51 protein-coding genes and 1 other annotated feature (1 of these 52 only partly in view) are annotated in these 57,671 nt (G+C 55.2%); of the genes, 46 read left to right on the forward strand and 5 right to left on the reverse strand.

Annotated elements, in window-relative coordinates:
- The first annotated feature begins 47 nt into the window (after positions 1-47).
- Together VN24_RS19450 and thiI are read left to right on the forward strand one after the other, a co-directional pair.
- Positions 48-1,208, forward strand: coding sequence for a cysteine desulfurase family protein (locus VN24_RS19450; RefSeq protein WP_045671770.1), 1,161 nt, complete (start codon positions 48-50; stop codon positions 1,206-1,208).
- Complete coding sequence (gene thiI / locus VN24_RS19455; protein ID WP_045671771.1) at positions 1,205-2,440, forward strand: tRNA uracil 4-sulfurtransferase ThiI; 1,236 nt, start codon at positions 1,205-1,207, stop codon at positions 2,438-2,440. Before VN24_RS19450 ends, thiI begins: the two co-directional genes overlap by 4 nt.
- Before the next feature lie 205 nt (positions 2,441-2,645).
- Here thiI and VN24_RS19460 read toward each other — a convergent pair whose 3' ends face one another.
- Positions 2,646-3,347 (reverse strand): TerC family protein, encoded by a 702-nt coding sequence (locus tag VN24_RS19460; RefSeq protein ID WP_045671772.1) that lies wholly within the window; start codon positions 3,345-3,347, stop codon positions 2,646-2,648.
- 180 nt (positions 3,348-3,527) lie between these two features.
- On the opposite strand from VN24_RS19460, the gene VN24_RS19465 reads away from it, so the two are divergent.
- The 5 genes from VN24_RS19465 (at position 3,528) to VN24_RS19485 (ending at position 8,669) form a co-directional block, all read left to right on the forward strand.
- Positions 3,528-4,190, forward strand: a complete 663-nt coding sequence (locus VN24_RS19465; RefSeq protein WP_045671773.1) for a TerC family protein — start codon at positions 3,528-3,530, stop codon at positions 4,188-4,190.
- Between the two features lie 190 nt (positions 4,191-4,380).
- The gene (locus VN24_RS19470; protein WP_045671774.1) at positions 4,381-4,863 is read left to right on the forward strand and encodes a hypothetical protein; all 483 of its coding nucleotides are present in this window, start codon (positions 4,381-4,383) and stop codon (positions 4,861-4,863) included.
- Positions 4,864-4,906: 43 nt separating this feature from the next.
- On the forward strand, positions 4,907-6,748 hold the full coding sequence (typA, locus tag VN24_RS19475; protein ID WP_045671775.1) for a translational GTPase TypA: 1,842 nt from the start codon (positions 4,907-4,909) through the stop codon (positions 6,746-6,748).
- Between the two features lie 480 nt (positions 6,749-7,228).
- A complete protein-coding gene (locus VN24_RS19480) occupies positions 7,229-7,525 on the forward strand; it encodes a YlaH-like family protein (RefSeq protein ID WP_045671776.1) in 297 nt (98 codons plus the stop codon).
- 73 nt (positions 7,526-7,598) lie between these two features.
- Positions 7,599-8,669, forward strand: a complete 1,071-nt coding sequence (locus VN24_RS19485; protein ID WP_045671777.1) for an LCP family protein — start codon at positions 7,599-7,601, stop codon at positions 8,667-8,669.
- A gap of 412 nt (positions 8,670-9,081) precedes the next feature.
- Here VN24_RS19485 and VN24_RS19490 read toward each other — a convergent pair whose 3' ends face one another.
- On the reverse strand, positions 9,082-9,624 hold the full coding sequence (locus VN24_RS19490) for a YhcN/YlaJ family sporulation lipoprotein (protein WP_045671778.1): 543 nt from the start codon (positions 9,622-9,624) through the stop codon (positions 9,082-9,084).
- A gap of 116 nt (positions 9,625-9,740) precedes the next feature.
- Here VN24_RS19490 and VN24_RS19495 point away from each other — a divergent pair, with 116 nt between their 5' ends.
- Entirely contained in the window at positions 9,741-11,072 is a 1,332-nt protein-coding gene (locus tag VN24_RS19495; RefSeq protein ID WP_045671779.1) for a PhoH family protein, read from the forward strand.
- A gap of 295 nt (positions 11,073-11,367) precedes the next feature.
- Here the strand turns inward: VN24_RS19495 and VN24_RS19500 are convergent, their stop codons facing one another.
- Both VN24_RS19500 and VN24_RS19505 read right to left on the reverse strand, forming a co-directional pair.
- Positions 11,368-12,489, reverse strand: a complete 1,122-nt coding sequence (locus tag VN24_RS19500; RefSeq protein ID WP_052703057.1) for a coiled-coil domain-containing protein — start codon at positions 12,487-12,489, stop codon at positions 11,368-11,370.
- A 201-nt stretch (positions 12,490-12,690) separates the two neighbouring features.
- Entirely contained in the window at positions 12,691-12,927 is a 237-nt protein-coding gene (locus tag VN24_RS19505) for a DUF2626 family protein (protein ID WP_045671780.1), read from the reverse strand.
- Between the two features lie 269 nt (positions 12,928-13,196).
- On the opposite strand from VN24_RS19505, the gene VN24_RS19510 reads away from it, so the two are divergent.
- From VN24_RS19510 to VN24_RS19680, 33 genes are all read left to right on the forward strand, one after another.
- On the forward strand, positions 13,197-13,844 hold the full coding sequence (locus tag VN24_RS19510) for an RsfA family transcriptional regulator (protein WP_045671781.1): 648 nt from the start codon (positions 13,197-13,199) through the stop codon (positions 13,842-13,844).
- A 158-nt stretch (positions 13,845-14,002) separates the two neighbouring features.
- On the forward strand, positions 14,003-14,998 hold the full coding sequence (locus VN24_RS19515) for a ketopantoate reductase family protein (RefSeq protein WP_045671782.1): 996 nt from the start codon (positions 14,003-14,005) through the stop codon (positions 14,996-14,998).
- A gap of 18 nt (positions 14,999-15,016) precedes the next feature.
- Entirely contained in the window at positions 15,017-15,412 is a 396-nt protein-coding gene (locus tag VN24_RS19520; RefSeq protein ID WP_082083934.1) for a DUF3397 domain-containing protein, read from the forward strand.
- A gap of 107 nt (positions 15,413-15,519) precedes the next feature.
- Positions 15,520-17,166 (forward strand): bacillithiol biosynthesis cysteine-adding enzyme BshC, encoded by a 1,647-nt coding sequence (bshC, locus tag VN24_RS19525; protein ID WP_045671783.1) that lies wholly within the window; start codon positions 15,520-15,522, stop codon positions 17,164-17,166.
- A 99-nt stretch (positions 17,167-17,265) separates the two neighbouring features.
- Positions 17,266-18,528 carry an adenosylhomocysteinase gene (locus VN24_RS19530; protein ID WP_045671784.1) on the forward strand — a complete coding sequence of 421 codons (1,263 nt, stop codon included), beginning with the start codon at positions 17,266-17,268 and terminating at the stop codon, positions 18,526-18,528.
- Positions 18,529-18,799: 271 nt separating this feature from the next.
- The gene (gene mraZ, locus VN24_RS19535; protein WP_045671785.1) at positions 18,800-19,237 is read left to right on the forward strand and encodes a division/cell wall cluster transcriptional repressor MraZ; all 438 of its coding nucleotides are present in this window, start codon (positions 18,800-18,802) and stop codon (positions 19,235-19,237) included.
- Positions 19,238-19,267: 30 nt separating this feature from the next.
- Positions 19,268-20,221: a 16S rRNA (cytosine(1402)-N(4))-methyltransferase RsmH gene (gene rsmH, locus VN24_RS19540; RefSeq protein WP_045671786.1), complete on the forward strand. Its 954-nt coding sequence runs from the start codon at positions 19,268-19,270 to the stop codon at positions 20,219-20,221.
- A 219-nt stretch (positions 20,222-20,440) separates the two neighbouring features.
- A complete protein-coding gene (ftsL, locus tag VN24_RS19545; RefSeq protein ID WP_045671787.1) occupies positions 20,441-20,842 on the forward strand; it encodes a cell division protein FtsL in 402 nt (133 codons plus the stop codon).
- 9 nt (positions 20,843-20,851) lie between these two features.
- The gene (locus VN24_RS19550; protein ID WP_045671788.1) at positions 20,852-23,155 is read left to right on the forward strand and encodes a penicillin-binding transpeptidase domain-containing protein; all 2,304 of its coding nucleotides are present in this window, start codon (positions 20,852-20,854) and stop codon (positions 23,153-23,155) included.
- Positions 23,156-23,503: 348 nt separating this feature from the next.
- On the forward strand, positions 23,504-25,453 hold the full coding sequence (locus tag VN24_RS19560) for a stage V sporulation protein D (RefSeq protein ID WP_045671790.1): 1,950 nt from the start codon (positions 23,504-23,506) through the stop codon (positions 25,451-25,453).
- A 154-nt stretch (positions 25,454-25,607) separates the two neighbouring features.
- Positions 25,608-27,095 carry a UDP-N-acetylmuramoyl-L-alanyl-D-glutamate--2,6-diaminopimelate ligase gene (locus VN24_RS19565; protein ID WP_045671791.1) on the forward strand — a complete coding sequence of 496 codons (1,488 nt, stop codon included), beginning with the start codon at positions 25,608-25,610 and terminating at the stop codon, positions 27,093-27,095.
- A complete protein-coding gene (locus tag VN24_RS19570) occupies positions 27,092-28,582 on the forward strand; it encodes a UDP-N-acetylmuramoyl-tripeptide--D-alanyl-D-alanine ligase (RefSeq protein WP_045671792.1) in 1,491 nt (496 codons plus the stop codon). Before VN24_RS19565 ends, VN24_RS19570 begins: the two co-directional genes overlap by 4 nt.
- A 168-nt stretch (positions 28,583-28,750) precedes the next feature.
- Positions 28,751-29,710 carry a phospho-N-acetylmuramoyl-pentapeptide-transferase gene (mraY, locus tag VN24_RS19575; RefSeq protein ID WP_045671793.1) on the forward strand — a complete coding sequence of 320 codons (960 nt, stop codon included), beginning with the start codon at positions 28,751-28,753 and terminating at the stop codon, positions 29,708-29,710.
- Positions 29,711-30,111: 401 nt separating this feature from the next.
- Positions 30,112-31,605 (forward strand): UDP-N-acetylmuramoyl-L-alanine--D-glutamate ligase, encoded by a 1,494-nt coding sequence (gene murD / locus VN24_RS19580; RefSeq protein ID WP_045671794.1) that lies wholly within the window; start codon positions 30,112-30,114, stop codon positions 31,603-31,605.
- Positions 31,606-31,653: 48 nt separating this feature from the next.
- Complete coding sequence (gene spoVE / locus VN24_RS19585; protein WP_045671795.1) at positions 31,654-32,751, forward strand: stage V sporulation protein E; 1,098 nt, start codon at positions 31,654-31,656, stop codon at positions 32,749-32,751.
- Between the two features lie 5 nt (positions 32,752-32,756).
- The gene (gene murG, locus VN24_RS19590) at positions 32,757-33,863 is read left to right on the forward strand and encodes an undecaprenyldiphospho-muramoylpentapeptide beta-N-acetylglucosaminyltransferase (RefSeq protein ID WP_045671796.1); all 1,107 of its coding nucleotides are present in this window, start codon (positions 32,757-32,759) and stop codon (positions 33,861-33,863) included.
- A gap of 206 nt (positions 33,864-34,069) precedes the next feature.
- Positions 34,070-34,975: a UDP-N-acetylmuramate dehydrogenase gene (gene murB / locus VN24_RS19595; RefSeq protein WP_045671797.1), complete on the forward strand. Its 906-nt coding sequence runs from the start codon at positions 34,070-34,072 to the stop codon at positions 34,973-34,975.
- Positions 34,976-34,990: 15 nt separating this feature from the next.
- A complete protein-coding gene (gene murA / locus VN24_RS19600; RefSeq protein WP_045671798.1) occupies positions 34,991-36,274 on the forward strand; it encodes a UDP-N-acetylglucosamine 1-carboxyvinyltransferase in 1,284 nt (427 codons plus the stop codon).
- A 98-nt stretch (positions 36,275-36,372) separates the two neighbouring features.
- Complete coding sequence (locus tag VN24_RS19605; protein ID WP_052703216.1) at positions 36,373-37,131, forward strand: cell division protein FtsQ/DivIB; 759 nt, start codon at positions 36,373-36,375, stop codon at positions 37,129-37,131.
- Positions 37,132-37,415: 284 nt separating this feature from the next.
- Entirely contained in the window at positions 37,416-38,657 is a 1,242-nt protein-coding gene (gene ftsA, locus VN24_RS19610) for a cell division protein FtsA (protein ID WP_045671799.1), read from the forward strand.
- Positions 38,658-38,671: 14 nt separating this feature from the next.
- Entirely contained in the window at positions 38,672-39,790 is a 1,119-nt protein-coding gene (ftsZ, locus tag VN24_RS19615; protein WP_045671800.1) for a cell division protein FtsZ, read from the forward strand.
- An 854-nt stretch (positions 39,791-40,644) separates the two neighbouring features.
- Positions 40,645-41,568, forward strand: coding sequence for a sigma-E processing peptidase SpoIIGA (gene spoIIGA / locus VN24_RS19620; RefSeq protein ID WP_338012189.1), 924 nt, complete (start codon positions 40,645-40,647; stop codon positions 41,566-41,568).
- Between the two features lie 60 nt (positions 41,569-41,628).
- The gene (gene sigE / locus VN24_RS19625) at positions 41,629-42,351 is read left to right on the forward strand and encodes an RNA polymerase sporulation sigma factor SigE (protein WP_045671801.1); all 723 of its coding nucleotides are present in this window, start codon (positions 41,629-41,631) and stop codon (positions 42,349-42,351) included.
- Positions 42,352-42,879: 528 nt separating this feature from the next.
- On the forward strand, positions 42,880-43,662 hold the full coding sequence (gene sigG, locus VN24_RS19635; protein WP_045671803.1) for an RNA polymerase sporulation sigma factor SigG: 783 nt from the start codon (positions 42,880-42,882) through the stop codon (positions 43,660-43,662).
- A gap of 241 nt (positions 43,663-43,903) precedes the next feature.
- Positions 43,904-44,188 carry a YlmC/YmxH family sporulation protein gene (locus tag VN24_RS19640; RefSeq protein WP_045671804.1) on the forward strand — a complete coding sequence of 95 codons (285 nt, stop codon included), beginning with the start codon at positions 43,904-43,906 and terminating at the stop codon, positions 44,186-44,188.
- Between the two features lie 110 nt (positions 44,189-44,298).
- On the forward strand, positions 44,299-45,159 hold the full coding sequence (pgeF, locus tag VN24_RS19645; protein ID WP_045671805.1) for a peptidoglycan editing factor PgeF: 861 nt from the start codon (positions 44,299-44,301) through the stop codon (positions 45,157-45,159).
- A gap of 6 nt (positions 45,160-45,165) precedes the next feature.
- The gene (locus VN24_RS19650) at positions 45,166-45,879 is read left to right on the forward strand and encodes a YggS family pyridoxal phosphate-dependent enzyme (RefSeq protein ID WP_045671806.1); all 714 of its coding nucleotides are present in this window, start codon (positions 45,166-45,168) and stop codon (positions 45,877-45,879) included.
- A 2-nt stretch (positions 45,880-45,881) separates the two neighbouring features.
- Positions 45,882-46,328 (forward strand): cell division protein SepF, encoded by a 447-nt coding sequence (locus VN24_RS19655; protein WP_045671807.1) that lies wholly within the window; start codon positions 45,882-45,884, stop codon positions 46,326-46,328.
- 7 nt (positions 46,329-46,335) lie between these two features.
- Positions 46,336-46,602 (forward strand): YggT family protein, encoded by a 267-nt coding sequence (locus VN24_RS19660; RefSeq protein WP_045671808.1) that lies wholly within the window; start codon positions 46,336-46,338, stop codon positions 46,600-46,602.
- A 12-nt stretch (positions 46,603-46,614) separates the two neighbouring features.
- The gene (locus tag VN24_RS19665) at positions 46,615-47,406 is read left to right on the forward strand and encodes a YlmH family RNA-binding protein (protein WP_045671809.1); all 792 of its coding nucleotides are present in this window, start codon (positions 46,615-46,617) and stop codon (positions 47,404-47,406) included.
- Positions 47,407-47,495: 89 nt separating this feature from the next.
- On the forward strand, positions 47,496-47,996 hold the full coding sequence (locus tag VN24_RS19670) for a DivIVA domain-containing protein (protein ID WP_045671810.1): 501 nt from the start codon (positions 47,496-47,498) through the stop codon (positions 47,994-47,996).
- A gap of 63 nt (positions 47,997-48,059) precedes the next feature.
- Positions 48,060-48,344: a binding site (T-box leader), on the forward strand.
- Between the two features lie 49 nt (positions 48,345-48,393).
- Positions 48,394-51,495, forward strand: coding sequence for an isoleucine--tRNA ligase (gene ileS, locus VN24_RS19675; protein ID WP_045673486.1), 3,102 nt, complete (start codon positions 48,394-48,396; stop codon positions 51,493-51,495).
- 443 nt (positions 51,496-51,938) lie between these two features.
- Positions 51,939-52,271, forward strand: a complete 333-nt coding sequence (locus VN24_RS19680) for a DUF5665 domain-containing protein (protein ID WP_045671811.1) — start codon at positions 51,939-51,941, stop codon at positions 52,269-52,271.
- 5 nt (positions 52,272-52,276) lie between these two features.
- Here the strand turns inward: VN24_RS19680 and VN24_RS19685 are convergent, their stop codons facing one another.
- On the reverse strand, positions 52,277-53,014 hold the full coding sequence (locus VN24_RS19685) for a TraR/DksA C4-type zinc finger protein (RefSeq protein ID WP_045671812.1): 738 nt from the start codon (positions 53,012-53,014) through the stop codon (positions 52,277-52,279).
- Between the two features lie 172 nt (positions 53,015-53,186).
- On the opposite strand from VN24_RS19685, the gene lspA reads away from it, so the two are divergent.
- The 5 genes from lspA to VN24_RS19715 all read left to right on the forward strand — a co-directional run.
- Complete coding sequence (gene lspA, locus VN24_RS19690; RefSeq protein WP_045673487.1) at positions 53,187-53,699, forward strand: signal peptidase II; 513 nt, start codon at positions 53,187-53,189, stop codon at positions 53,697-53,699.
- Positions 53,696-54,643 carry an RluA family pseudouridine synthase gene (locus VN24_RS19695; RefSeq protein ID WP_045671813.1) on the forward strand — a complete coding sequence of 316 codons (948 nt, stop codon included), beginning with the start codon at positions 53,696-53,698 and terminating at the stop codon, positions 54,641-54,643. Before lspA ends, VN24_RS19695 begins: the two co-directional genes overlap by 4 nt.
- Before the next feature lie 373 nt (positions 54,644-55,016).
- A complete protein-coding gene (gene pyrR, locus VN24_RS19705; RefSeq protein ID WP_045671815.1) occupies positions 55,017-55,580 on the forward strand; it encodes a bifunctional pyr operon transcriptional regulator/uracil phosphoribosyltransferase PyrR in 564 nt (187 codons plus the stop codon).
- A gap of 35 nt (positions 55,581-55,615) precedes the next feature.
- The gene (locus tag VN24_RS19710; RefSeq protein ID WP_045671816.1) at positions 55,616-56,518 is read left to right on the forward strand and encodes an aspartate carbamoyltransferase catalytic subunit; all 903 of its coding nucleotides are present in this window, start codon (positions 55,616-55,618) and stop codon (positions 56,516-56,518) included.
- Between the two features lie 134 nt (positions 56,519-56,652).
- Positions 56,653-57,671: the 5' portion of a dihydroorotase gene (locus VN24_RS19715; protein ID WP_045671817.1), read on the forward strand. 265 nt of this gene lie beyond the right edge of the window; only the first 1,019 of its 1,284 coding nucleotides appear in the window; it begins with the start codon at positions 56,653-56,655; the stop codon falls past the right edge of the window.

Below are 57,671 nucleotides of genomic sequence, written 5' to 3' on the forward strand. Positions count from 1 at the left end.
TACACGCATCTTATTTTTACCGCCTATTGGAGAGGAGGAACAACTGTATGCTTTATTTCGACCACTGCGCCTCAACCCCTCCCCATCCCGACGTCGTCCGAACGATGGCCGAAGTAATGCAGCTGCACTATGCCAATCCGTCATCGCTGCACCGGGCCGGCCGTGAGGCAGAAGCGCTCATTGAGCGGGCGAGGAAACAGATGGCAAATCTGTTTGCCGTGAAGCCGGAGGAATGGGTGTTCACTTCGGGCGGCACGGAAAGCAATCAGCTCGCCATTAAAGGAGCCGCAATGCGGTTTCGCTCTCGCGGCAATCATTTGATTACGACCGAAGTGGAGCATCCTTCCGTTTACGAGGCGTTCCGGCAGTTGGAGCGCAGCGGCTTTCGGGTGACCTATCTGCCGGTAGACAAAACCGGCACGGTGTCGGTCACAGATTTGAAGCGCTCGTTAACCGAAGATACCGTGCTTGTCAGTGTAATGCATGTGAATAACGAAGTTGGAACGGTTCAGCCGATCGAAGAAATTGGCGAGCTGCTGCGGAATTATCCGAAAACGCTGTTTCATGTGGACGGGGTGCAGAGCATCGGCAAGCTGCCGGTAAATCTAAAGGAATGGGGAATCGACTTGTTCAGCGGTTCGGCACACAAGCTGCGCGGGCCGAAAGGAATCGGCTTATTGTATGTACGGGAAGGATTGGAACTGGAGCCATTGTTCAGCGGCGGCAGTCAGGAACGCGAGCTGCGGGCGGGAACGCCGAACGTGGCGGGCATTGTTGCGGCGGCGAAAGCCGTCCGGCTTGCGGTTGAAGGACAGGAAGAGCGGGCGGCGGCCATGCGAGCGCTGCAATCGCGGTTAACCGGGCGCTTGTCCTCCATCCCCGAGCTGGTCTTGAACAGCTGCGCGCCGCTCGTGGCGCCGCATATCGTTCATTTATCGTATCCCGGCATGAAGCCGGAGGTGATTGTCCACCAGCTGGAAGAGCTCGGAATGCTCGTCTCGACCAAGTCGGCCTGTTCGTCCAAAGACGACAAGCCGAGCCGCGTGCTGCTGGCGATGGGCTGCCCGCGCGAGCGTGCGGCGAGCGGGATCCGCATCAGCTTCGGGGACGAGCATACGAAAGCGGATATTGACGCGCTTGCGGCCGCGCTTGCGGCCGCGGTTCAAAAGCTTAAGCCGATGGAAAGGAGCGAAACGACAACATCATGATTTACGATCGCATATTGGTCCGTTTCGGCGAATTAACGATGAAAGGGCGGAACCGGGGACGGTTCGAGCAGCAGCTGCTCAGGCAGATCAAGCTGTCTCTGCGCGCTTTTTCCGCATTGCAGTACGAAAAAACGTACGGACGGATTTACATTATTTTAAACGGCGAGCCTTACGATAAAGTAGCGGAACGTCTGAAGGACGTGTTCGGCCTGTCGTCGTTCAGCCCCGTCAAACGGGCCGAGCCGGAACTCGAAAGCATACGGGACACCGCCTTGGACGTTATGCGCTCTCTTTCGTCCGTGCCTTCTACGTTCAAAGTGTCGGTTCGCAGAGGCTGGAAAGAGTTCCATCATGATTCGCAGCAGATGAACCATCTTGTCGGCTCGCATGTGCTGCGCGCAATTCCAGCGCTGAAGGTGGACGTGCGCAGCCCACAGGTGGAGCTGAGGGTTGATATCCAATACGAAGGGGCTTACATTTACTGCGAGTCCATTGCCGGAGCGGGCGGTTTTCCTTACGGGACGAGCGGGAAAGCGCTGCTGCTGCTGTCCGGGGGAATCGACAGTCCGGTGGCCGGATGGCTTGCGCTGCGCAAAGGACTGGAACTAGAAGCCGTCCATTTTCACAGCTATCCTTTTACAAGCGAGCAGGCGAAACAGAAAGTTATCGCTCTGGCAAGGAGGCTGGCCCACTATACCGGAAGACCTCTTAAGCTGCATCTGGTGCCGTTCACGGAAGTGCAAACCGCGCTGGCCGGGCAGAAGCAGGACCATCTGATGATAACGATGATGCGCCGGGCGATGCTGCGCATAACCGGAGAGCTGGCGGAGCGGCACGGGGCGTCGGCCGTCGTGACGGGCGACAGTCTCGGGCAGGTGGCCAGCCAAACGCTCGGCAGCATGAACGTGATCGGACGGACGATGGAGCTGCCGCTGCTGCGTCCGCTCATTATGATGGATAAACAGGAAATCATTGACATTGCCGAGCGCATCGGCACATTTGCTACGTCGATTTTGCCCTTCGAGGACTGCTGTACGCTCTTCGTGCCGAAATCGCCGAGCACCAATCCTAACCTGCGGGTCGTGGAGAAGGTGGAGTCCTTCATTCCGGAACTGGACGCGATGCTGCAGCGCGCTGTCGACGGTACGGAGACGGTTTCGCTTCGCGCGACGGACCGTGAACCGGAGTTCGTGCACACGACGGCGGCGGCCGGAGAGAACGACTGGTTTTAGCCGGGAACAAAGGAACCGAAAACAGCAGAACCCTATAACGGGAAACTGAAAAAAGTCTTGGTTTTATTGCTTCGGGCAACAAAACCAAGACTTTTTTTGCCGTTTCTGGCTTACAGACAACGGAGGTCGGAGACTGCAAAAAAAAAAGACTGATGATCGCTCACCAGCCTCTCTGCTTATTCGATAATTTTTTCCGCGCTCTCCCTTAATGGGTTTCTCTTCTTTTTTGCTGGGCGGCTTTGTTTTTGCGAAGATTCTGGGTGATGAGGCCCGTTGCCAGCACAATAACAATCAGAATAAGGATGAAGGACCATTCCAGAAGCGGACTGTCTTCGAAGAAAGCTGCAATTTTCTTTTCACCGGTAATCATATGAGCGGCCGTGTAGACGAGAACTGCGGATCCGACATAGGCAATCCATGGGAAACGATTAAGGAGACGGATGAAAAGAGTGCTTCCCCAAACGACGATCGGGATGCTGATAATAAGGCCGAGAATGACAAGCCATATGTTTCCGTGCGAAGCTCCCGCTACGGCGAGTACGTTATCCAATCCCATCGCGGCGTCGGCAATAACAATCGTGCGGATGGAGGCGGCAAGCGTGTTGCCCGCTTTAATGTTGTGTTCGCCCTCCTCCTGAACAAGCAGCTTATAGGCAATCCACAGCAGCAGCAGTCCTCCGGCCAAGTGCAGCCATGGCACATTAAGCAGTGAAGTGACGATCACCGTGGCGATAATGCGGATGGCAACCGCGCCGAACGTTCCCCAAATTACCGCTTTCTTCTGCTGCTCCTTTGGCAGATTGCGCGCCGCCATGCCGATGACGATCGCATTGTCGCCGGCAAGCATCAGGTCGATGAACACAATGGTGATCAGCGCCGTCCAAAATTCCATACTCATGACATCCATTAACAGGCTCTCTCCTTTGTGTTTTATCTGTTTCTCTTTATCCGGCCCGCTTCAGCAGGCATTTCGAACAACTCTCCCTTGTTTACGCAGCAAAAACGGAATGGATTCACTTTTTTTAAAAAAAATTGGACTATCCCCTCCGGCTTGGACATACAGCTGTTGTAGAGAGGTGAAATCCGATTGGACAATCTGCTAACGTTTCTGGAAATTGTACTGATTAACGTGCTGCTCAGCGGAGATAACGCGGTTGTCATTGCGATGGCCAGCCAGCATCTGCCGGAGCGGCAGCGCAAACGCGCGGTTTGGTGGGGAGCGGCGGCGGCGGTCGGATTGCGCTGTGTGCTCACGCTTGCTGCGATTTCGATGCTGTCCGTGCCGTTTCTGCAGGCGGCAGGCTCGCTTCTGCTCCTGTATATCGCCGTCAAGCTGCTTGCCGATGCCGAGCACGGTTCGGAGGGAGACGGGATCAAGCTTCAAAAGACGCATACTTTGGCCGGTGCGGTGCGGACGATCGTTGCAGCCGATTTCATTATGAGTCTCGATAACGTGCTTGCCATCGCGGCTGTTGCCGACGGCGATGAGATTCTTATTTTGCTCGGGATCGGAATTAGTATTCCGATGATCATTTGGGGCAGCCATCTGATCGGCCGAATGCTTGGCAAATTTCCTTCGCTTGTTTATATCGGAGCGGGTCTGCTCGGTTACGCCGCGGGTGAAATGATGATCAAGGATCCCGGAATGAACCGTCTCATTTTCCAACATCATGCGACGCTGCACGAGGCGGTTCCGCTGCTGTGCATCCCGCTTGTCATCATTGTCGCTTTGCTGAAACGGACGCGCTGATGAGTCCAGTTTAGCTGCCGGAATGCGCTCTTGGCGCAGCTTCCGCGGCTTTTTTTATTTGGCGGCCTGTTCATGCTGGTATTTTGATGTCACTTCCATTAAAATAAGGAGGATATAGTGTCGTCTTTCGTCTGCACGTTTTACGATTGGCAATTGCTGTCGGCGCTGCAAAAGAAACGGGGGGAATCGTTTGATCAAGAATCAATATTCCACCGGAATCGTTATTTTGCTCGCAGGGGTCGTTATATTGCTCGGCAAATTGGGTGTTTTCAGCTTTATCGGTTCGGTATTTTGGCCGTTGTTTGTGCTGATTCCGGGCGTTCTGCTGCATGTGCTCTATTTTGGCCGTCTGCTCCCCGCGGCTGTTCTCATTCCGGGCGGCATGTTGTCCGTATATGCGTTGTTGTTTTTGTTTTGCAATGTGTTCGGTTGGGACAACATGAAGTATTTGTGGCCATTTTTCATCTTCGGAATTGCCGTAGGACTTTACGAATATCATTTGTTCGACTTGTCCCGTCCGCGCACCGCATTTACGGTGGCAGCGGCGACGGCAATTATCGCGGCCGTATGTTTGGCGTTTGTGCTGCTTTGGAGCTGGGGGATTTATTTGATTGCGATCGCGCTTGTCGTAACAGGCGGATGGATGATGATCGGCAGACGCGCCCGTTGGTGATCGAAAGAGAGACAAAAAATAATTGATGGAGTGGATTTAATTCATGCATGCAAGAGAGAAACTGCGCAATATTGCCATTATAGCCCACGTCGACCATGGCAAGACGACTCTGGTTGACAAACTGCTTCAGCAGTCGGGAACATTTCGGGACAATGAGGTCGTTCAAGAGCGCGCAATGGACTCCAACGATTTGGAGAGAGAGCGCGGCATTACGATTTTGGCCAAAAATACGGCCATTAACTACAAGGATTACCTGATTAACATTGTCGATACCCCGGGCCACGCCGACTTTGGCGGCGAAGTGGAACGGATTATGAAGATGGTCGACGGCGTTCTGCTCGTTGTCGACGCCTTCGAAGGCTGTATGCCGCAGACGAAGTTCGTGCTGCGCAAAGCGCTTGAGCATCAGCTTACGCCGATCGTCGTGCTGAACAAGATCGACCGTCCGAACGCCCGTCCGGCCGAAGTGGTCGACGAAGTGCTCGATCTGTTCATCGAGCTCGGAGCCAACGACGACCAGCTGGAATTCCCGGTTGTGTATGCTTCGGCGCTGATGGGCACGTCGAGTCTGGACCCTGACAAACAGGATGAGAATATGGAAGCGATGTACGAGACGATCGTGAGCCACATTCCGCATCCGACCGAAAACGTGGAAGAGCCGCTTCAGTTCCTCGTTACGCTGCTTGACTATAACGAATATTTGGGACGCATCGCCGTCGGACGGGTTAACCGCGGCATTATCAAACAGGGTCAGTCGGTAGCCGTCATTAACCGCGAAGGTGTGACAAAGCAGGCCCGGATTGAGAAACTGTTCGGATTCCAAGGTCTGAAACGGGTGGAAGTTCCGGAAGCGGGCGCAGGCGATATCGTTGCGATCGCCGGCATCAAGGAAATCAACATCGGGGAAACGATTGCCGACCCTTCGAAGCCCGAAGCACTGCCAGTTCTGAAAATCGACGAGCCGACGCTGCAGATGACGTTCCTCGTCAACAACAGCCCGTTCGCGGGCCGCGAAGGCAAATGGGTAACGAGCCGCAAGCTGCGCGAACGTCTGTTCAAAGAGCTGGAGACCGACGTCGCGCTGCGGGTCGACGAAACAGACAGCCCGGATGTGTTCATCGTATCCGGCCGCGGCGAGCTTCACCTTGGCATCTTGATCGAAAACATGCGCCGCGAAGGCTACGAGCTGCAAGTGTCGAAGCCGGAAGTTATCATTAAAGAAGTCGACGGGAAACGGATGGAGCCGTACGAGCGCCTGCTCATCGACGTTCCGGAAGACAGCATGGGATCGGTTATGGAAAGCCTGGGAACGCGCAAAGCGGAAATGATCAACATGATCAACAACGGCACCGGACAGGTTCGCCTGGAGTTCATTATTCCGGCGCGCGGACTGATCGGCTACCGGACGCAATTCCTGACGCTGACGCGCGGTTACGGCATTATGAACAACGCGTTCGAGAATTACGGACCGCTCGCCGGCACCGGCGTAGGCGGCCGCCATCAAGGCGTGCTTGTCGCCAGCGAGAACGGCACTTCGACCTTCTACGGCATGATGGGCGTTGAGGATCGCGGTGTCCTGTTCCTGGAGCCGGGAACCGAAGTGTACGAAGGCATGATCGTCGGGGAGCATAACCGTGACAACGATATCATCGTCAATATTTGTAAAGAAAAGCAGCTGACCAACGTTCGTTCCGCGTCCAAGGACGACACGGTTCGTCTGAAAACGCCGGTTCTGTTCTCGCTTGAGCAGGCGCTGGAATATTTGAACGACGACGAATATTGCGAAATTACGCCGAAGTCGATCCGGCTTCGCAAAAAGATTTTGAACAAAAACGAGCGCGAGCGCGCGGAAAAGCAGCGTAAGACGGCCCAATCCGGCGTATAACGTTCGAATGATTATGATAGGCCGCACGTACAGAGCAGGCAGGAGGAGCGATCCTTCCTGCCCTGTTTTGTCTTTTCTGTTTTTACCGGTGAACAGGAGCGTAGCGGGCGAGTTGTTCTGGAGAAGCGGAGCGTTCCCTTTGTTTCATATGATATATAAGTTGAACCAAAGAAACGGACTAGATTAGCGGAGAGGGCAGATCGTTCTGGAGAACCAGAGCTTATGCTTCCGAAGCGGCTTTTCTACGAAAAGCTTTAAGTTTTCGCCTTTGCAGCCGAATTCTTACCCTGTAGGTTAAATAAAATAATAGAATTTGGTTGCAACAGCGATCGGAAGAACGATCTGCTCGCGCAAGCGAGCATTTCAAGTCCAAAAGTTTAGTTCAATTTATATAACAATTCGGGGACAACAGCGATCGGAGACCCGAACCAGCCGCGCAGCGCCCACTCACAGGATCCCTTCCTTTAGGAGGCTGTCAAGATGCAGCATTGGCTGAGCGTTCACCCTCTCATATCATATTTGATCATTTTGGGGTGTATTATTTACATCTTTAACAAGGTGTTTCGTCCTCAGAAAAAGCTGCCGATTTTAAAGGAAATCGCCGTCTATCTTTTCATGGCGCTCGGCTCCGCCGTGCTGCTGCTGCTGCAAATCGATAAGCTGCCCATCATCCAGTGTATGGCCGTTGCCATCGCGATGATGATGCTGCTGCGGATCCGGCAATTCAAAGACCGCAGAAAACGTACGGCACGAACGCCCAAAGATATGGGTTCATGATGGCAGGAAGTCATTAATTCGGGCGGAACTTGCATCAGCCGCTAAATAATATGGAATAGTAAAGGTGGAAGATATGAACTCTGGTACAAATTTGCCTCCGCGTTCGGCCAGACAAGGCGGACCGAACCGGGGCAATCCGTCCAAAAAACAGGTGAAATCGATGAAATCCGCTTCTCGCGTACGCAGAATATTTTTTAGGCTCATTATGCTTCTTGTAGTCGGCGCCGCTTGCTTTGCCGGATATTTGTTTTGGAAAACGGGCGATGCGATTAATAACATCAGCGGAGTCGAGACAACCGTACCGGCTTCCGAGTCCGTCAAAAACAAACCGGTTGCGATGCTGCTCATGGGAGTTGATACGCGCAGCGGTACGGGCGGCAGCCTGAATACCGATGTCCTGATGGTCGCGGCATTTCATCCCGATTCGAAGTCCGCGACGGTCGTATCGATACCGCGGGATTCCCGGATTCCGGTGGAAGGTTACCGTCAGCGGAAAGCAAACGGCTATTATGCGGCTTTTATCAGCAATGCCAAGGACAAAAATTCGAAGCTGACGCAGACGGAAGCGGAACAAATCGCCCGCGATGAGATGAAAAGCATGCTCGGCGACTATTTCGGCATTGATATCAAATACTCCGCAATCATAAATTTTCAAGGGTTTGCGGATGTCATCGATGCGCTTGGCGGCGTTAATGTAAATGTCGACATGGATATGGACTACGACGATCATGCCGGTCAGCCGGGCGGCACGAGCATTCATTTGAAAAAAGGTCCGCAGAAGCTGAATGGGGAAGACGCTCTCGGATACGTGCGATACCGCAAGTCCAACAACGGCAAAAATCCGTCCAGCGATTTTGACCGCAACCGGCGCCAAAGCGAAGTCGTCGGAGCGATTACCGACGAACTGAAATCGGTGGGAGGCATTTCCCGTCTCGGATCGGTTATCGGAGCGGTCGGCCACAATATGAAAACCGATATTCCGAAATCCGAAATTCAAAACTTCATGAAGACGTATTTCGGCATCAGCAAAGAAAATGTTAACTTTATTCCGCTGGAAGGGACATGGAAAAGTCCTTACGTTTATTTGAACGATTCAAGCGTGGAAAAAGCGAAAGCGTCTCTTCAGGCAAAATTAACCGAATGAACGTAGTGCGGCGCGCATAGATATGTTATACTACATCTACGCAAGAGGCTCTCTAACCCCACTCCAAGGAGGTCATGCGGATGACCGAACCCTATGCGGCACAATCCGGACATTATTGTCAAGATCGTTTTCAGCATCGATATGCTCTTCCGCATTACGCTATTCGGTCGGCTTGTCCCCCTGCGTACGGTATCGCCGTGTCCCGCCTTGAGCCGTGTTCGGCCGACAATCCGGCACCGGCTGCGAACGGCCGCACTTTGGCCCTACGTGCGGACGGCCTGTCCATGCTTGCGCACTTCCGTTTGCCCAACAATAACCGGTCCGAAAGCTCTGTTAGACAAGCAGGGATTTTTGCGGCCATAAAGAAAAAGCCTGGTGATTGCTCACTAGGCTTTTTGCTTACGCGCCGTTTCTACAGGTGCTTGTTCGTCTTCGGGTTTTCCCTGTGCTCCGGTTCGGCATTGCGGACGATATCACGGGGCATCTGGGGGACAATCCGGCCGATAATGTCCGCCATTTCTTCGGCAAAGCCGGCGATCGGGCGGCCTCTGCGGATATCGGCTCCCATCTCTCTTAAACGCTGGGCCATATCCATATCGGCGGTTACGGCTGCGTTAACGCCGTACGGATCTTTGCGAAACGCCTCCGCGACGGAATATTTGATTGTTCCTACGCGGGCGCGGTCCAGCCTCGGGTCCACGTCGATGCCGACAACGGCGGTATTTTGAAACACGACGCAATGTGCTCCCTTTACGCCCTTAACTCGCATTGCGAGCTGCTCGAGATGGGCCGCCACCTGCCGGGGATCCTTGACTGGTTTGGCGCGAGGCTCCGTTTGCTGCACGTGGACGCCGCTATTATTTTGCGGGGAGGGTGATGATTCATTTCGAGCGACGGTGCCGCAGCCTGTCGCCGCAAGGCAAACGATCATAACCGGGACCAGCCATTTCAGCATTGTTGCCACCTGACCTTTCCAAGAAGCATATGTCTTACCAACTTAGTTTGTCCGCAACCGGATATGGCTATGTATGCCTTACTTCCCGAAATTCAAGGCGCCAGGAGGGCTTCTAGATGAAAAAAATTTTCGTACTGGACACGAACGTTTTACTCCACGATCCGCAAGCGATTTTCGCTTTTCAGGATAATGTAGTCGTCATACCGGCGGTCGTGCTCGAAGAGATCGACTCCAAGAAAAGGCTGGCCGACGAGCTCGGCCGCAACGCCCGTTCCGTTTCGAGGCTGCTGGATGGAATGCGCGAGGAAGGGCGGCTGCATGAAGGAATTCCGCTGCGCGGCGGCGGCTTGCTCAAAGTCGAGCTGAACCATCGCAGCTTCGTACGGGTGCAGGAGATGTTCGGCGAAATGTCGAACGACAACCGCATTTTGGCTGTCGCCCTGAACTACCACCTGGAGGAAAGCGGTAAATCCGAACCGGATCAAGTCGTGCTCGTCAGCAAAGACGTTCTGGTACGAATTAAGGCGGATGTGCTCGGTCTGATGGCGCAGGATTATTTGTCCGACCGCGTGGTGGAGCCTTCGGATTTGTATTCCGGCTCTGCGACGTTATTTGTTCATCCTTCGGTCATTGACGAATTTTATTCGTACCGGTTTTTGAGCGTAAAAAGCCTTCAGCTGTCCTCAAAGCTCAACCCTAACGAATTTATTATATTGCGCGATGAAATGGGCACTTCCAAATCGGCGCTGCTTAAGGTCAGCCAGGACGGTGCGCGGCTGGAGCCGCTCTTTTTAAGCAACGACCCCGTCTGGGGCATTACGGCGCGCAACGCCCAACAGCGGATGGCGCTCGAGCTGCTGCTTAACGACGACATTCCGCTCGTTACTCTGACCGGCAAGGCGGGAACGGGCAAGACGCTGCTGGCGCTGGCGGCGGGGCTTCTGAAGACCGAAGACGAGCATAAGTATAAAAAGCTTCTGATCGCGCGTCCGGTCGTCCCGATGGGAAAAGATATAGGCTATCTGCCCGGCGAGAAAGACGAGAAGCTGAGACCGTGGATGCAGCCTTACTACGATAACTTGGAATATTTGTTCGACACGAAAAAAGCCGGCGATATCGACAAAATATTGATGGGGCTCGGAAGCATTCAAATCGAAGCGCTCACCTACATTCGCGGCCGGTCCATCCCGGGACAGTTCATCATTATCGACGAAGCGCAAAATTTGACCCGCCATGAGGTGAAAACGATCGTCTCGCGGGTCGGAGAGAACAGCAAGATCGTGCTGATGGGCGATCCGGAGCAGATCGACCATCCGTATTTGGACTCGATCAGCAACGGGCTGACGCATATTGTCGAGACGTTCAAACAAGAAGGAGTAAGCGGCCACATTACGCTCGAAAAAGGCGAGCGTTCCAAGCTGGCGCAAATCGCGGCAGATTTACTGTAGCGTCGCATTCCGCTCCATCGTTTCTTCACCCGGCGAGCTGAATTTTCGACTGTTCGCCACTTTCAGATTGTTTAAGCGACAGAGGCTGTCATAAGCAAGCTATTAACAGCGGTATCAATCAAGGCCTTTAGCTATAAAAAGCGAAAACGAACCGGTCAAGGGGATTTCCTTGGCCGGTTCGTTCGTTTTAGTACCTAATGCCTGCTTCTTGTAACGCACATCGTCCATAATTCCCCAATTTCATATCTGCAAGAAGGATATTTTTGAAAAAGAAGCGTCCGTGCATCTTTTCTGTCTATAGACTAACGGACAGCTTGATCAGCAAGTTGCCGTCTTCAACTTCCACCGAGACGACCTTCAAAAAAGAAATAAATTGGCCGGGATAAAATCCGAGATCGAATTCGCTTTCCGTTTGGCGGCGGGTCGTATCCGGCAGCTCCAATCCGTTAAACAACAGCTTATCGATATGAAACATCAAGCCGTTTTTCGGTTCGTCCACAACGGAATAATGGCCGCTCACACTAACATTAAGGGAACCCTCTTGTCCCGAAGCGGTTACGGTGCCGTTATCAAATGTAAAGGTGAAGTTGCGGAAAAGCTCGTTTTGGCTTACCAAAAATTCATTAAGCGCGGTATCGGGCAGCTTCAGCGAATAGGAAAGGCCGTCAGCCTGCAAATAGCCGGGATTGTCCTGCATCCACTGTGGCAGGTTGTTCATCGCTTCGGCCAGCGCCTTGAAATAACGTTTGACTTCATAGATGCCCGTCGTATTCCACAGGTTGCCAAGCTCCTCAATCAGGAGACGGAGCTGCTCGGCGTTCGCGCTGCCGTTCACCTCGGCATCCACCTCGTGTTGGAGGGCGGACAGCCGCTCCTTCTGGGCAATGAGCGCAGCTGTCAAATCGTTCATCTCACGCTTTTCTTTCTCCTGGTTCTTATAAGCTTTCAATAGCTTGTCATATTGCTTGGCATAATCGTCCAGCGTCTGCCTGTCGTTGCCAAACAGCAGCTCGATATAGTCCATCGTCGCGAGCAGATCGTTGAAGGAACGAAATGAGAGCATCGCGCTCATCAGCGCGGCATGCTCGCCGGTATAATAACTGCGGAGCACGCGGCCGGCCGTCTCCCGCTGCTTCTCGATGTCCTGCTCCTGCCGGATGAGCTTCTCTTTGGTGAGCGAAATCGCTTCGTCCAAGCCGCTCCTGCGCGCTTCAATCCGTTCCAGTTCATTATCGATTTCGACGATCGAGAGACTTTTCTCAAGCAGCTTCCGCATTTCCTCATCGCTCAGGGAGCCGGCTGGGGAAAGGGGGGCTGCAGCGGCGGCGGATAAGAAGCAGCCGCCGACAAGCATAAGACTCAATAACAGCATCGGCAGCACGGACGGAAAACGCCGCTTGTCCCTGACAACGGTCACAGCTTTTGTTCGCCTCCTGAGTATCTGGGATAGCATTAATTTATGCGGACGCTGCGGTGAATACCACTTTGTGTCCGTTTATCATACCCCGGATGTGCAAGAAAGGGGAAGTATTTTCCGGTTGCTGCGGCAAATTTGGCTGCTTAAACATATAAAAAAGCCGGGTACCGTCGGTCCCGGCTTAATTGATATTGCAGCTGCTTAGAAAGGCAGGCCCATTCTGAACACCGTCCAATAGGTGAAGCCGAGGAACGAGAGAACCATGTAGGCCCAAAAGAGAAGGATGTACGTTTTTTCGGTGAAATTCAGGTACCCGAGCAAAAAGAATACGACGGTTTGCACGAAGAACAGCAGCGACATCTCGGTCAAATCGCCTGCAAATGACATGAGCGCGATGACAAGCGTAAAGAAGCCGAGTACGCGAAACATGCGTGCCATGAATTCATCCCCTTCATTACCGGTTCCCAATCCATTTCTAAACTACATTATAGCGCCAAGATGCAACTACTGTAAACTGGCGGAAGTTGAAAATAAAGCGTTTTTATAAAAATTGATCATCATTCGCCTCACGTTTTCCGCCTGCAGGCGATAACATGTATGAGCCTTCAATAATTTGGATATACAATTTAGTATCCGATAGATTCTATGAACTCTACCAAGGGCATAAAAATGAAGTAAGCGCGTTTACGTTAGGAGGTTTTGGTTGCATGACAGCAGTCAGACAGGACGCCTGGAGTCCGGACGACGATTTAATTTTGGCCGAAGTGACCTTAAGGCACATTCGCGAGGGCGGCACCCAGCTTGGTGCTTTCGAAGAAGTAGGCGAGCGGATTGGCCGAACTTCGGCGGCGTGCGGTTTCCGCTGGAACAGCTGTGTCCGCAAACGGTACGAAGAAGCGATTCAGCTCGCGAAACAGCAGAGGCAGAAACGAAATTATATGAAAAAGCAGACCGCGTCCGCCACTTCGCACGTTTCATCCATTGCCGTCGTCGAGCATGAGGAGCGGACTTTCCGGCACGAGCCGTTAACCGAGGAAAGCTTGTCGGTGGAAGCGGTGATCCGGTTTCTCCGGCAGTGGAAGACGACCTATCAGGAGCTTCACCGCCATATTAAAGCGCTTGAACGGGATTTAAAGGAAAGAGACGAGCAGCTGCTCACATTGCGGGAGGAGAACGAGCATCTTTCCAAGGAAGTGAACAACGTCCAGACCGATTACAGGGCGGTGAATGACGACTATAAAACGTTGATTCAAATTATGGACCGCGCCCGTCGGTTAACCGTGCTCAGCGAGGAAGAAGAAACGAAGCCGAGGTTCAAAATGGATGCCAACGGCAATCTGGAACGGATCGAATAGCAGGGCAAGCGAAACATAGCGTGCAGCCGCAGTTGCGGAGGCCGCTATGTTTTTATCTTTTTTTGCCGTTATGACGGCAGCATATGTTCATCGTATTTCGCTAGCCGGACATAACTTTGCTAAAATAAAAGACAGGCAGGAATGGAGGTGGGGGTCGCTTGAGGTTCGTTGTAGTCGGAGGCGGCGCAATCGGGCTGCTGTATGCGGCCCGCCTCGCATTGTCGGGCTGCGGCGTGCATGTGGTGACGCGCACGGCGCAGCAGGCGGCTATGCTTGCGGGCGAAGGGATACGGTTCATCTTGGACGGCCGGGAAGCCGTCGCTGCGGTGGAAGCGTCGTCGTCCGAGCGCAGCGGCGCGGACGTGCCGGCTGCGCAGTGGGTGCTCTTGACCGTGAAGCAAACGTCGTTGGACGCGGCGGCGGCAGATGCGCTGTCCCGCCTGTTAATGCCGGGCGCCGGCCTGATCTGCATGCAAAACGGAATCGGGCATGTCGAGATGCTGCAGGAGCGGCTGCCGCATGCGCAGATCTATGCCGCCGTAACGAGCGAAGGGGCGCTGCGGGAAGATGCCGGATCCGTCCGGATGACGGGAAGCGGCGAGCTCCATTTCGGGCGGGCGCCGCAATCGTTTGCAAACCGGGACATTGCCGGAGCGGAAGGAAGCGGCAAGGAAGCGGGTAATTATGAGCTTGCTCCGCAGGCTGGCGATAGCGAAAAAATGTTGCTCGGCGCGCTTCGCAAGGCAGGAATCAACGCTTGGCTGTCGAATGACATGGGAAATCGTATCTACCGTAAATTATTGATAAACTCGGTCATTAATCCGCTGACAGCGATATATGATGTCGAAAACGGCCGCTTGCCGGAGCATCCTTCCCGGCTGGCGCTGATGCGCGGGCTCCATGCGGAAGCGGAGGCGGTTTTGATTCGCGCCGGAATGGAACCGGCGTCAGACAGCTGGGAGCGGCTGCTGGAAATATGCATGCTGACTGCTCCCAATATTTCATCGATGCTCGGCGATGTCCGCGGCGGCAGATTAACCGAGGTCGATTGGATTAACGGGGGAGTTGTCCGGCTGGCGCGGCGGCTGGGGATGGAGGCTCCGCTCAATGAAGCGGTTCGGAGAATGGTCCATGCGCTGAAACCCTTGAATTGAAGAGAGGGGGAAACCCGTTTGCAGTGGTTGTGGGAATCAATGAAGCAAGCCTACGCATTTTTGGCCATCGTGCCTATTATTCCTTTTGCGATCGTTTACTACGGATACGGCGCGCTGATCCGGGACCGCAAAAGAGCGCTTCGTACCGCAATGGACGTCACGACATTAATGCTGATCGGCTGCGTCGCAGTGCTTTTTAACCGCCTGTTCTCCAATTCGTTCGGCTTATACGGCATCCTGCTGCTGATGCTGATCGGCGGCGGCCTGCTGGGCAATCTCCAGTTCCGCAGCAAAGGAGAAGTCGATGTGAAGCGGGTTGTACGCGCGGTGTGGCGCATCGGCTTTTTTATTATGAGCGTGCTGTATGTGCTGTTAATGTTCGTCGGTCTGTCGAGAACGCTGTTTGCGGTCTGACGGGCGATTCATCCGCTGCTTGATTTCGTTTTGACGGTTGCCTTGCTCATTGTGTACAATCAGTTCATGGTTTTGTTCACATTTGCAGGGAGGTTACGGGCTTCGTCATGAAAATGGAATCATATCGTTTGCCATCGGCCCAGCCGCTCGCAGAGGCTTATTCGGACCGAACGGATAGCCGCCTGGATGCGTTGTTCGGCTATCATCCTGCAGACCCGGGCGACTGGCATAAGAGGCTGGCGGCGCTTGCGCGGCCGAATCCGCTTCGTGCGCCTGCGGAGCGGACGGCCGATGCGCTCCGTGCTTATAACCGCCGTTTCAATGCGTCGCCGCAGACCGAGGCCGCGCTGAACCTTCTTGCCGAAGGCGCGCCGGTCGTGGTCGGCGGTCAGCAAGCGGTGCTGTGGACGGGGCCGATGCTCGTTATTCATAAAGCGCTCTCGATTGTCCAAACGGCCAAGTGGGCATCGCAGACGTTACGCCGTCCCGTCGTGCCGGTGTTTTGGATCGCCGGCGAAGACCACGATTGGGACGAGGCGAGTCATACTTACATTCCCCACCATGAGGAAGGAATACGTAAGCTGGAGGTTGCCCGACCCGCCGGCGCGCGCACGTCCGTCAGCCGAACCGCGCTAACGGAAAGCAAGCGTAAAGAAATGCTCGCCGAGCTGGTCGCTTCGCTGCCGGATAGCGAACATAAGCCGCAGCTGTTGGATCGGTTGTGCGGACTTGTGAGCCGGTGCGGCACCCTCACGGAGCTGTGCGCGGGCATGCTCGGCATGCTGTTCGGAAGCGAAGGACTGGTGCTGCTGGATTCCGACGACCCGGCATTGCGGCGTGTGGAAGGGCCGATGTTCAGGCAGCTGATTGCCCGAAACGACGAGCTTGAAGCTGCTTACGGGAGCGCCTCGAAGCAGGTGAGTGAGCTCGGATACAAGCCGCAGGCGGATGCGGCTGCGGGCGGAGCGAACCTGTTTTTGTTCCGGCCTGTCGGCGCTTCCGAAGCCGAGCGTACGCTGCTGTTCAAGCGGGACGGCGCCTTCACGGACAAAAGGGGCGTTCATCATTGGACGAACGGGCAGCTGCTGGAAATCGCCGAGTCGGAGCCGGAACTGCTCAGCAACAATGTGCTTACAAGGCCGCTGATGCAGGAGTATCTGTTTCCGGTGCTGTCCACCGTTCTCGGACCCGGAGAGATCGCATACTGGGCGCAGACGGGAGAGGCGTTCCGTCTCTTCGGCATGGAAATGCCGATCGTCACGCCGCGGATGGGATTTACGCTCATCGAGCCTGCGGCGGCCAAGCATATGGATTTGTTCGGCCTCTCCTTCGACGATGTGCTGCACCGTTTCGATGATCATAAGTCGGCCTGGCTGAAACAGCAGGACCGGTTTGGCATTGAGATGAGCTTCGCGGCTGCGAAGCTGCGGTTCGAGGAGCTGTACCGCCCGCTGCTGAATATGGCTGCGGACGTGGAACGGGGACTTGCGGCGCTTGGCGAAAGCAATTTGCAGCGGATTTTAGGCCAAATTCAATATATGCACGATAAGACGGAGCAGGCTTTCCGGCAGACGCAGATGACGTCGGTGCGCCGTTTCGATGCCATTGCCGGCTGCATCGCCCCGCTCGGCAAGCCGCAGGAGCGGGCCGTAAATATGCTGCATTTCTGGAACCGCTACGGACCGGGCTGGATGGAGCCGCTGCTTGCAGCACCGTTTGAACCGGGCATCGGTCACCGGATCATTTATTTGTAACCGGAACATTTTTACCTGGAAACTTTTGTTCGCCTAAGCCGGCAACGGATGTTTCAGCTTGATACTTACAACTTGGAAACGGAAGGGTGGGGCTCCACAATGAGTGTTGACGCCAAAACGAAAAGTATTGTACGCGATCTGTCGCTTGCTCCCGAAGGACATTTGAAAATCGATTGGGCAAGCGCCCATATGCCGGTACTGAATAAAATCCGCGAGCAGTTCGAACAGGAGCAGCCTTTCAAAGGACTGAAAGTAACCATTTGTCTTCATCTGGAGGCAAAAACGGCCTATCTGGCGAAAGTTGTGCAGGCGGGCGGCGCGGAAGTGACGATCACCGGCAGCAATCCGCTTTCCACGCAGGACGACATTTGCGCCGCGCTGGTCGAGGACGGCATCACCGTATTTGCCAAGCATAATCCGGATCCTGAGGAATATAAGTCGCTGATCGTAAAGTCGCTTGAATCGATGCCCGATCTGATCATTGACGACGGCTCCGATCTGGCCAGCATCCTGCATTCCGAGCGGCCGGAGCTGGCGGCGAACATCCGCGGCGGCGCCGAGGAAACGACGACCGGCATCATCCGTTTGAAGGCGATGGAAAAAGAAGGCACGCTGAAATTTCCGATGGTGGCCGTAAACGACGCCTACTGCAAACATTTCTTTGACAACCGTTACGGAACGGGACAGTCGGCGTTCGACGGCTTTATGCGCACGACGAACCTGATTGTCGCAGGCAAGTCGGTCGTCGTCGTCGGCTACGGCTGGGTCGGCAAAGGCGTCGCCATGCGTGCCAAAGGGCTTGGCGCCAAAGTGATCGTGACCGAAGTCGACGCCATCAAAGCGGTGGAAGCCCATATGGACGGCTTCGAGGTCATGCCGATGATGGAAGCGGCAAAGCTGGGCGACCTGTTCGTGACCGTTACCGGCAACAAGGACGTCATCCGCGGCAAGCATTACGAAGTGATGAAAAACGGCGCGATTTTGTGCAATGCCGGCCACTTCGACGTGGAATACAACAAGCCGGAACTTGCCGCGCTTTCCACCGGCATCCGTACCGTTCGCCGCAACATCCAGGAATACAAGCTGAAAGACGGCCGCAGCATATATTCGCTGGCGGAAGGGCGTCTTGTCAATCTGGCCGCGGGCGACGGACATCCGGCGGAAATTATGGATATGACGTTTGCGCTGCAAGCCGTCGGCCTCAAATATGTGAACGATCATTACAAGGAAATCGGCCGCAAAGTGGTCAACGTTCCTTATGAGCTGGACGAACAAGTTGCGCGCACGAAGCTGGAATCGCTTGGCATCGGGATTGACGTTCTGACCGAGGAGCAAATCGCTTATTTGGACAGCTGGAAGTAACCGGGCAGGCGTAATATCAGGATAGAACAGAGAACGGAGACTAAGAAAAATCCTACTTTGTTCCTATAAAAATTTTGACCCAATAAGAAGGCAGGACGCGAATTATAACGTGTCCTGCCTTCTTTTGTGTCGAAAAACAAGACTAAAGACCTAATTTTTAAAAGAACGGAGGATGAAAGAAGGAAATGTCCCGCCGATGGCGAATACCTCAAGCCAAGTGGGGAAAAGTGGGGCAAAGTGGAGGATATGGGGGAAGGAGTGGGGCGGCCGCATGTTTTTGGGTGAACACCAGCACAGTATCGACGACAAAGGCCGGCTTACGATTCCATCCAAATTCCGCGATTCGCTCGGTACCCAATTTATTGTCACCCGAGGCCTGGATAACTGTCTGTTTGTGTACCCGATGAAAGAGTGGGCCGTTCTGGAGCAGAAGCTGCGTTCGCTGCCGCTAATGAAATCCGACGCCCGCGCGTTCACCCGGTTTTTCTTCTCCGGGGCGACCGAATGCGAGCTGGACAAACAGGGAAGGGTAAATTTACCGAAACACCTGCTGGATTATGCCAAACTGGACAAAGACTGCATGGTGCTCGGCGTATCAAGCCGGGTGGAAATCTGGAGCAAGGCGGTTTGGGAAGGCTATTATGCGCAATCGGAAGAAAGTTTCGGCGAAATTGCCGAGAAGCTGGTTGATTTGGATTTCAACTTCTAGAGGCAAACATCAAGAGCGGGAGGTACATTCGTGTTTCAGCATATTACGGTGCTCAGAGAGGAAGCGGTCGACGGTCTGGCGGTGAAGCCGGACGGCATTTATGTCGATTGCACGCTCGGCGGAGCCGGACACAGCGAATTGATCGTCTCCCAGCTTGGAGATGGAGGCCGGCTAATCGCATTTGACCAGGACGATTGGGCTCTGGATAATGCGGCGGTTCGGCTGGCTTCCTATAGAGACAAAGTAACATTGATCAAGAGCAATTTTCGCGATTTACAGCAAGTGCTTACGCAAGACAGCCGTATTCCCCAGCAAGGCGGCGTACCGCAAGTCGACGGCATCCTGTTCGATCTGGGCGTCTCCAGTCCGCAGCTGGACGAGGCGGAGCGCGGATTCAGCTACAATCATGACGCTCCGCTCGATATGCGGATGAACCGGGATATGGCGCTGACGGCCCATACCATTGTGAACGAGTGGGACGAGCGGGAGATCAGCCGGATCCTGCACGTGTACGGCGAGGAAAAATTCGCCCGCTCCATTGCCCGCGCAATCGTCGGCGCCCGCCAAAACGGCGAAATCCAGACAACGGGAGAACTGGTGGAGCTCATTAAATCGGCGATCCCGGCGGCGGCGAGACGAACGGGGCCGCATCCGGCGAAACGTTCGTTTCAAGCGCTCCGCATCGCGGTCAATGACGAGCTTGGCGCCGAAGAAGAGGCGCTGGAGCAGGCGATAACGTGCCTGAAGCCGGGCGGCAGGGTGTCGGTCATTACCTTTCACTCGCTGGAGGACCGGATCTGCAAGCAGCTGTTTGCGGCGCACCTGGAGAAATGCACGTGCCCGCCCGATTTTCCGATGTGCGTCTGCGGCGGCAAAGGAACGCTCAAGCTTGTAACCCGTAAGCCGATCGTGCCCGGGGAAGAGGAGCTGGAACGCAACCCGCGCGCCCGTTCCGCTAAGCTGAGAGTTGCGGAGAAGCTGTAGTGCCGGGGGGCTGCAAAGCAGCAGCACGGGCAGTCCCGTCAGAAGTAGCGGGCTGGAGGAAGTTTCATTTTACGTAGAGGGGCAAGTTGGCCGCGGCGGCCCGGGAAGCCGCCACGGCCGCTCCCGTACAGGCAAACAAACGAATTTGGGATGAAGTTATTTTGCATTGCAACAAACAACCTTGAATTATCGGCCTAGCCTGTAGGAGGGGAATCATCATTGGCTTATACGAATGGAAATCTGGCGCTTCAGCCGAAGCGTAAGCCGGATCAGAAGCAGGTACGGGAGACAAAACGCGTTCTTGTCAAACGGAAACCGCTGCCGGTCCAAGAGAAGCTGCTTTACCTGTTTACCGTAGCTCTGTTTGTCGTCGTGGCGGGCGTCATCATTTTCCGTTACGCCGAAGTCTATCAATTAAACCTTGAAATCAAAAACCTAAACAAACAATACGCGCAAATGACGGTTGATATGAAAGAGCTGCAGAAGCAAGTTCAGGAGCTCAGCGATCCGGAACGGATCCGGAAGCTTGCGGAGAACGAATACGGCATGGCCCCGTCCGAAGATTCCGGCATTCAGGTCCAGCGCGGCGGCGACTCTTCGGAAACCGCATTGAAGCAATAGGTGATTCCTATGGTAAAACGAATTAGAATGCGCACGCTGCTCGTCGGAGGGATCATGACCCTCCTTTTTCTTATTTTGCTGACGAAGATGTTTTGGGTTCAAGTCATTAAAGCCGATTTCTGGTTCGAGCACGCGAAAAAAACATGGGCGGCCGCCGAGACGATACCCGCAGCCCGGGGCACGATTACCGACAGGGACGGCAATGTGCTGGCGATGGATACGAACGCTTACACCGTAGCCGTCAATCCGAAGCTCATTCACCAGCTGGCCATTGAGGATGAAGTGGTAGAGAAGCTGCACGACCTGCTGAACAAGCCTGAAAGCGAGCTGCGAGAAATCGTCACCGCCCGCAATGATAAGGGTGAATATTATGTAGACCGGCAAGTCCGGCCCGAAGGCTGGAACATCGACAAAGCGACGGCGGACAAGGTGACGGCGTTCAAGGAAGAGCTGAAGGAAGAGCTGAAGCGGCGGGGCCACAAGAAGGTTGATGATGTCGGCATTAGGCTGCTGGACGGATCGAAACGCTATTATCCGAAAAATTCCCTTGCTTCGCAGGTGATCGGCTACGTAAACAAGGAAGGCAATGCGGTTATAGGTGCTGAAGCGGCTTTTGATAAAGAGCTGAAAGGGCAGAATGGACATCTGGTGTACGAGAAAGACGGCAACCGCGTCCAGATCGAGAACGGTAACGTAGACTATCAGCCTGCAATCGAGGGTAAAAAGATTGCGCTGACGATCGATACCGAAATTCAGTATTACATGGAAGAAGCGCTTAAGGAAGCGTACGACAAGTATCAGCCGGTCAGCATCACCGCTGTGGCGGCCGATCCGAACACGATGGAAATTTTGGGTATCGCCAATCTGCCCGGATATAACCCGAACTCCTATTCAACGGCGAATACGGCCAGCTTTTACAACCATGCGGTAGGATCGCTGTACGAGCCCGGTTCAACTTTCAAAATCGTAACGCTTGCCGGCGCGGTGCAGGAGGGGGACTTTAACCCCGAAGAGAAGTATATGTCGGGTTCGATCAAAGTAGCCAACGATCCGCGGCCGATCCGCGATATCAAGCGGGACGGCTGGGGACAAATCACCTTTCTGGAAGGGCTTAAGCGCTCCAGTAACGTAGCTTTCGTCAAGCTCGGCTACGAACGGCTGGGCCGGGAAAAGCTGATGAGCTATATTAAGGACTTCGGGTTTGGGTCAAAAACCGGCATCGAGCTCAAAGGGGAATCCAAAGGGATCGTCGACTTTTACTGGCCGAAGGAGGTTGCGACGGCGGCGTTCGGTCAAGGTAAAGTACTCGTGACCCCGATCCAGCAGGTTGCGGCTGTAGCGGCTGTCGCCAACGGCGGCAAGCTGATGGAGCCGCACATCGTGAAGCAGATCGAAGATCCGCAGACAGGAAAGACGCAAGTGACCCAGCCGAAGATCGTCCGTCAGGTCATTTCGCCCGAAACGTCAAAGAAGGTGAGCGGTTATTTGGAACAGGTCGTTGCGGATCAGGAGATCGGCACGGGTAAAAACGCTTATATCAAAGGTTACCGCGTTGCCGGCAAAACCGGTACGGCGCAGAAAGTTATCAACGGCGAATACTCCAGCGATAAGTTTGTCGTCTCCTTTATCGGCTATGCTCCGGTCGATAACCCGAAGATTGTCGTATACGTCGTCGTCGACTCTCCGAACAACCCGGTCGTAGGCGGAGGAACGGTTGCGGCGCCTATTTTTAAAAAGATTGTCAGCCAGAGCCTGCGCCATATGGGAGTCCAGCCGAAGCTGACCGCTTCCGAGAAACAATCCGGTGCGGAGATGACGGTAACGGTTCCGGATTTATCCGACCTTAATGTGTCTCAGGCTGCCGCCGAGCTGAAAGCGCGCGGATTGACGCCGGAGAAGGTCGGCAAAGGGACGAAGGTCATTCAGCAAATTCCGAAATCGGGGACTGTTATTTCCGCTTCCCAGCGAATCTATCTGATAACGGAAGAGCGGAGCAAGCTGACTGTTCCCGGCATGAAGGGCCTTGCGCTGCGCGACGCCCTCGAGGTATGCTCGCTGCTCGGCATCCGCTGCTTGACCGAAGGCGAAGGATACGTCACCGCCCAGGCAGCGGCCAAGCTGAACGGAGAACCGGTCATCAAGCTGACGCTGCAGCCGCCGGTACAGGTAGAGGCCGGGGCGGACGGAAGTGAAGCGTCCTCACAGAACGGGAGCCGGGAGTCCGCCGGACAGGAAAGCGGCGCTGCCGGTACCGCGGGTAAGACAGATCGCTCCGATAGCGGAAATGAGGAAGCCGGTTCCGGAGACGGGTAAACCATTGCCGTCATGACGTCCCCTCTCCAGGAAGGGACCGGCTGATATGGCGCCATAAGCGACGGTGCAGGCCGTATTGATGGCGGAGTTTTTCATGAACGTTCATGCGACCGCCGCCGGCAGGAAGAATTCAGACCGGTGGCGGTTTAAACTTGAGCAGGGGGAGAAAAGGGAGGTGCTGCGCGGGCAGGATTGCTCGCCTTCTGACTTTGAGAACAAACCTGTTACAAGTTTCACCGTTCTATCCTTCCCTTGTCCCGAATAGGCTAACGTACACGGACAATCCGTCCGCGGATTGTGCGACGGATGGTTTTGCCTCCGGCAAAACCTTTAGAAGGGAGAACGGTGATGAAAGTATCCAGTGTAACGGTGAGGCGCCGGCTGTTTGCGGCGCTTGTTCTTATCGTTGTCGCATTCGCGGCGCTTGTCGTCCGGCTTGGATACGTGCAGCTCGCCGAAGGGAAGGAGCTGTCGGCGAAGGCGGAAGATTCGTGGCGGCGGGAAATTCCGTTTGCGGCCAAGCGCGGTGAAATTACCGACCGCAACGGCGTCAAGCTCGCGTACAACGTAAGCTCTCCCTCGATTATGGCTTTGCCGGCTCAGGTGAAGGACGCGCCCGGAACTGCCGAGAAGCTGGCGGCCGTGCTTGGCATGGATAAAAATAAATTACTAACGATGATCACGAAGCGACAAATGATCGTCAAGATACAGCCCGAAGGCCGCAAGCTGACGACGGAGAAAGCGGCCGAGGTGCGCAAGCTGGCACTGCCCGGCATCGTTGTGGCCGAAGACAACAAGCGCTATTATCCGTTTGGCAATCTCGCCGCCAGCGTGCTTGGCATTACCGGCATCGATAAAGGGTTGACCGGTGTGGAAGCGAGCTACAACAATCTGCTCAGCGGCATCAACGGCAGCATCTCGTTTTTGTCCGACGCCAGGGGAACGACAATGCCGGGGTCATCCGACAAGTACCGGCAGCCGAAAGACGGCCTGACGATGGAGCTGACGATCGACAAACAAATCCAGACCATTATGGAGCGCGAGCTGGATCAGGCGATGGAGAAATACCAGGCGGACCAGATGCTTGCGATTGCCATGGATCCGAACACGGGAGAGGTGCTGGGGATGGCCAGCCGGCCCACGTTCGAACCGGGAAACTATAATGCGTTTCCTTCCGAGCTGTACAACCGCAATCTGCCGATTTGGATGACGTACGAGCCGGGGTCCACCTTCAAAATCATTACGCTGGCGGCGGCGCTTGAGGAAGGGAAAGTCAATTTGAAAAACGAGCGTTTCTTCGACCCCGGAGCGATCGAGGTGGGCGGAGCGAGGCTGCGCTGCTGGAAAAAAGGCGGCCACGGCAGCCAGACGTTTCTGGAAGTGGTGCAAAACTCCTGCAACCCCGGATTTGTCACACTGGGGCAGAGGCTTGGCAAGGAGAAGCTGTTCCAGTATATTAAAAACTTCGGTTTCGGCACGAAAACCGGCATCGATATCGGCGGCGAGGAAAACGGCATTTTGTTCAAATTGAACCGTGTCGGTCCGGTCGAACTGGCGACAACGGCGTTCGGCCAGGGGGTATCGGTTACGCCGATCCAGCAGATTGCTGCCGTATCGGCGGCGATTAACGGCGGCACGCTGTACAAACCACATGTGGCCAAAGCATGGATCAATCCGGAAACCGGCGAAACCGTGAAAACCGTAGAGCCGGAAGCGGTGCGCAACGTTATTTCCGAGAACACGTCGGGGCAGGTGCGCGAAGCGCTGGAGAGCGTTGTCGCCCAAGGCACCGGCGGCAACGCGTTTATCGACGGTTATCGGGTCGGCGGCAAAACCGGCACCGCGCAAAAGGTCATCAACGGACGCTACTCCTCGAGCGAGCATATCGTATCGTTCATCGGATTCGCGCCGGCGGACAATCCGAAGATCGTCATCTACGTGGCGGTCGACAATCCGCAGGGCATCCAGTTCGGCGGCGTCGTCGCCGCGCCGATCGTCCGCAACATGATGGATGACGCGCTGCAGTATATGGGCGTGCCAAGAAGCAAAGAGCAGATCGGCAAAAAATATAAGCTCGGCGAGACGCCGGTTGTGACCGTACCGAATTTGGTAGGCAAAACCGTATCCGATATCTATGAGGATATGAATATGAATTTCAACCTCACCTCCGCAGGGACGGGCAATACGGTCATCCGCCAAGCGCCGGCGGCGGGCGAGCGCGTAGACAAAGGCTCCACCATCCGGATTTATCTCGGAAGCGAAGCCGATCTGGGCGATGCGGATTCGCACCGGCACTAGGCATCCGAAATAGGTATCGGCTTAAGGTATCTTACTGGAATGAGACGTAATGGCCAAATCGTTCCGCCCGCATGCGGAGATAGGGCGTTAAATCGCTTTCAAAAAGAACATACTAGCGCATATAAAAAAGAAAACGGGGCAAGGAGGAATCGGCATGCGCCTTAAGGAGTTGGCTTCCTGTATTCTTACATCCCGAATCGTAGGGAATCAAGAAGCAGAAATAGAAGGTGTCGAAAGGGATTCCAGGCTTGTAAAACCCGGAGATTTGTTTCTTTGCTTGCCGGGTCATACGGTGGACGGGCACGATTTTGCGCAGCAGGCGGCAGCCAAAGGAGCTGCGGCGCTTGTCGTGGAGCGGGTGCTGGACGTCGATGTGCCGCAGCTGATCGTAAAAGACAGCCGCTTCGCCATGGCGGTTCTGGCCGATTATTGGTATGGCCATCCTAGCCGCAAGCTGAACATGATCGGCGTGACGGGAACGAACGGAAAGACGACGACCACGTATTTAATCGAACGGGTGCTGGCGGATGCCGGCACCCGCACCGGTGTGATCGGAACGATTGAGAAGCGTTATGGAGGGCGCACTTATCCGATGTCCGGCACGACACCGGAGGCGCTCGACCTGCACCGCGACTTGGCGGCAATGGCCGAAGCAGGCGAAAAGTGCTGCGTGATGGAGGTTTCTTCGCACGCGCTGGAGCAGGGCCGGGTGAAAGGCGTCCGGTACCGGACAGCCATATTTACGAATTTGACGCAGGATCATCTCGATTATCATCATACGATGGAGCAGTATGCGGCGGCCAAGGGATTGTTGTTCTCGCGGCTCGGCAACGATTATGCAGCCAGTCCCGAAGAACGCCGCTATGCCGTGCTGAATGCGGACGATCCCGCCTCCAAGCGGTTTGCGGAATTGACATCTGCGGAAGTCGTGACGTACGGAGTGGATCGAGACGCCGATATCCGCGCAAGCAATATCCGCATTACGGCCGGCGGCACATCGTTTACGGCCGATACTTTTGCGGGATCAACCGACATTACGCTGCGGATGGTTGGCAAGTTCAACGTATATAACGCCCTGGCGGCCATCGCCGCCGCGCTCATTGAAGGCGTTCCGCTGGATGCGATCCGCCTCAGCCTCGAAGCGGTGCCGGGCGTGCCGGGTCGGGTGGAGTCCGTAAACGAGGGGCAAAATTTTGCGGTCATCGTTGATTACGCCCATACGCCGGACGGACTTGAAAACGTGCTGCGGGCCGTGAAGCAATTTGCGGGCAAACGCATTATTTGCGTATTCGGCTGCGGCGGCGACCGCGACCGCGGCAAGCGCCCGGTCATGGGAGAGATCGCCTCCCGTTATGCGGATTACGTCGTCGTCACCTCGGACAATCCGCGTTCGGAAAATCCGGACAAAATTATGCTCGACATTGAAGTGGGACTGCAGAAAGCGTCGGTCCCCTCCTCCCGCTACGCCCTGATCGGGGACCGCAGGGAAGCGATTAAAAAAGCGGTTGAAATGGCAAGCCAAGGAGATGTAGTATTGATTGCGGGGAAAGGCCATGAAACGTATCAAATCATTGGCGGCGTCACCTATCCGTTCGACGACCGTCAAGTGGCCAAAGATGCGATAAGGGGAATCAACAAGTGATTAATCGAAAGCTGAAGGCAATTGCCCGCATGTGCGGCGGCCGGATCTTACCGGAACGCGAAATGGAAGAGGAAGGGCCGCAAATCAAGGGCGTGACGACAGACTCCCGCAGCGTGGAGGCCGGGCAGCTGTTCGTCCCTTTAAGCGGCGACAATTTCGACGGGCACGACTATGTCGAGTCGGCTTTTGCGAAAGGCGCGGCCGCATCGCTGTGGCAGGAGGACCGGCCCGTACCGCCATCGCTCACGGGGCATGCGCTGATCGCTGTAGAAGATACGCTTGGCGCGCTGCAGCGCCTGGCATCGGCTTACCGCGACGAACTGGGGGTCAAAGTAATCGGCATTACCGGCAGCAACGGCAAGACCACGACCAAAGATATGGTGGCGGCCGCGCTCGGTGCCGAACTGAAGGTGCACAAAACGGCAGGCAACCTGAACAATCATATCGGTCTGCCGTTAACGGTGCTTCGTATGGAGGAATCGGCACAGGCGGCAGTGCTGGAAATGGGGATGAGCGGATTCGGGGAAATCATGCTGCTCTCCCGCATCGCAAAGCCGGATGTGGGGATCATTACCAATATCGGAGATGCGCATCTGCTGCAGCTCGGTTCACGGGCGAACATCGCCAAGGCGAAGCTGGAAATTACGGCGGGCCTTAAGCCCGGCGGATTGCTGCTGTATAACGGCGACGAGCCGCTGCTTGCCGAGCAGCTGAAGACTGCTCCGCTGCCGGAGGGCGTGCGCCTGCAAACGTTCGGCGGCGGAGAAAGCTGCGACTGGCGCGCTGCGGATACGGAGCTTCGGCTCGATTCATCGAGTTTTGTCGTTGAACGGTCCGCCCGGATGGAGATGGAAGCGAACGCTTCTATTCCGCTTGGCGGCACCGCAGCGGTGGAAGTGAAGACGCCGGTGGATGGGAATCAGGAGCAGCAGCGGGTTACGATACCGGTTCCCGGACGGCACAATATTAACAACGCCCTGGCAGCCATCGCCGCAGCTTTCGCATTCGGCGTTCCGGCCGCTGCCGCGGCTCGCGGAATGGCGGTCATGCAGCTTACCGGCATGCGCATCCAGCCCGTCAAGGCGTTCAACGGCGCGACGGTCCTTAACGATGCTTACAATGCCAACCCGACGGCCGTCCGTGCGGCCATCGATCTGGTGGAGCAGCTCGGCGGCTTCCGGCGCAAATGGGTCGTGCTGGGCGATATGCTGGAGCTCGGCCCGCAGGAGGCGGAGCTTCACCGCGAAATTGGCGCTTACGTCACGCCTGCGAAGGCGGATGCGGTGCTCGCCTGCGGAGAGCTCGGACGCCATATTGCCGCAGGCGCGGAGCAGTCGCTGGGCGAAAGCGGCGAAGTCCGTCATTTCGCGGACAAGGATGCGCTCGCGCAGTGGCTTCGCGGGCTGCTCGATCCTGCCGACCTCGTTCTGGTCAAAGGCTCGCGCGGCATGCGGATGGAACAGATCGTTCATGCTTTGGAACAATGAGCGCACGGAGCGCAAGCTTGCTGAACGGCTTATTGCCTGGCAAAACCTTAACTGGCGGAGCTTGCGCTATTGCATGGTTGCCGGTTCCGACAATAAGCGCGTCTGTCGCGCAGCAGCGAACCGGCGTTGCGAACCCTTTTTGTCCACACTTTTAAAGGGGGTGAAAATATGGACATGTTGGTCATTCTTATGACAATGGGCGTTTCTTTTATACTTGCGGTTATTCTCGGGCCTTTGTTCATCCCCCTGCTGAGGCGGCTGAAGTTCGGACAGCAAATCCGGTCCGAAGGTCCGCAAAGTCACCAGAAGAAAAAAGGGACGCCGACGATGGGCGGCATTATTATTATGCTGGCGCTGCTCGTCGCGTTTTTGAAGTTTTCCGATAAAACGGGGGCATTCTGGGTGCTGCTCGTCGCTTCAATGGGTTTCGGACTGGTCGGTTTTTTGGACGATTATATCAAAATCGTGTTCAAGCGCTCGCTCGGCCTTACCGCCCGCCAGAAGCTGGCGGGCCAGCTTTTGTTTTCGGTTATCGTCTGCATCCTGCTTTACCAAATGGGGCACAGCACGGAAATTAACATTCCCGGCACCCGTTGGAGTTTTGATTTCGGCTGGTTTTATTACCCTTTCGTCGTCATTATTCTGTTCGGGACGAGCAATGCGGTCAACTTTACGGACGGCTTGGACGGACTGCTGTCGGGCACGAGCGCGGTCGCTTTCGGAGCATTCACCATTCTGGCGATGCAGGCGACCGAAAATGAATCGGCTGTGTTTTCGGCTGCTATGGTTGGCGCCGTACTCGGGTTTCTGGTGTTTAATGCGCATCCGGCCAAAGTGTTCATGGGCGACACGGGCTCGCTCGGCATTGGCGGCGGACTGGCCGCGGTGGCGATCCTGACGAAGACGGAGCTGATGCTGGTCATCGTCGGCGGGGTGTTCGTGATGGAGATGCTGTCGGTTATTTTGCAGGTCGGATCGTTCAAACTGCGGGGCAAGCGGATTTTTCGCATGAGTCCGATTCATCACCATTTTGAACTGGTCGGATGGTCCGAGTGGAAAGTCGTCACGGTGTTTTGGACGGCGGGACTCGTTCTGGCTGTCGTTGGACTTGCGCTCGGCAGGAGCTGACGGAACGGTTCATGAAACTTCGGCAGCTCCCTGCAGATGCTGGGAGCTGCCGCTTTCGCATAAGCGGCAGTTTGAAGCCGCATAAGGGCAAAGACCTGCGAAATGATATGCGTAACCGGTTTTGACTCTGTCAAAACCTAAGATAATGCTTACGAAGTGGTTTTGACTCCGTCAAAACCTAAGATAATGCTTACGAAGTGGTTTTGACTCCGTCAAAACCTAAGATAATGCTTACGAAGTGGTTTTGACTCCGTCAAAACCTAAGATAATGCTTACGAAGTGGTTTTGACTCCGTCAAAACCTAAGATAATGCTTACGAAGTGGTTTTGACTCCGTCAAAACCTAAGATAATGCTTACGAAGTGGTTTTGACTCCGTCAAAACCTTAAGGAGATGTCAATAATGGAACAGCCGGCTTCTTACCGGAACCGGAAGGTCGTCGTACTCGGCCTTGCCAGAAGCGGCGTCAGCGTTGCGAAAGTGTTTCATTCGCTGGGCGCCGATGTAATCGTGAACGACCAAAAGGCAAGAGAACTGTGTCCCGAAGCGGACGAACTGGCCGCTTTGGGCATTTCTGTGCTGTGCGGAGGCCATCCGGCCGATTTGATCGATGGAGAAACGGCGCTGCTTGTCAAAAATCCGGGCATCCCCTATTCGGCTCCGCCGGTGCGTCAAGCGCTGGAGCTTGGCGTTGAGGTCGTAACGGAAGTGGAAGTGGCAGGTATGCTGTCTCCTGCACCCATCATCGGCATTACCGGCTCGAACGGCAAAACGACGACGACGACATGGATCGGCAAGCTGCTGGAAGCTGCCGGGATGAAACCGATCGTCGCCGGCAACATCGGCCGCCCGCTCTGCGAAGCCGCGCTTGAGGCGGAAGCGGATAATATTCTCGTCGCCGAGCTGAGCAGCTTTCAGCTTAAGGGTACTTCGAAGTTCCGTCCGCGTGTCGGACTGCTGCTGAACATCGCCGAGACGCATCTGGATTACCACGGGGGAATGGAAGACTACGTTGCATCCAAGGCGAAGCTGTTTGCGAACCAGACGGAAGAGGACACAGCCGTTCTCAATGCCGACGACGAGGAATGCCGCAAGCTCGCGGCAGCGCTGCGGGCAAATCAGCTTCCGTTCTCGCTCTATTCAAGGCTGGACAAAGGCGTCTTTATCGAGCCGCCGTATCCGGTGCCCGCCGCAGCTTCGGCAGCGGATGCCGCTTCAAGCGGCAGCGGGAGGGCGGCTGCCGCAAACGGGCAGCCGGATGGCGCCGAGCTGCAGCGCAGCATCGTATACCGCGACGAAAACGGCGCGGAAACGGTTATTCTGCCGGTGAACGAGCTCGGAATTCCCGGCCGACACAATGCGGCGAATGCGCTCGCGGCCATTGCCGGCTGTATCGCTGCCGGTGCGGAGCCGCACGGGCTTGCGGCGCCGCTGCGGGAATTCAGAGGCGTGGAGCATCGGCTCGAATTTGTCCGTGAAATGGGCGGCGTGTCGTATTACAACGATTCCAAAGCGACGAATCCAGTCGCCACGACAATGTCGGTCGGATCGCTCAAAGCACCGATCGTGCTCGTTGCGGGGGGACTGGACCGGGGCTCGGACTATATGGAGCTGCTCCCGCTGTTCCGTTCCGGAAAAATCAAAGCGCTGGTCTTGCTGGGACAAACGGGCGCAAAGCTGGCGCATGTAGCGGAGCTTGCGGGTTTATCTTCGGTCGTTATCGTCGAACCTGAAGAGGACGCCGAATCTACGCTGCGCCGCGCGGTGCGGGAAGCGGCCTCGCTTGCGGAAGAAGGGGACGCCGTTCTGCTTTCTCCGGCCTGCGCAAGCTGGGACATGTTTCCTTCCTATGAAGTGCGCGGGCGCATTTTTAAAGAATCGGCGCATACCTTGTAAGTAGGGGGCTCGTCCCTACTTTCCTTTAGGCAAGAGGGGGTTGCGCTAATGGCCAAGGCCCGGTCCGCTCCGGACGTATGGATGATCGGCTCGGTTGCGCTTATCCTGGTAATCGGTCTTGTGATGGTCTACAGCGCCAGCGCCGTGCTCGCTTTTCACGATTACGGGGATAAATTTTATTATGTGAAACGTCAGCTGCTGTTCGCCTCGCTTGGGATCGGAGCGATGATTTTCACAATGAATCTGGATTACTGGATTTGGCGAAAATGGGCCGGCCTTGCGCTGCTCGTCTGCTTCGGGCTGCTTATTATCGTGCTTATTCCCGGCATCGGAGTCGTGCGCGGCGGCGCCAGAAGCTGGCTCGGCATCAGCTCCTTCGGCATCCAGCCGTCGGAATTTATGAAGCTGGCCATGGTGCTGTTCCTGGCCAAGCTGCTCTCGCAGAATCAGCAGCAGATCACGCTGTTTACGAAAGGGCTGCTGCCTCCGCTTGGGCTGATGGGGCTCGCGTTCGGCCTGATCATGATGCAGCCGGATCTGGGAACCGGAGCCGTCATGATGGGCGCGTCGCTGCTCGTTTTGTTTATTGCGGGAGCCCGCCTCAAACATTTGGCCTCGCTTGGGCTCGTCGGGGTGGCGGGACTTGTCGGCCTTATTTTGGCGGCTCCGTACCGGCTGGACCGGATTACGGCCTTTCTTGACCCGTGGCAGGACCCGCTCGGCAAGGGGTACCAGGCGATTCAATCGCTGTACGCGATCGGGCCCGGCGGACTTGTCGGTCTCGGTCTCGGCATGAGCCGGCAAAAATTCAACTATTTGCCCGAGCCGCAGACGGATTTCATTTTTTCCATTCTAGCGGAAGAGCTTGGATTCATCGGAGGCTCGGCGATTATTATTTTGTTTCTTATCCTAGTATGGCGCGGGCTGCGCACCGCGGTATACGCCCCCGACACGTTCGGGAGCCTGCTTGCTGCCGGCATTATCGGCATCGTGGGCGTGCAGGTGCTCATCAACATCGGCGTCGTCATCGGCTTGATGCCGGTAACGGGCATCACGCTGCCGCTCGTCAGCTACGGCGGTTCGTCGCTTACGCTGCTGCTGACCGCGCTCGGCATTTTGCTCAATATATCCCGTTATTCGAGGTGACGCTAATGCGTATCGTACTGACCGGAGGAGGCACCGGCGGGCATATTTATCCCGCGGTCGCCGTCGGCCGGCAATTGACACAGGAAGACCCCGCAACAAAGCTGCTCTACATCGGGACGAAGAAAGGGCTTGAAAGCCGGATTGTGCCGGAGCAGGACATCCCGTTTGAGGCGATTGACATTACGGGGTTCCGCAGAAAGCTCTCCTTTGAAAATGTCCGCACCGTGCTTCGTTTCTTGCAAGGGGTGAGACGGTCCAAAAAGCTGCTGCGGGAATTCAAGCCCGACGCGGTGGTCGGTACGGGTGGTTATGTGTGCGGTCCCGTCGTCTATGCGGCCGCAAAGCTTGGCATTCCGACTCTCGTTCACGAGCAAAATGCGATTCCCGGACTGACGAACCGCTTTCTGGCCCGTTACGCCGATGTCGTCGCGGTCAGCTTCAAGGAGTCCGAACGTCATTTTGAACGTGCCAAACGTACGGTCTATGCCGGCAATCCGTGCGCTACACACGTGCTGCGCGCAAGCAGAAGCAAAGGCTTCGCTTCGCTCGGTTTGCCCGATAACAGCACCGTTGTGCTGATGGTCGGCGGCAGCCGAGGGGCGCGCGCTTTCAATGAGGCAATGATCGAGATGGCTCCGCTGCTGGGGCGGCTGAAGGATGTCCAATTCGTTTTTGTAACCGGGGAAATTTATTATGAACGCACGACGGAACAAATAAAGAAAGTGTCAGCCGGACCGATTCCGTATTTGCATCTTGTCCCTTATTTGAACAATATGCCTGAAGTACTTGCGGCATCCACACTTGTCGTCAGCCGCTCCGGCGCCTCGTCGCTGGCGGAAATGACCGCGCTTGGCATGCCGTCGATATTAATTCCTTCACCCAACGTGACCAACAATCACCAAGAGGCGAATGCCCGCAGCCTGATGGAAGCGGGAGCGGCCGAAATGGTGCTCGAGCGTGAACTCAGCGGGCCGCTCCTTCTGGAGCGGATCGATACGATATTGAAAGATAAGGCGCGCTTGCAGAAGATGCGTACAGCGGCCAAACGGCTCGGCATGCCGGATTCGGCTTCGATTTTAGCCGGCGAGCTGAAACGGATGAAGCGCAAGTAAATAGCTTTCATTTCCTTTTTCACACCTGCGGGCGATTGTCACACTCGATAAGCGGGGGGCATAAGATACTCTATAATCGTGACCGTCTACCAAGGCGGCCGGTTGCCGTATCTGTCAGCACCGCTTTTGTATTCTTATCGGTGGGGACCACGCCCTTCTCTTCGTTATCCGGAATAAAATCGCATGCAGCAGAAGGAGGTTCGGACATGTTACAACTATTAGAGGAATTACAGCAGGCCCCGGTCGGAGAAGTGCGGCAAAACGTCGCTCTTTCCGATTACACCACCTGGAAGATCGGCGGACCCGCCGATTTTCTGATCGTCCCGGAGAACAAAGAACAGCTGCTGACGGCGGTCCGGCTGCTTCGCAAGCATGGGGTGCCGTGGACGAATTTGGGCCGCGGTTCCAACATGCTTGTGACGGACAAAGGAATTCGGGGCGTCGTAATCAAGCCCGGCAAAGGCCTTGATTATGTACGCTTCGACGGCGGCATTGTTCATGCCGGCGCTTCGTATTCGTTCATCAAGCTGTCCGTCATGTCCGGTAAGCACGGGCTGACCGGTCTGGAATTCGCGGGAGGTATTCCGGGCTCGGTCGGCGGCGCCGTATATATGAATGCGGGAGCTCACGGGTCAGATGTGTCGCGTATATTCAAATCAGCCGAGATTGTTCTGGATACAGGGGAATTGGTTACCTGGAACCGGGAGGACATGAAGTTTTCGTACCGCCATTCGATTTTGCACGAACGGATGGGGACCGTTCTGGAAGCGACCTTTGAGCTGGCCGAAGGCGAACGCAAGGAGATCGCCGCTACGCTGGCTTCTTATAAGGATCGGAGGCTCCGGACGCAGCCGCTGCAGCTTCCCTGCGCGGGAAGCGTATTCCGCAATCCGCCGGGGCAGTATGCCGCCAAGCTGGTGGAAGAAGCCGGACTTAAAGGAATGAGTGTCGGAGGAGCGGAAGTATCCCCCCAGCATGCCAATTTTATTGTCAACACCGGGCAGGCAACGGCTGAAGATGTTCTCACCCTCATGAATTACATTCGCAGCACCGTCAAAGACCGCTTCGGAGTCGAACTGGTGCCTGAAGTATTGGTGGTGGGTGAGCGGTAATCTGGAGGTGATACATTGGACAAATTGGTGATTGAAGGCGGGCAACCTCTCTCAGGAACCATTGTTATCCAGGGAGCAAAGAATGCCGCTCTACCGATATTGGCCGCAAGCATGCTCGTCAGCGGCACGGTGACGATCGGTCACGTGCCCAAGCTTCTTGATATCGACGTGATGCTCGACATTTTGCGGGAGCTTGGCTGCCGCGCCGAGCACAATGGGCAAACGGTCGTGTTAAACACGGTTTCAGCCTTCCATACCCATATTCCCGAAGCGCTGATGAAGCAGATGAGGTCGTCGATTTTTCTGATGGGACCGCTGCTTGGACGATTCGGCGAAGTGCATATTTACCAGCCGGGCGGCTGTGCCATCGGTGAACGGAAGATCGACCTGCATCTGGAAGGATTGCGCGCGCTCGGAGCTCATATTGAGGAGCAGGGAAACCGGATCAGCTGCCGTGCGGAGAAGCTGCGCGGAGCCGATATTCATCTAAGCTTCCCTAGCGTCGGCGCAACCGAGAATATTATGATGGCCGCGGTGCTGGCCGAAGGCCGCACGATGATCAGCAATGCCGCCCGCGAACCGGAAATTCAGGATTTGCAGCGTTTTCTGAACGCGATGGGAGCAAGAATCATCGGGGCCGGCACCGATACGATTACGGTGGAAGGCGTGGAATCGCTGAAGCCTTGCCATTATGACGTCATTCCCGACCGGATCGTAGCCGGTACCGTGATGGTGGCGGCCGCGGCTACCCGCGGCAAAGTTAATCTCGAGCAGGTTAATCCGGCTCATCTGACGTCGCTCATTCATGTGCTGCGACGCAGCGGTGTTCAAATTTCAGTCGACGGTGATATAATTAAAGTTGACGGAGCAGCACGCCCTAAAGCGGTTGAACGGATCGTCACATCGCCGTATCCCGCATTCCCGACTGATTTGCAGTCCCAGGTGATGGTGCTGCTCGCGCTGTCCGACGGAGTGAGCATCATGAAAGAAACGATCTTCGAAGGCCGTTTCAAGCATGTCGACGAGCTCAGCCGGATGGGAGCGGATATACGCGTGGACTACAATGCCGCTTTTATCCGCGGGGTCCCCAGACTGTACGGGGCCACGGTGGAAGCGACGGACCTTCGTGCCGGGGCCGCGCTTGTCATCGCCGGATTGGCTGCGCAAGGACGGACGATCGTGGAACAAGTGCATCATATTGATCGGGGCTATGACCGGATTGAGGATATGCTTTCGCGTCTGGGCGCGCGGATTATCCGCTATACGCCGGTGCCGGATAACGGCGTCGTTCCGAATTAAGCATAATTGACAGGAACAGATTAACAAAAGTGACGGTTTCGTTAACGGCGCACGGCGCGGGCGAGCCGTCATGCGTTTGCGAAAGCGGGGGACGAGCTTTGAATGAACCGATGCCCATGTTAAAAGAACCTGCCGTTAAACGCCGGGGCAACCGGAAGCTGCTGCTTGTGCTGCTGCTGCTTTTTATCATTTTACTGTCGGTATTGTTCTTTAATTCCCCCATCAGTAAAATTTCGTCCGTAACGGTGCAGGGAGAGCTGTATACGCCGGCGGCGGACATTAAAGAAGCGGCGGGCATCAAAGTCGGGGACGCCTTTTACGGCACGTTGTCGTCAACGATTGCAAAGCGGATCAAGGAACTGAAAGCTGTCGAAAGCGCGACGATCACAAAGCGTTTTCCCGGCGAAGTCGATATAAAAGTAAAGGAGTATCCGGCGGTCGCGTTTGAATTATCGGACAAGGGAGCGCTGACTGCGATTCTTTCCAGCGGATCGACGGTTGCCGTATCTGGAGACGCTGTCGTGGACAAACCGGTCCTTTCCGGCTGGAGAAGCGACGACCCGATCAAGGCTCAGCTTTGCAAGGAGCTAGCCGGCATCGGCGGGAAAGAAATAGAGGATCTGTCCGAGATTATGCCATTCCCTTCCAACGCCTATCCGGACCGGATCAAAATATACACCCGCACGGGGTTTGAAGTCATTACGGCGGCGTCGCTGCTGAAGGATAAAATCTCTTCCCTTAACGCTGTCGTGGAAGAACAGGAACCGGGACGCATTACGATGCTTCTGGCCGATACGTACGTTCCGTTTCATCCGCTGCAGGATGACGGCGAACAAAACGCGCCGGATATTGAATGAGATAGCCTTTTCAAGCGCTTTAAAGAATGGTAGAATTTTATTTATGGGATTGTCCCTTCATCCCGGCAGGCAAGGGGTGAAAATACCTCTGCAGCGCCCTTTCCCGGCATTTTGGAGCCGACCGCGGGGACGCAATCCGACGTTTTTCTCCTTTTTTCTACTGGAAAAGACTTCATCATGAAAAGTTTGTTGAAAAAAGAGGGATACTTCCATTCATGTTGAATATGTAGAAATGATTTTTCAACCATACCGAATATATTTATTTGAAACGGAGGTGCCGGGGGTTGAGCAGCAACGACATCATCGTCAGTTTGGACATCGGTACATCCAAGGTTCGTGTTATTATTGGCGAAGTGAACAACGGAGCCATTAATATTATTGGGGTTGGATCTGCCGATTCGGAAGGGATACGCAAAGGTGCTATTGTCGATATTGACCAGACGGTTCATTCGATCCGCAGCGCGGTTGAACATGCTGAGCGGATGGTTGATATACAGATATCGGATGTTTATGTCGGCATTCAGGGCAATCATATATCTTTGCAGACGAACCATGGTGTAGTCGCCGTATCCAACGAGGACCGCGAAATAACGGAAGAAGACATCGAACGCGTCCTTCAGGCGGCCAAAGTGGTCGCACTTCCTCCGGAACGCGAAATTATCAATTTGGTGCCCAAGCAGTTTCTGGTAGACGGCTTGGAAGGCATTTCCGACCCGAGAGGCATGATCGGAGTGCGACTGGAAGTCGAAGCAACCATTGTCACCGGAGCAAAGACGGCATTACATAATTTGATACGGTGCGTGGAGAAAGCCGGCCTTCATATTTCCGGTGTTATTCTGATGTCTCTTGCTTCCGGCGTCATGTCGCTTACGAAGGACGAAAAAGCGATCGGCACGGTTCTCGTCGATATCGGCGCGGGATCGACAACGCTGGCCATCTTCGAACAAGGCGGGATTGCCGCAACGTCAACTCTGCCGATCGGCGGGGAATATGTGACCAACGACATTTCGTACGGACTGCGTACGCAAACGGAGCAGGCGGAGAAAATCAAGCTGAAATACGGCTGCGCTCTGGCATCCGATGCGGCCGAGGACCTGCGCTTTAAAGTGATGCGTATGGGAAGCAACGTGGAAAAGGAATTTTCCCAGGTTGATTTGGCCAGCATTATTGAACCGCGTATGCAGGAAATTTTTTATATGGTGCGTCAAGAAGTGAAGCGGTTAGGTTTCGGTGACAAAATAAACGGGTATGTTCTCACGGGCGGCTCGGTTAGCTTGGCCGATACGCTTACGCTGGCCCAGCAGGAGCTGGAATCGTCAGTCCGAATCGCAGTGCCTGATTATATCGGCGTGCGGGACCCGGCTTTCAGCAGCGGGGTCGGAATTATTCAGTACGTTTCGAAATATATGGCGATCCGCAGTTCCGGTGCGGCGAAGAAGCAGGCAAGCCGTAAGCCGGGAGCCGTCGCAGCTCCTAAACCCGGCATGATTGAGCGGATTAAAAATATGTTTAGCGAATTCATCTGATCGGGGGAAATATAATGTTGGAGTTCGATATTGATGTAGAAACGCTGGCGCAGATTAAAGTGATCGGTGTCGGCGGCGGCGGCAGCAACGCGGTGAACCGAATGATTGACAACGGCGTTAAAGGCGTGGAGTTTATTACGGTAAATACCGATGCGCAGGCGCTTAATTTGGCAAAATCGGAACATAAGCTGCAAATTGGCGATAAGCTGACGCGCGGACTTGGCGCTGGAGCCAATCCGGAAGTAGGCAAGAAAGCGGCGGAAGAGTCCCGCGATCTGATCAGCAACACGCTGAAGGGCGCGGACATGGTGTTCGTTACCGCCGGCATGGGAGGCGGCACCGGGACCGGTGCAGCGCCGGTTATCGCTGAAATTGCGCGCGAATGCGGCGCGCTGACGGTAGGCGTTGTGACCCGGCCGTTCACCTTTGAAGGCCGCAAACGTTCCGGACAAGCGGAACTCGGCATCGAAGCGCTGAAGGAGAAAGTCGACACGCTGATCGTTATTCCGAACGACCGGCTGCTCGAAATCGTCGACAAAAAGACGCCGATGCTGGAGGCGTTCCGCGAGGCGGACAACGTGCTGCGGCAAGCCGTTCAAGGCATTTCCGACTTGATTGCCGTTCCGGGTCTCATTAACCTTGACTTTGCCGACGTCAAAACGATTATGACCGAGCGCGGTTCGGCGCTTATGGGCATCGGCATTGCAACAGGAGAGAACCGCGCGGCGGAGGCTGCCCGCAAAGCGATTATGAGCCCGCTGCTGGAAACGTCGATCGACGGCGCCCGCGGCGTTATTATGAACATTACGGGAGGCAACAACCTCTCGCTCTATGAGGTCAACGAGGCGGCTGAGATCGTCATTGAAGCTTCCGATCCGGAAGTGAATATGATTTTCGGTGCTATCATCGACGAAGATTTGAAAGACGAGATTAAAGTGACGGTTATCGCGACCGGGTTCGAGCACAAGTCGGCACCGTCGGTCGCCCGCCGTCCGCAAGCGCAACCGGCTCCGGAGCAGCATGAGCAGCGTTCTTCGAGCGCCTCCAGCCTGAAGCCGTTCGGAAGCACCGTATCCAGCGATCAACTGGACATTCCGGCATTTCTGCGCAACCGTCCGCGCGGCGACCGCTAGGACGCAGCTGAAGCGCCCCTAACCGCGCAAAGCCGGCGCAAGCGGACAGTCCGCTGCGTTAGCTAAGCCGTCGGCGCTCCACAGCACGGACCGGAACAATATCCGCACTTATTTCAGTTTAATCCCGTACCGCCTGTTAAACGGCGGTGCGGGATTTTTTAATTTGGAAGAAAATGTGTAGTAATTTATGCCGTTAATATTAGCTCAATAAAGAAATCAATAATTGACGAAGAGATGAGCGAGAAAAAGAACAGAAGTGTGACAGTTGATCAACCAATTTGTGAAGTTTCACAGCCAATAACGGATCGTCTGTCCACATATAGTCAAAAAACGGATAATTAGAGGGACATAGCGGATCCTGTGTCCGCTCGCGTCGATTCCATGCGGCTGGGTTCACAACCAAGACAAGCATTTATTCCAAGTTTTTCGCCTTAATATTTCAAAATTAAGTTATTCATGCCATTAAAAAAATCGAACAAGACTTCAGTCCGGTTCCAGCAAGGACAAAGGCAAAGACTCTTTGCCTTTGCCCCTTCTCTTCACTCTAAAAGCATGGTGGAATGCGAGCGGAGCGGGCAGTTTGAATCTGGAGAAGCGGAGCGTTCGCCTTTGCAGACGGATTGCAACCCTGTTAAGGGTTCATACAATCAAAGCAATCCGTCTGCAACAGCGATCGTAAGATCAAACTGCCCGCGCAGCGCCACAATTCCACCACGCTTCCCCCACCTCATCGACAAAAAAAGATCTGTCATGACGGCATGTTTAGACAGACATTGAAATAGGATTCAAATATACTAATTTCAATCGTTCCCTCTCAGAAGAACGTTCGTGCTGATGACGGAAACGGCAGGAAGGTGACTGCGCTGGCCTTATATATCGATGTAATGTTTGTGAGAGAAATGTTGGTGGATGGCAGCGTTCTGCTCGTAACCGCCTGGACCCGAAGTGTACGGGCTCGCCCTTTGAGAGTGCTTGCGGCGGCGGCGATCGGCGCCAGTTACGTCGTGCTGATGCTGTTTCCGCCGCTGTCGATTTTGTTTACCGTTATCGTTAAAGTGCTGATCTCCCTGTTGATGGTGGCGGTAGCTTTCGGATATACCGATTTGCGAGGGTATACCCGACATGTTGCGGCGTTTTATGCCGTAAATTTTACAGCCGCCGGCGCAATTATCGGTATTCATTACCTGCTCATGCAAGGTTCGGACGAATTATGGAAAACGATTACGTACGTGAACGGAATCATGATCGTTGAGCTAAAGATGGGGCTTGTCTTTTTCTTCTCGGTCTTCTGCATTGGCTTATATGTGTACCGGTCTGTTTTGACGCAGCGGCGGGAAAAAGCGCTCGTCCTTTCTCATTTGGCCGAAGTGACCGTGACGATTGAAGGCCGGGTCCACACCTGCGTCGGGTTAATCGACACGGGCAATCAGCTCTACGACCCGCTCACAAGAACGCCGGTCATGGTGATGGAAGCGGAGGTGTGGAAGGAAGAGCTGCCGGCATCGTGGCTGCAGCGGATTCGGGATTCCGAAGTGGACCGGCTTATAGCGGGAATGGGAGAAGAGCCGTTTGTCTGGCAGGACCGGCTGCGGCTCGTTCCTTACCGGGGCGTAAACAAAGGAAGCCAGTTTATGCTCGCCATGAAACCGGATACCGTTCAAATCGAGCGCGAAGGCCGGACGATACAATCAAGTCGAGTGCTGATTGGACTCGACGGCGGGAAACTGGTAGCTGACGGTGCTTATCAGGCAATCATTCATCCGTCGCTGGTTCAATAACCGAAAACGGCGGACGGGAAATAGGCCAATGGCACACATTTTGGGAAGGAGATGGGCCTAATGCTCGTCAAGTGGAGACTCATACTTCAGCTATATTATTATCGGGTTTTATTTTTATTCGGACTAAAAAGCGATGAAATTTATTATATCGGAGGCAGCGAGGCGCTGCCGCCGCCGCTGACGCGCGAAGAAGAAGAGTATCTGCTGGAAAAGCTGCCGTCAGGCGATACGGCCATCCGCGCGATGCTGATCGAACGCAATTTGCGGCTCGTCGTTTATATCGCCCGCAAGTTTGAAAATACCGGCATCAACATTGAGGATCTCGTTTCGATCGGTGCGATCGGTTTAATCAAGGCGGTCAATACGTTCGATCCGGAGAAAAAAATAAAGCTGGCCACCTACGCGTCCAGGTGTATCGAGAACGAGATTTTAATGTATTTGCGGCGCAACAGCAAGACGCGGACCGAAGTGTCGTTCGATGAGCCGCTGAACATTGACTGGGATGGCAACGAGCTGCTGCTCTCCGACGTACTGGGGACCGAGAACGACACGATCACGCGCGGCATTGAGGAGCAGGTCGACCGCAAGCTGCTTCATAAAGCGCTCGATAAGCTTACGGAACGGGAGAGGATCATTATGGAGCTCCGCTTCGGACTGGCCGATGGGGAAGAGAAGACGCAGAAGGATGTTGCGGATTTGCTCGGCATTTCGCAGTCCTACATTTCGCGGCTGGAAAAAAGAATCATCAAACGGCTGCGCAAGGAATTCAACAAAATGGTGTAATAAAACGCGGATTCCGTTTGCAAGAGAACCCGGTTCTCCCTCCAAGGAGACCGGGTTCTTTGGCGGTTAGACAGCATCGCCCGCGAATGACGGGGACCGATCGTTAGTTCTCGCTCTCGCCGCCGCTCGAACTGCTGCTTTTTTTATTGGAACGGTTCTGGCCGTTGTTTTTATTTCCTTTTCCTTTTTGATTGGGCATTTTGCCTGACCCCTCCTTTCACATAAGCTGAAACGTATTGTGCGCTCCCGGCAATCCGATTATCCGTTTCTTATCGAATCCTTTGTACAGCGAGTAAGCGGGCGGGCGGAAAGAAAAATATCCTCCGTTATCTTCATCAAGATCGGAACGTTTTATGTTCAAGCGCCGAATCAGGATTTGCCGCGATAGCCTGCCCGGACGGTTTTTTTTAAACCTGGTGGCACGATTCATTCGCCCTTTTCGCACTGCCCGAAAAAGCCGCCGCAGGAATAAAAGTGAAGTCCAAGGAGATAATGTACAGTAATGTTTCTCCTTGGGAGGTTATCACATTGACCCGAAATAAAGTTGAGATTTGTGGAGTGGATACCGCAAAGCTGCCCGTCCTTACGAATGCCGAAATGCGGGAGCTGTTCACAGCTCTTCAGACCCAGAACGAGTGGACTGCCAGAGAGAAACTGGTGAACGGAAATTTGAGGCTTGTCCTGAGCGTCATCCAGCGTTTCAATAACCGGGGGGAGTTTGTGGATGACCTGTTTCAGGTCGGCTGCATTGGACTTATGAAAGCCATTGATAACTTCGACTTAAGCCAAAATGTCAAGTTCTCGACCTATGCGGTGCCGATGATTATCGGCGAAATCCGGCGCTACCTGCGGGACAACAATCCGATCCGCGTGTCGCGAAGCTTGCGGGATATTGCCTACAAGGCGCTGCAAATCCGGGACAGCCTCACCAATCAGAACTCACGCGAACCGACGATATTCGAAATATCCGAAGCGCTCAATGTGCCGAAGGAAGATATCGTCTTCGCCCTCGATGCAATCCAGGATCCGGTATCGCTGTTCGAGCCGATCTATCATGACGGCGGCGATCCCATTTATGTGATGGATCAAATCAGCGACGACCGTAACAAAGACGTCTCCTGGATCGAAGAGATCGCGCTCCGGGAAGCGATGCGCAAGCTGAACGAACGGGAGAAAATGATTTTGTCGATGCGTTTTTTTGAGGGAAAGACGCAGATGGAGGTGGCCGACGAAATCGGCATTTCCCAGGCGCAAGTGTCGCGGCTGGAGAAGTCCGCCATTCAGCAGCTGCAGAAGCATGTAAAAACATAACCCGCTAATGGCGCCCTCGGGCGCCTTTTTTCATCATACCCCTCGTCTGTGCCGTTCAGCAGCCGGGATCCGGACGGAGCGCAATTTGCCTGGAGGTTGTGACTCGCCATGAACGCTGCGGCGCAAGCCGGATGAGGCGCCGAATAAGTTTGTGCGGGAATGGGCTTTTTGCGGAAATCTTTCATATATTTATAAGAGAACGTCACCGTCGGTTATTGCTTGTGGGAGGGGCGGGAGCAGCATGAAAATATCCGATTTTCAGACGAAGGACGTTGTCAACATTGTGGATGGCAAAAAGCTCGGACAAATCAGCGATCTGGAGCTGGATTTGCGCGCGGGACGGATCGACTCGATCGTCGTCCCGAATTACACGAAGTTTTTCGGCATGTTCGGCAGCGGGGCGGACCTTATTATTCCTTGGCGGAATATCGTCAAGATCGGAGCGGATGTCGTACTCGTGCGGCTGGAGGAGAGCAAGGCATACAAAAGTGAAGACGACGATTTGCAGACGAAGCCGCAGCTGTAAAGCGTTGCGGCTTTGTTTCGTTTGCCGCAAGCCGTTGCCAAGCCAGAATTTCGCGCCCCGCGCATCTATTCGGTTGCCGTTTATGGTACACTATGGCAGAGGTGAGAGGAATGGAACCGTTTGTACAGGCAGCATCGATTCAAGCGGAGGAAGCTTCGCTTTTTTTATTGTCTTCATGGGTAAATAGAGGAGAGGGACTTACAGCCGGGTTTACCGGGAGAAACGGAGGCGAAAGCGGGGACCCCTGGCAGTCGCTTAATCTGGGCCTTCATGTCGGCGATGATCCGGCTGCGGTCGTCCGCAACCGGCAGCGGGTGGCGCAGCGGCTCGGCTGGCCGTTTGAGGCGTGGACATGCGCCGAACAGGTGCACGGCAGCGCCGTCCATAAAGTGGAGGCGGGCGACCGGGGTCGCGGCAGAGCAGACAGGGAATCAGCGATTGCGGACACAGACGCGCTCATGACCGATGAGCCGGGAACGCTGCTCGTTTCGTTTTATGCCGATTGCGTGCCGCTATATTTCTACGATCCGCTGAAGAAAGTCGTTGCGCTGGCTCATGCCGGCTGGAGAGGGACGGCGGAGGAAATTGCACTGAGGACGGTGGAGTCGATGACCGCAGCTTACGGATGCCGGCCGGAAACAGTACTCGGCGCGATCGGGCCTTCGATCGGCTCCTGCTGTTACGAAGTCGGCGGAGCGGCACTCGAGAGGATGCGGACGCTCGTCGGCGGACTGGCGCAGCGGCAAGGAGTGGAAGAAAACGCCATGATTACCTGCAAGGCGGACGGCAAAGCAGATCTCGACTTGAAAGAAACAAACCGACAGATTATGATAAAAGCAGGAATTTTGCCGTCGAATATCGAAGTAACAAAGTGGTGTACCGGCTGCAGGCGGGACTTGTTTTTCTCGCACCGCATGGAAGGCGGGGCTACAGGCCGGATGGCCAGCTGGATCGGAATGGAAAGCAGGTGACAATCGATGCCGCTGCAGCAGCGTATCGAAGAAGTGGATCGTCGTATTAAAGAAGCTTGCGGGCGCAGCGGAAGAAGCCGCGAGGAAGTGAACGTGATCGCGGTAACAAAATATGTTTCGCTCGACACGACACTCAAGGCGTTGGAGAACGGCTGCGCTCATTTGGGCGAGAACCGCTGGCAGGACGCGCAGGCGAAGTGGGAAGCGGTCAGCGGAGACAATCGGCAATGGGCGGGACCGCAGCCGGTGTGGCATTTTATCGGTTCTCTGCAAACGAATAAAGTGAAAGAAGTCATCGGCAAGTTTACATATATTCATTCGTTGGACAGGCTTTCGCTCGCCAAAGAAATTTCCAGGCGCGCGGAGAAGCTTGGGCTGACAGTACCTTGCTTCATTCAGGTGAACGTATCGGGCGAAGAGTCCAAGCATGGTCTCGCTCCGGAATCGCTCCATGAATTCGCCTCCGAACTCGTTTCTTATTCCGGGTTACGTCCCGTCGGATTGATGACGATGGCTCCGCACAGCGGTGATCCGGAAACGGCGCGCCCTGTTTTCAAAAGATTGAGGGAAATACAGGAAGAGTTGAACGAGAAGGCGATTCTGCCGCTGCCGTTAACGGAGCTTTCAATGGGGATGTCCGGCGATTTTGAAGTGGCCGTCGAGGAAGGCGCTACCTGGATCAGACTCGGAACTATTCTTGTGGGGAAAGAGGAGGAATAAGGATGAGCATGATGAACCGTTTTATGAATATGCTCGGGCTGCAGGACGAAGAGGAAATCGTCGAGCGCGAGCAAGTCGTTCATCACGATGAGCAGGAGGTTGAAACTTCTCCGGCGGAAGCACGTAAACAAACAAAAGGCGGCAACATCGTCAGCATTCATTCCCAAAAAAATGTCCGGGTCGTATTGAACGAACCTCGCTCTTATGATGAAGCGCAGGAAATTGCCGACCATTTGCGTTCCCGGCGCGCCATTATCGTCAACCTGCAGCGGGTTCGGACGGATTTGGCGGTCCGTATCGTCGATTTTCTGAGCGGAACGGTGTACGCTTTGAACGGAAATATTTCAAAACTGGGACCGAACATTTTTTTGTGCACGCCGGATACGGTTGAAATACAGGGAACCATAACGGAAATGCTTGCTGACGACGATTACAAACAAATGAGGTGACCTGCTTTTGGCTCAAGTCGAGAATTACATCAATCTACTGGAAAATATTTACACGTACCTGATCATCGGCTACGTCCTGCTCTCGTGGCTGCCCAACGCCCGCGAGAGCTTTATCGGGAATTTTCTCGGCAAGCTTGTTGAACCGTATTTGAGCATATTTCGCCGCATTATTCCGCCGATTGGCGGGATGCTTGATATTTCCCCGATCGTGGCTCTGTTCGCACTGCGGTTTGTTGCGTACGGCATTATCGGCGTCATCAATTTCTTTGTGTAAGGATTGGGCGACATGAACAGGGACAACAACGCGATTTACGAACACTTTCATCCCGAAGAGCGTACGTATGTCGACCGGGCAATAGAGTGGGTGGAACGGTCCGCGCAGCATCACGAGCTGAGGCGGACCGATTTTCTTGATCCGAGACAGGCCTCGATTCTGTCTTCGGTAGCCGGGCGCGAGCCGGGCGTGCAGATTCGACTCGACGGCGGCTACGAAGGAGCGGAGCGCTGTCGGGCGCTGATCGCGCCGGAATACCGTTATTTGGACGATGAGCCGGCAGGCATAACGGTGTTGGCGGTCCATGGCGGCACCGGCGGTCATCTTGAGCTCGATCACGGCGATTATATGGGAGCGATACTCGGACTTGGCATCAAGCGGGGTGTAATCGGCGACATCCATGTACACGAAGAAGGCTGCCATTGTCTCGTTGCCGAGGAGATTGCCGATTTTCTCAATATTCATTTGCGGCAGGTGCACCGGATTAACGTTTTGACGGAGCTGCTTCCGCTGGATCAATTGAAGGCGGCCGACGTAAAGCTCGAAGAGATGCAGTTTACGGTCGCTTCATTACGGCTGGACGGCGTTGCCAGCGATGTATACCGGATCAGCCGCAGCAAAATTATCGATCCGATACGCGCCGGAAAATGCAGGGTGAACTGGAAAACGGAAGAAAATCCGTCCAAAACGCTGAAGGAAGGCGACATCGTTTCGATGAAGGGGCTGGGCCGTTTCAAGGTGCTCGAGATTGACGGCGTAACGAAAAAAGGGCGCATTCGCGTCAAAGTCGGCAAATTTGTTTGATTCCGGAGGCAGGAATTTTGCCGTATGACGTCGAATCGAAATCTTAACGCAATTTTACGGTTATCGAGATATCATAAGGAGGTGCGCCAATGCCACTTACGCCATTGGACATACATAATAAAGAGTTTGGGCGCCGATTGCGCGGTTATGACGAGGATCAGGTGAATGAATTTCTTGATCAGGTCATCAAAGATTACGAAGCCGTCATCCGGGAAAATAAAGAGCTGCAGAACCAGATTTTCGCCCTGCAGGAGAAGCTGGACCATTTTGCAAATATTGAAGAGACGTTAAGTAAGACGATCATTGTGGCGCAGGAAGCGGCCGACGAAGTGCGCAACAACGCCAAGAAAGAAGCGCAGCTTATTTTGAAAGAGTCGGAAAAGAACGCCGACCGCATCATTAACGATTCGCTTGCGAAATCGCGCAAAGTTGCGCTCGAAGTGGAAGAGCTGAAGAAACAGGCGTCCATTTACCGCGCCCGGTTCCGTACGCTCGTCGAGGCGCAGCTGGAACTGCTCAGCATGGACGGATGGGACAAGCTGGAGACGGCCAGCGAGTCCACCCAGCAGGCGCACCGCCAAACGATTTGACAACGCTCGGCGAATAGTGTATAAGGAAACTAATCGATCTTATTTACAATTCAATAGGATGCTTTACCTTCGTTGACGAGAACAAGTACGCTGCGGGGACGTTCCCCAGAGAGCCGGTTATCTGCTGCAAGCCGGCGTTCGAACCTCAGCCGAATATCCTCTCCGAGAAGCGGCGCCGAACGACTGGCTATAGTCCATTAAGCGCTGACGGACGTCCCCCGTTACAGGGAACGCGGATCGTATTCGGGTCCGCTGCTAAGGTGCCGTTTTTCACATGTGCGCTATGATTGGTTTCATAGACGGTGGGACGGAACAAGGGTGGTAGCGCGAGTTAACCTCGTCCCTTTACAGGGACGGGGTTTTATTTTTTTTGGAGATAGAAAGGATGGATCTGAAGATGCAAAGAGTCGATGTAAAAGAACGGGCGCGGGTGCGCGATCTGCGCGTGCTGGATAAATGGAAGCGGGAAGAAACGTTCCGGAATTCGATCGTGAACCGCGAAGGGAAGCCGAACTTCGTCTTTTATGAAGGGCCACCGACGGCGAACGGGGTGCCGCATATCGGACACGTGCTCGGCCGCGTCATCAAAGATTTTATCGGCCGCTACAAAACGATGCAGGGATACCGCGTCTTGCGCAAAGCGGGTTGGGATACACACGGACTTCCGGTCGAGCTCGGGGTGGAAAAGCAGCTCGGCATCTCCGGAAAGCATGAAATCGAGAATTACGGCGTCGAAGCTTTTATTGCGAAATGTAAAGAGAGCGTATTTGAATATGAACGCCAGTGGCGCGATTTTACGGAAGCGATCGCTTACTGGACGGATTTGGATAACCCGTATATCACGATGAAAAACAGCTACATCGAAAGCGTGTGGAACATTTTGTCCACCATTCACGGCAATGGATTGCTGTACCGCGGTCACCGCGTCAGTCCGTACTGCCCGAGCTGCCAGACGACGCTCAGCTCGCACGAAGTGGCGCAGGGCTATGAGGACGTCAAGGACTTAAGCGCCACGGTGAAGTTCCGCTTAAAGGACGGCGGCGCCTCTATACTGGCTTGGACGACGACGCCTTGGACGCTGCCGGCGAATACGGCGCTTGCCGTTAACCCGGACATGACGTACGTGAAAGTTTCATCGGACGGCGAGCATTACATTGTGGCCGAAAACCTGCTGGAGAGCGTGTTCAAAGACAGCAAGCCGGAAGTGCTGGAGAAGATGAAGGGATCGGAGCTGGCCGGCCTTTCTTATGAGCCGCCATTCAACTATGTTCCGGTCGAGAACGGCCATGTCGTCATCGCCGCCGATTTTGTCAGCGATACGAGCGGTACCGGTATCGTTCATATCGCGCCTGCGCACGGCGACGACGACTACAAAGCGGCCCGCAAAAACGGCATCGGCATGCTGAGTGTCGTAAACTCTTCCGGACGTTACATCGACGCGGTAACAGATCTGGCAGGACGGTTCGTCAAGGACGGCGATGTGGACGTGCAAATCGTGAAGATGCTCAGCGAGCGCGGGCTGCTCTTCTCCAAAGAGCGCTACGAGCACAGCTATCCGTTCTGCTGGCGCTGCAAAACGCCGCTGCTCTACTATGCGACGGAAAGCTGGTTCATCGAGACGACGGCGGTGAAAGATCAGCTGATTGCCAACAACAAAGGCGTCGACTGGTATCCGGGCCATATCCGCGAAGGACGGTTCGGCAAGTTCCTGGAAGATTTGGTCGATTGGAACATCAGCCGCAACCGTTATTGGGGAACGCCGCTTAACGTTTGGGTTTGCGAAAGCTGTGACGGCCAGTACGCGCCGCACGGCCTTAACGATTTGCGTGAGCGGGCGGCCCATGATGTGTCGCTGGAGCTTGAGCTGCACAAGCCGTATGTCGATGAAGTGCAGCTGCACTGTCCGCACTGCGAAGGCGGCGTCATGAACCGTACGCCGGAAGTGATCGACGTCTGGTTCGACAGCGGCTCGATGCCGTTCGCCCAGCAGCATTATCCGTTCGAGAACGAGCAGGAGTTCGCCGAGCAGTATCCGGCCGACATCATCTGCGAAGGAATCGACCAGACGCGCGGCTGGTTTTACAGCCTGCTGGCCGTGTCGACGCTGTACAACGGCAAGGCGCCTTATAAAGCGGTCATTTCTACCGGGCACGTACTCGACGAGAACGGGCAAAAAATGTCCAAATCGAAAGGCAACGTGATCGATCCGTGGGAGATCATCGAAGAATACGGCACGGACGCGTTCCGCTGGTCACTGCTCGCCGACAGCGCGCCGTGGAACAGCAAGCGCTTCTCGCGCGGCATCGTAGCCGAAGCGAAGTCCAAAGTGGTCGATACGATCGTGAACACGCACGCCTTCTATACGCTGTATGCGTCGATCGACGGCTACGATCCGGCCGTTCACGGCGGCAAGCCGTCCGAAGCGAAGCTGGACCGCTGGATTGTGTCGCGGCTGAACAGCCTGGTGCGTCAAGTGACGAAAGGACTGGAAGGGTACGACTTCCTGAACCCGGCCAAAGCGATCGAGGGCTTCATCGACGAGCTCAGCAACTGGTACATCCGTCGCTCCCGCGACCGTTTCTGGGGCAGCGGGCTGACGGAAGACAAAGTATGGGCATACGAAACGCTGCGCCACGTGCTGATCACCCTCTCGCGTGTCATTGCTCCGTACGCGCCGCTCATCGCCGAGGACGTCTACGTGAACCTTGGCGGCGGCCAAAGCGTGCATTTGGACACGTATCCTTCCGCGGAAGAAGCGGCAATCGATCCGGAGCTGGAGCGCGATATGGAAACGGCGCGGCAAATCGTCGAGCTGGCGCGCAACGTCCGCAACGAGACGGGCATCAAGACGCGCCAGCCGCTGCCGGAGCTGATCGTGTCGCTGGACCGCGAATTCGATCTCGGCGGTTATGAAGAGATCATCAAGGATGAAATCAACGTCAAAAACATCGTCATTGAAACGTCCGACAGTGGTTTTGTCGATTTCACGTTCAAGCTGAACCTGAAAGTGGCGGGCAAAAAATACGGCAAAAACGTAGGCCCGATTCAAGGGTATTTGAAATCTCTTTCTCCTGATCAGACGCGTGCTGCCGTACAAGCGGGGGGACTCGACTTCCAGCCTGCGGAAGGGGAAAGCCTGCACATCGCGCTTGACGAGCTGCTGGTCGAGAAGCAGGCGAAAGCCGGCTTTGCCTCCGCTTCCGGCAACGGACTTACGGTTGCGCTGAACACCGAGATTACGCCGGTGCTGGAGCAGGAGGGCTGGGTGCGGGAAGTAATCCGCGCCGTGCAGGATACGCGCAAGAAGCTTGATCTGCCAATCGAGAAGAGGGTCGATCTGGTGCTTGATACGGACGAAGAGCTCCAAGTGGCGTTGCAAGCATTTGGCGACTTGCTGCAGGGAAGCGTGCTGCTGAGCAGCGTGTCGTTCGGCGCGGATCCCGGGATGGAACGCGTACAGCTGGGCGGCAAAGAAATTGGGATTTTGATCCGCGCATAGGTTATACTAATCGGAAACAAAGCGAAAGAACGAGAGCCGGGTTATCTTTCGCCGCGGACGCCTGGACGGGCGCGCAGCGGCGAAGGACCGGCCTCGTTCTTTTGCCTGAGGCAAAGTTCGGCAGAACGGATCCGGATCGTTATTGCCGGACGGCCAAACTTAAGATGAGCTTGCTCGGCATAACCCAAGGTACGAGGTAGGTGTTGCCTCCGGCAATACCTAAGCCTGTGCTTACGAAGTGGTTATGCCGGAGGCATAACCTAAGCATATGCTTACGAAGTGGTTATGCCGGAGGCATAACCTAAGCATATGCTTACGAAGTGGTTTGGCCCTTGGCCAAACCTGAGCTTATGCTTACGAAGTGGTTTGGCCCTTGGCCAAACCTGAGCTTATGCTTACGAAGTGGTTTGGCCCTTGGCCAAACCTTAAGGAGAGTGCAAATAATGGCAAACTCTGAAAAAGACGTTCGCGAAGGCGGCGATGGCTCTTCCGCCACGCTGCTGAATAAGCGGCTGGAGAAAATTGCGGCGGACCTGGAAAGGTCGCAAATGGCCGATTATGTTGCGCTGCTGAACCGGCCGGTATCGCTTATTTGGCGCAATCTGCTGGCCGGGACGGCGCGCGGCGTCGGAATCGCGATCGGCTTTACCTTTTTCACTGCGACGATTCTGTATGCGCTGCAGGCGCTTGGCAAGCTGAACCTGCCGATCGTCGGCGATTATATTGCCGATCTTGTGCGGATCGTCCAAGTGCAGCTGGAAGGCAAAACATACTAAGCGCTCTATTCGTCGTACCGCAATTCGTCGCGGGAATCGTCCGCAAGATCGTCAAGCGTTGCGCCTTCCCCCTCATGCATATAAGCCGAATATTCGCGGTTGCGCACGACGCTTACATGCCGGCCGGTAATATCGGTTGCCAGAAAGCTTTCGAGCGGTTCGACATACCCGTCGTTCTCATCGTCTTCGGTGCCGAGCCGGTCATAATTGTCACCCGGCCGTTCTGCCATCGCCGGCGAATCGGAGTTGCCCCAGCTCTCCACGATTTGCCAGGCATCTTCGCCGTCAAAACCGTTGTAGCCGTAATCGTCGCGGCTGGAGCGGCCGAACGGGTTGTCCAAATAATCCTCCTCCGCGGGGCGGCGCTGCGATACGTACTGGCGCGGGGAATGATCGACGCAATAAAGCGTCTCCGGAATCGCTTCAAGACGTTCCGCCGGGATCGGCTTGCCGCATGTAAGGCAAGTGCCGTACGTACCGGCATCCATCGCGGCGAGTGCTTGGCCGATGCGGACAAGATGCAGATCGTCCTGCTCCAGCAGGGCGACATCTTTGCCCCGTTCATACACTTCGGACGCCACATCCCCGGGGTGGTTATCGATTGAAGACAGCTCGCCGGTATTATCGCGAAGCGAGGAGGCGAGCCCGTAATGCTCGCCGCTTTCGAGCCGCCGCTCGATTTCGGCCTGCTGCTGCAGCAAATTATCGCGCATACGCGCAAAGAGGGATTGCCGTTCCACCATGGTGGCTGACACCTGCTTTCATCAGTAATTACGTTTAGTGTGGACAGCGGAGAACATTTTCAATATGGGGATCATTGGGAAAAAGCAGGATTGCGATGCGGGGTTGCCCGCTGGTCCGGCTGCGGACAGATATGCTACAATATTCGGGACGACAGGAGGGAAACAGGTGAAAGTGAAATTATACGCCTATTGGATCGCTATCATTGTGTTTGTGCTTGATTTCATTACCAAAAAAATCGTGGCAAACAACATGACCATCGGGGAGCAGATTCCCGTTATCGGAAATTTTTTCGTTCTGACTTCGATCCGCAATACAGGTGCGGCGTTCAGCATTTTTGAAGGCGCCCGCTACTTTTTCCTGTTCATTACATTAATTGTCGTGGCAGGCATTGTCTGGTACATTCGGCGCGCGCGCGAAAGCGGGAGCTTGCTGCTCATTACGGCGCTCGGCATGGTGCTTGGCGGAGCGGTAGGCAACTTCCTGGACCGGGCGATTTACGGGGAAGTAGTCGATTTTCTGCAATTAAATTTCGGAAGCTACACGTTTCCGATCTTTAACGTTGCGGACATTGGAATTACAGTCGGCGTTGCGCTGATTGTGCTCGATTCGCTGCTTAGCGGCAATGATAAAGCGGAAAAGCTCGGGCAAACCGATCATGAAATCGAGGATAATAAAATCGTATGAATGTTGAATTTGATGAACAGGAATCTTTAGACGAGTGGGAATTTACCGTAACGGCGGACCGTAAGGGCGAACGGCTGGACAAGTACATAACGGAGTCGGCCGAAGATCCGTCCGTATCGCGCACCCAGGTGCAGGATTGGATCGCGGGCGGAAACGTGCTTGTCAACGGCCGTCAGGTAAAAGCCAATTATAAAGTTGCGGTAAGCGATTGCGTATCGGTCACGGTGCCGCAGGCCGAGATTGCGGAAATTACGGCGGAAGACATTCCGCTTGAAATCGTGTACGAGGACGGCGACGTGATCGTGCTGAACAAGCCGCGCGGCATGGTTGTGCACCCTGCGCCGGGACACGCTTCCGGCACCGTCGTCAATGCGCTGATGCACCATTGTACCGATCTCTCGGGCATAAACGGCGTTCTAAGACCCGGTATCGTGCACCGGATCGATAAGGACACCTCGGGACTGCTCATGGCCGCCAAAAACGACCGCGCCCATATTTCGCTCGCCGAGCAGCTGAAGGAGCACTCGGTTACGCGTAAATATATCGCGCTGGTGCACGATAATCTCCAGCATGACCGCGGGACGATCGACGCGCCGATCGGACGGGATGTGCAGGACCGCAAAATGTTCACCGTCACCTCCAAAGGCGGCAAGAAAGCCGTTACTCATTTCGCCGTACTGGAGCGCTTCGGCGATTACACGCTGGTGGAGCTGCAGCTGGAGACGGGAAGAACCCATCAAATCAGGGTGCATATGAAGTATATCGGACATCCGCTTGCCGGCGATCCGGTTTACGGGCGCAGCAAGACGGTCGACTTGAAAGGCCAGGCGCTGCATGCGGCAGTGCTCGGCTTCGTCCACCCCCGCAGCGGCGAATACTTGGAATTCGAAGAGCCGATTCCGGCCGATATGGAGCACGTGCTCACTTCGCTGCGCCTGAGGTAACTACTAAGGTAGATGACGGTCTTGACATCTTTTGTCGAACGTGGGATAATCCTTTTGATAAAGGCAGTACCTTTAACTCAGTCCCGAGAGGCTGGCAAGGTAGCGTGAATAATAGGCCGATGATGCGGCCGGGCAGAACGATCCTCCTTCACATTGAAGCGCGGCTTAGACCGCTGTATTCAGACAGGCTGATGGAGGGGGCGGCCCGGCTTTCGGATCATCGCGTCTGGAAGCTCCTTGCTGTTAGCGGCAAGGAGCTTTTTTTGCACCTCTACGGTGCTGCCGGAAACAGCAGGGCAAGTCGAAAATGGAATGAGAAGCGTAAGAAGAAGGCTGCTGCGGCAAGCTTAAGAGAAAAGAGGAGCGGGAGCGGATGATCAACGAAAAGCGCGCGATTATGGACGACACGGCGATACGCAGGGCCTTAACCCGCATCGCGCACGAAATTGTCGAGAAAAACAAAGGCATCGATAACTGCGTGCTGATCGGGATCCGTACCCGCGGCATCTATCTCGCAAGGCGTGTGGCGGACGGAATCCGCGACATCGAAGGCAAGCCGGTAACCGTCGGAGAGCTGGACATTACCGGCTACCGCGACGACCGGATGGAGGAGCGGTCCGGAGCGCCTGCAAACGCGCAAATCGGCGCCGTCATTACGGACGCCGCCGGGAAGCCGCTGCCGGTGCACGACAAACGGGTCATTTTGTTCGATGACGTGCTCTATACCGGACGGACGATCCGAGCGGCGATGGACGCGCTGATGGACCGTGGAAGACCGCAGTCGATTCAGCTCGCCGTTCTGGTCGACCGCGGACACCGCGAGCTTCCGATCCGGCCGGACTACGTAGGCAAAAATGTGCCGACTTCCAAGCAGGAAAAAATCGAAGTGTCGCTCAGCGAAGTGGACGGAGAAGACGACGTGACCATCACCCATTGACGGGACGAACGCCCATTATAAGGAGGCAAACAATAATGACGACCGTACAACTGAAACAAAAGAGCATGCTCGGTCTGAAGGATCTTGCCCGCGAGGAGATCGAAGCGATTTTAGCCCGCGCCGCATATTGGGAACAAGAGCCCAGCAAAGTAAATCCGGTACTGCAGGGCAAGTTCGTGGCGAACATGTTTTTTGAGAACAGCACCCGCACCCGCTTCTCGTTCGAGGTGGCGGAAAAGCGGCTGGGAGCCGAAGTGCTGAACTTCTCCGCGGCGGCCTCAAGCGTGCAAAAGGGCGAATCGATCTACGATACGGTACGGACGCTGGAGTCGATGGGAATCGACGCGGGCGTGATCCGGCTGAAACCGATCGGCGTGCTTGCGGAGTTGGCGGAGAAGATCAAAGTGCCTCTGATCAATGCCGGTGACGGCAACAACGAGCATCCGACGCAAGCGCTGCTTGACCTGTTTACGATGCGCAAACATTTTAACAGCCTACAGGGACTTAATGTGGCGATCGTCGGGGACGTCAAGCACAGCCGCGTCGCCCGCTCCAACTACTGGGGACTCAGCAAGCTGGGTGCGAACGTCAAGTTCTGCGCGCCGCCGAATATGAAAGCCGACGACCTCGACGTCCCGTACGTCACAATAGATGAAGCGCTAGGCGCCGACGTCGTCATGATGCTGCGGGTGCAGCTGGAGCGGCACGAGAGCGGGATGATCAAGTCCGCCGAAGATTACCGTACCCATTACGGGCTGACGGTGGAACGGGCGGCCAGAATCGGCAAGCATGCGATTATTATGCACCCTGCGCCGGTCAACCGGAATGTGGAAATTGACGACGAGCTGGTCGAGCATCCGCAGTCGAGAATTTTTGCGCAAATGCAGAACGGCGTGCCGATCCGCATGGCGGTCATCGAGCGGGCGCTGAACGGCTAACTTCGGCGGCTGGAACGGAAGAGATAATCGGGCTGAAGCCTTTCGTATAGGCAATACCGTAACATCGGCACACTAAACAGACTTGGGATCCTGCGGGATTCACGATAGGCACGACCGAAAGGAGTCATCACAGCATGTCATTGTGGATTGTAAACGGCATTGTATGGAATGAAGTATCCGGAGAAGCTGAGCGCAAGCATATTCGAATCGAAAACGGGCTGATCGCCGAACTGGCGGACGGAGACTCGAATCCCGATACGGCGGGAAGCGAAATCATCGACGCCGGCGGCAAGCTGGTCGCCCCGGGCCTCATCGATATGCACGTCCACCTGCGGGACCCGGGATTTGAATATAAGGAAGATATCGCAAGCGGCACGCGTTCCGCAGCCAAGGGCGGATTTACGACGATCGCGTGCATGCCCAACACCCGCCCGGTTACGGATAACCCGGATACGGTGAAATACATTTTGGACAAGGCGAAGACCGAAGGCATCGTGAAGGTGCTGCCCTATGCGGCGATTACGAAGAATGAGCTCGGCCGCGAGCTGACCGATTTTGCAGCGCTGAAGGAAGCCGGCGCGATCGGCTTTACCGATGACGGCGTAGGCGTCCAGAACGCACAAATGATGAAAAATGCGATGGCGCTCGCGCAATCGCTCGGCATGCCGGTCATCGCCCACTGCGAGGACGACAGTCTGGTCGAAGGCGCGGCGGTAACGGAAGGCAAGTTCGCCGAAACTCACGGGCTGAAAGGCATCCCGAACGAATCCGAAGCGATTCACGTCGGCCGCGATGTGCTGCTCGCCGAAGCGACGGGCGTTCATTACCACGTCTGCCACGTCAGCACAGAGCAGTCCGTACGGCTGATCCGTCTGGCCAAGTCGATCGGTGTGAACGTAACGGCTGAAGTTTGCCCGCACCATCTGGTGCTCTCCGACGAAGATATACCGGGCATGGACGCCAATTGGAAAATGAACCCTCCGCTGCGTACCCCGCGCGACGTGCAGGCCGTCATCGAAGGGCTTGAGGACGGCACGATCGACATCATCGTAACCGACCATGCGCCTCACAGTACGGAAGAGAAGGCGCGCGGCATGCAGCTTGCGCCGTTTGGCATCGTCGGCTTCGAGACCGCGTTCCCGCTGCTGTACAC

It is taken from the genome of Paenibacillus beijingensis, assembly GCF_000961095.1.
GTDB lineage: Bacteria > Bacillota > Bacilli > Paenibacillales > Paenibacillaceae > Paenibacillus_O > Paenibacillus_O beijingensis.

What these genes read in the sequence shown, in the direction of transcription:
- VN24_RS19450 (WP_045671770.1), top strand. Translation starts at nt 48, where the DNA reads ATGCTTTATTTCGACCACTGCGCCTCAACCCCTCCCCATCCCGACGTC.
- thiI (WP_045671771.1), top strand. Translation starts at nt 1,205, where the DNA reads ATGATTTACGATCGCATATTGGTCCGTTTCGGCGAATTAACGATGAAA.
- VN24_RS19460 (WP_045671772.1), bottom strand. Translation starts at nt 3,347, where the DNA reads ATGGATGTCATGAGTATGGAATTTTGGACGGCGCTGATCACCATTGTG.
- typA (WP_045671775.1), top strand. Translation starts at nt 4,907, where the DNA reads ATGCATGCAAGAGAGAAACTGCGCAATATTGCCATTATAGCCCACGTC.
- VN24_RS19480 (WP_045671776.1), top strand. Translation starts at nt 7,229, where the DNA reads ATGCAGCATTGGCTGAGCGTTCACCCTCTCATATCATATTTGATCATT.
- VN24_RS19485 (WP_045671777.1), top strand. Translation starts at nt 7,599, where the DNA reads ATGAACTCTGGTACAAATTTGCCTCCGCGTTCGGCCAGACAAGGCGGA.
- VN24_RS19490 (WP_045671778.1), bottom strand. Translation starts at nt 9,624, where the DNA reads ATGCTGAAATGGCTGGTCCCGGTTATGATCGTTTGCCTTGCGGCGACA.
- VN24_RS19495 (WP_045671779.1), top strand. Translation starts at nt 9,741, where the DNA reads ATGAAAAAAATTTTCGTACTGGACACGAACGTTTTACTCCACGATCCG.
- VN24_RS19505 (WP_045671780.1), bottom strand. Translation starts at nt 12,927, where the DNA reads ATGGCACGCATGTTTCGCGTACTCGGCTTCTTTACGCTTGTCATCGCG.
- VN24_RS19510 (WP_045671781.1), top strand. Translation starts at nt 13,197, where the DNA reads ATGACAGCAGTCAGACAGGACGCCTGGAGTCCGGACGACGATTTAATT.
- bshC (WP_045671783.1), top strand. Translation starts at nt 15,520, where the DNA reads ATGAAAATGGAATCATATCGTTTGCCATCGGCCCAGCCGCTCGCAGAG.
- VN24_RS19530 (WP_045671784.1), top strand. Translation starts at nt 17,266, where the DNA reads ATGAGTGTTGACGCCAAAACGAAAAGTATTGTACGCGATCTGTCGCTT.
- mraZ (WP_045671785.1), top strand. Translation starts at nt 18,800, where the DNA reads ATGTTTTTGGGTGAACACCAGCACAGTATCGACGACAAAGGCCGGCTT.
- VN24_RS19550 (WP_045671788.1), top strand. Translation starts at nt 20,852, where the DNA reads ATGGTAAAACGAATTAGAATGCGCACGCTGCTCGTCGGAGGGATCATG.
- VN24_RS19560 (WP_045671790.1), top strand. Translation starts at nt 23,504, where the DNA reads ATGAAAGTATCCAGTGTAACGGTGAGGCGCCGGCTGTTTGCGGCGCTT.
- VN24_RS19565 (WP_045671791.1), top strand. Translation starts at nt 25,608, where the DNA reads ATGCGCCTTAAGGAGTTGGCTTCCTGTATTCTTACATCCCGAATCGTA.
- mraY (WP_045671793.1), top strand. Translation starts at nt 28,751, where the DNA reads ATGGACATGTTGGTCATTCTTATGACAATGGGCGTTTCTTTTATACTT.
- murD (WP_045671794.1), top strand. Translation starts at nt 30,112, where the DNA reads ATGGAACAGCCGGCTTCTTACCGGAACCGGAAGGTCGTCGTACTCGGC.
- spoVE (WP_045671795.1), top strand. Translation starts at nt 31,654, where the DNA reads ATGGCCAAGGCCCGGTCCGCTCCGGACGTATGGATGATCGGCTCGGTT.
- murG (WP_045671796.1), top strand. Translation starts at nt 32,757, where the DNA reads ATGCGTATCGTACTGACCGGAGGAGGCACCGGCGGGCATATTTATCCC.
- murB (WP_045671797.1), top strand. Translation starts at nt 34,070, where the DNA reads ATGTTACAACTATTAGAGGAATTACAGCAGGCCCCGGTCGGAGAAGTG.
- ftsZ (WP_045671800.1), top strand. Translation starts at nt 38,672, where the DNA reads ATGTTGGAGTTCGATATTGATGTAGAAACGCTGGCGCAGATTAAAGTG.
- sigE (WP_045671801.1), top strand. Translation starts at nt 41,629, where the DNA reads ATGCTCGTCAAGTGGAGACTCATACTTCAGCTATATTATTATCGGGTT.
- VN24_RS19640 (WP_045671804.1), top strand. Translation starts at nt 43,904, where the DNA reads ATGAAAATATCCGATTTTCAGACGAAGGACGTTGTCAACATTGTGGAT.
- pgeF (WP_045671805.1), top strand. Translation starts at nt 44,299, where the DNA reads ATGGAACCGTTTGTACAGGCAGCATCGATTCAAGCGGAGGAAGCTTCG.
- VN24_RS19650 (WP_045671806.1), top strand. Translation starts at nt 45,166, where the DNA reads ATGCCGCTGCAGCAGCGTATCGAAGAAGTGGATCGTCGTATTAAAGAA.
- VN24_RS19655 (WP_045671807.1), top strand. Translation starts at nt 45,882, where the DNA reads ATGAGCATGATGAACCGTTTTATGAATATGCTCGGGCTGCAGGACGAA.
- VN24_RS19665 (WP_045671809.1), top strand. Translation starts at nt 46,615, where the DNA reads ATGAACAGGGACAACAACGCGATTTACGAACACTTTCATCCCGAAGAG.
- VN24_RS19670 (WP_045671810.1), top strand. Translation starts at nt 47,496, where the DNA reads ATGCCACTTACGCCATTGGACATACATAATAAAGAGTTTGGGCGCCGA.
- ileS (WP_045673486.1), top strand. Translation starts at nt 48,394, where the DNA reads ATGCAAAGAGTCGATGTAAAAGAACGGGCGCGGGTGCGCGATCTGCGC.
- VN24_RS19680 (WP_045671811.1), top strand. Translation starts at nt 51,939, where the DNA reads ATGGCAAACTCTGAAAAAGACGTTCGCGAAGGCGGCGATGGCTCTTCC.
- VN24_RS19685 (WP_045671812.1), bottom strand. Translation starts at nt 53,014, where the DNA reads ATGGTGGAACGGCAATCCCTCTTTGCGCGTATGCGCGATAATTTGCTG.
- VN24_RS19695 (WP_045671813.1), top strand. Translation starts at nt 53,696, where the DNA reads ATGAATGTTGAATTTGATGAACAGGAATCTTTAGACGAGTGGGAATTT.
- pyrR (WP_045671815.1), top strand. Translation starts at nt 55,017, where the DNA reads ATGATCAACGAAAAGCGCGCGATTATGGACGACACGGCGATACGCAGG.
- VN24_RS19710 (WP_045671816.1), top strand. Translation starts at nt 55,616, where the DNA reads ATGACGACCGTACAACTGAAACAAAAGAGCATGCTCGGTCTGAAGGAT.